The sequence below is a fragment of the Sporosarcina sp. D27 genome (assembly GCF_000586555.1).
Taxonomy (GTDB): Bacteria; Bacillota; Bacilli; order Bacillales_A; family Planococcaceae; genus Sporosarcina.
The window spans coordinates 346,029-403,699 of the sequence record NZ_AZUC01000046.1 but is presented as its reverse complement, the minus strand read 5'-3'; the positions used below and the strand labels follow the sequence as shown (position 1 = coordinate 403,699).

Genomic DNA, 57,671 nt, shown 5'->3' with positions numbered 1-57,671 from the left:
TGTCTTTTTTAGATTCCCTGCAGATACTCATTTCTTTATGGAAATCTCAAAATTTCGAGCGTTCCGTACTTTATGGCAATTGTTCAGCAACGCATACGGTGAATACGAATTAAATCCTGTGCCCATAATCGGGGTAACTTCACTGAGATCATTTTCTAAAATAGATCCCTATGTAAACTTGCTGAGAGCAGGAAATAGCGCATTTTCCGCAGTTTTAGGTGGAGCCGACTGGCTAACGGTTTATCCTTATAACGAATTGACAGGGAATACGGCACAGTCACTCCGATACGCTCGAAATGTACAACTTATTATTCGAGAAGAAACGCATGCAGACAAAGTTATTGACCCTGGTGGTGGTTCGTACTTCATCGAACAACTGACGGATGAATTAGTTCAAAAAGCGTGGGAGCGGTTCTTGGAGATTGAGCAAAGTGGCGGAAGAGAAGCTTACCTACAATCCGGTCAGTTGCAAAAGCTTGCCGATGAACGAAAAGCAGATGCTGCGACTGGAGTCACTTCATTGATTGGAACAAGTGTCTATGCTGATCCTGAGAATCATGTTTTAGCAGACAATGCTTTTAGAGTCGAGGCATCACGTCCGGCTTATCCTTTTGAGGAGTTGCGTAAGAAGGCTGCTGAACAGCCGATTGATATTCGACTACTCGTATTCGGTAGCTTGAAATCGTATAAACCTCGAGCTGATTTTGCAACAGGGTTTCTGGCAACAGGTGGGTTAACTGCCCAACATAGTCCAGCATTTCCAGATTCCGTCTCAGCCATTGAATGGCTGAAACTGGAGAAACCAGACTATGCAATCGTGTGTGCTGCTCCAGATATGACGGAACAGGTTACTGCAGAACTAATTGCAAATAAGCCTCAAAGTCTTCTATTGGATGTTGCAGGACGTGTGAGTGAAGAGTTAACGGACAGATGGCTGGCAAGCGGACTAGATGGATTTGTATACAACGGACAAGATCGTATTGGGAAGCTTACTCAAATTCTCAATCGTTGCAAGGGAGGCGCAGAAGCATGAAGAAGCCTGATTTTAGCAAAGTGGATATTAACCATGTGACTCAGAAATCGATATCTGGTCAGAACGAAGTGACGGAATCATTTCTAACAAATGAAGGAATTCAAGTTAAGCCGTTCTATACTTCCGAGGATAGAAAGGGACTCGATCACTTAGGGGACTTTCCGGGAATAGCACCAAATACAAGAGGTCCATATCCGACTATGTATGTCGCTCGTCCGTGGACCGTACGTCAATATGCCGGGTTTTCAACTGCTGAAGAAAGTAATGCATTTTACCGAAGGAATCTCGCGATGGGGCAAAAAGGGTTATCAGTCGCATTCGATTTGGCGACACATCGAGGCTATGATTCCGATCATCCCCGTGTAACGGGCGATGTAGGAAAAGCAGGGGTTGCAATCGATTCAGTTGAAGATATGAAAATCTTATTCGATGGCATCCCTCTTGATCAGATGTCCGTATCGATGACGATGAACGGTGCCGTTTTGCCGATAATGGCATTCTACATTGTCGCAGCTGAAGAACAAGGGGTTTCTCCTGAGCAACTTGCTGGTACAATTCAAAATGATATTTTAAAAGAATACATGGTAAGGAATACGTATATATTCCCTCCAGAAATGTCGATGCGCATTATTGCTGACATTTTTGACTATACATCAAAGAATATGCCGAAGTTCAACTCAATTTCGATTTCTGGTTATCACATGCAAGAAGCTGGTGCGACGGCGGATATTGAACTGGCCTATACACTTGCTGACGGTTTAGAATATGTCCGAACAGGACTGAAAGCTGGAATAGATATTGACTCTTTTGCTCCCAGATTGTCGTTTTTCTGGGCAATCGGCATGAATTATTTCATGGAAATTGCCAAAATGCGGGCAGCACGGATTATTTGGGCAAAAATGATGAAAACGTTCGAACCAAAGAACTCGAAGTCTTTAGCCCTAAGAACTCACTCTCAGACATCTGGATGGAGTTTGACCGAACAAGATCCCTTTAATAACGTAACACGCACGCTAATTGAGGCTAATGCTGCCGCAATGGGACATACACAATCGTTGCACACAAACGCTCTAGATGAGGCAATTGCGTTACCGACAGATTTCTCTGCGCGAATTGCGAGGAATACACAGTTATTCTTGCAGGAAGAAACGATGATGACGAAAACAATCGATCCATGGGGGGGCTCTTATTATGTCGAGTCGCTTACGAATGAGCTTGTTGAAAAAGCCTGGGAATTAATCGAAGAAATCGAAGAATTAGGTGGAATGGCGAAAGCGATTGAAACCGGTCTTCCAAAGATGAAAATTGAAGAAGCAGCTGCAAAACGACAAGCAAAAATCGATTCGAAGAGAGAAACGATTGTCGGTGTGAACAAATATCGCTTAGATCAGGAAGAACCCATCGATATTTTAGATATCGATAATACGTTAGTCCGTCAAAAGCAAATTGACCGTATCCATCGCATGAAAGAAGAACGGGACGATCAGTTGGTTGAACAAGCACTTATGGAACTCTCGAAGAGTGCCAAAGAAGGAACAGGCAACTTGCTGGCACTAGCTGTGAATGCAGCGAGAGCGCGTGCCACAATAGGAGAGATTTCAGATGCGATAGAAGCGGTCTCAGGTAGACACAAAGCGGTCATTCGATCTGTGAGCGGTGTTTATAGTCAAAACTTCTCAAACGCGGAAGAAATCGATGAAGTGAAATCGATGACAGACGAGTTTTTGGATAATGAAGGCCGTCGTCCACGGATCCTGGTCGCAAAAATGGGGCAAGATGGACATGACCGTGGAGCAAAAGTAATTGCTTCCTCTTTCGCTGACCTTGGTTTTGATGTTGACATTGGTCCGCTTTTCCAGACGCCTGAAGAAACAGCGTTGCAAGCAGCTGAAAATGATGTCCATGTCATTGGTGTAAGTTCGCTTGCTGCTGGACACAAAACACTCGTTCCAGCATTACGCGCAGAGTTAGCGAAGATAGGAAGACCAGATATCCTTGTCATTGTCGGCGGTGTCATACCTGCGCAAGACTATGAATTCCTTCGGGAGAATGGTGCAGCAGCTATTTTTGGTCCAGGGACCGTCATTCCAGTAGCTGCTCAAAAAGTAATTGAAGAGATCTATCGTCAACTAGGTTATGAGGAAGTGATGGAGTGAACCCACGTGATGAGGACGTGCGGGAGGAAACCACGCTCAACGTTATGGAAGGTCTGCATTCGTCTCATGATGGCATGAAGTCTGTAAAAAGAAAAAAGTTTAAACGAAACAAAGCGCCGATTGAAATTACTGAGCTTTCTCAAGGAATTGCTGAAGGCTCTCGGCTTAGTCTTGCAAAAGGGATCACACTTCTTGAAAGTGTCGCCATTCATGACAAACCGGCTGGCCAGGAATTGCTGCGTACATTATTGCCTAAAACCGGAAACAGCATCCGGATCGGCATTACAGGTGTTCCTGGAGCAGGGAAAAGTACATTTATTGAGGCATTCGGACTCATGCTGACGAGAGCGGGACATAAAGTTGCTGTTCTCGCGGTCGATCCGAGTTCTTCCATTACTGGCGGAAGTATTCTGGGCGACAAAACCCGAATGGAATTGCTAGCACGCGATCCCCTGGCTTTCATCCGCCCCTCTCCTACAGCTGGAACGCTTGGCGGGGTTCACAGAAAAACACGAGAAACGATGTTATTATGTGAAGCGGCTGGATATGATGTCATTCTCGTTGAAACTGTTGGAGTCGGACAGTCTGAGACTGCGGTGCGTGAGATGACCGATTTTTTCCTACTACTTGCATTAACAGGAGCTGGAGACGAGCTTCAAGGGATGAAAAAAGGGATCATGGAACTTGCTGATGGAATCATTGTCCATAAAGCGGATGGAGAAAATGTGCGACTTGCAAAGAAAACGGTGAGAGAATATCGCCAGCTTGCTCATTTCCTTCAACCTGCGTCTCCCGGATGGACAACACGCGCTTTACCGGTATCCTCCATTAAGGAAACAGGGTTGTCGGAGACTTGGGAAATGATTCAAGAGTTCAGGGCTGTGATGGAGCTGTCGAATTATTGGACAGAAAGAAGGCAAGCCCAAACGCGAAGCTGGTTCTACTCGATGATCAATGATCACTTGATCGATTCGTTCTACGGTGAACCAGGACGCAAGCAGCAAGTTTCAGAGCTGGAAGGAAAGCTATTGAGCGATCAGATAACAGTTACTGGAGCCGTTAAGCAACTCTTTGATAAGCAAAGCCGCTAATTAATATCGCTGTCGAATTTGCATAAGCAAGCGAATTTGCTGAACAGTTTTCATCGCACTCGTAAACTGGTATGATAGTAGTATCATGCACCAAAGGGGGACAACTAGATGTCAATGGATTTTAATTTTTATATGGACGATATAACTGGCCAGGCTCGTGGAGAAATGGAAGCGGGTGGCTATGAGCAATTGAAAACAGCGGATGACGTTGAAAATGCGTTCAAACGTGAAGGTACAACGCTTGTCATGGTTAACTCGGTATGTGGCTGTGCAGGTGGTATCGCACGTCCGGCAGCACTTCATGCTATCCACTACGATAAGCGTCCGGATCACTTGGTAACAGTATTTGCGGGACAAGACAAAGAAGCGACTGCGCAAGCACGTATGCACTTTGGAGATTACCATCTACCATCTTCACCGTCATTCGTCTTGATGAAAGACGGAGAAATGGTTGCTGAAGTGGGACGTCATGAAATTGAAGGCCATGATCCAATGTCTGTTGTGACAAACTTGCAAGATCAGTTTGAGCAGTATTGCGAAGAACTATAAAAAACAGGCCGGCATCAGTGTGACTGATGCCGGCCTGCATTTTCATGTCTTCTCTTAAAATAATGTGCTAAGACCGAACAAGACAGTTGAAGCAACCATAGCAGCGATCATAATAATGACAATCGTTTTTTGAACTTTTTTATTGCTCATGTGCAAAAACCCCTTAATTGGTTTGATACATTTAGTTTAACAGAATCTGAACAATTCTCAACTTGTGGCGCAATATTTTAGGAGCAGGTACAATAGAAAAGGGGTGGAATCGTGGAAAAGGTTGACCATATCGGTATCGCGGTAAAAAGTCTTGACGATTCAATGGATTATTATATACATACACTTGGTTTGAAGTTGTTGGGCGTGGAAAAAGTCCCGCAACAGCATGTTACGGTAGCATTTTTAGATGCTGGTAATATCAAGCTTGAGTTGCTCGAGCCAATCGGAACTGAAGGAGCCATTGCAAGTTTCCTGGAAAAACGCGGTGAAGGTGTCCATCATATTGCATTTGGTGTACGTAACATTCGTGAACGAATGGAAGAATTGAAGACTTCTGGCGTCCGGTTACTTCAAGAGGAACCTAAAATAGGTGCAGGTGGAGCAGAAGTTGCATTCCTGCATCCAAAATCTTCGTTTGGCGTTCTTTATGAACTATGTGCCAAACGCTCATTGGGGGATGAGTAAGGTGGATATTTACGAAAAAATCAACGAACTTTACGATAAAAAACGCAAAATAGAATTAGGCGGTGGCGATGATCGCATTGCTCGCCAACATGAAAAAGGAAAACTAACCGCACGGGAACGCATCGAATTGCTAGTCGATAAAGGAACATTTGTTGAATTAAGCCCATTTGTGACTCATCGGACACGTGACTTTGGAATGGACAAACTGGAAGGTCCAGGTGATGGAGTTGTGACGGGTTATGGAAAGGTGAATGGCCGCCCGGTTTACTTATTCTCACAAGACTTTACTGTTTTTGGTGGAGCACTTGGTGAAATGCATGCTATGAAAATTGCCAATGTCATGGATCTCGCGGCAAAGAACGGAGCACCTTTTATTGGACTAAATGATTCAGGTGGCGCCCGTATTCAAGAGGGAGTTGTCTCTCTGGATGGTTATGGTGAAATTTTCTACCGCAACTCCATTTACTCAGGAGTGATTCCACAGATTTCGGTTATTTTAGGTCCATGTGCAGGAGGAGCCGTCTATTCACCAGCGATTACAGATTTCGTTTTTATGACTGATGAAACAAGCCAAATGTTCATCACAGGACCGAAAGTCATTGAAACCGTTACGGGCGAAAAGATTTCATCTGAAGACTTGGGTGGTTCAAAAGTGCACAATGCAATTAGCGGAAATGCACACTTCCGAGGAGCCGATGAGCAGACAGTACTTCAAGAAGTTCGACGGTTACTGACGTACTTACCTCAAAACAATGAAGAAAAAACACCGATTCAACCTATTTCTGAAAAAGATGATTATCGTCCGGATTTAGCAGATGTAGTGCCGTATGAAACCATAAGGCCATATGATGTTCGGAAAGTGATTGAGCAAATTGCGGATTCAGACTCGTTCATGGAAGTTCAGAAAGAATTTGCACGAAATGCAGTAGTCGGGTTTGCAAGAATCAAAGGAGAAGCCGTCGGGTTTGTCTGTAACCAGCCGAAAGTGATGGCAGGTGGCTTAGATATCGATTCATCCGATAAAATCTCAAGATTCATACGCACGTGTGACTCCTTTAATATCCCACTGATTACGTTTGAAGATGTGACTGGATTCTTCCCAGGAGTGAAACAAGAGCATGGCGGCATTATCCGTCATGGGGCAAAAATCTTGTACTCTTATTCGGAAGCGACAGTGCCAAAAATCACAGTGATTTTGCGTAAAGCATTTGGTGGTGCTTATGTTGCCCTCAATTCTAAAGCAATTGGTGCGGATCTCGTATTCGCTTGGCCGAATGCAGAAATTGCGGTGATGGGAGCAGAAGGTGCAGCGAACATTATCTTCGCCAGAGATATTGCAGCTAGTGAAGACCCTGAAGCAACGCGTGCTGCCAAGATTGCGGAATATCGTGATAAGTTCTCGAATCCATATGCAGCTGCAGCAAATGGAATGGTCGATGATGTCATTGACCCTCGCGAAACGCGTATTAAACTTGTGCAAGCGCTAGACATGATGAGAAATAAAAAAGAACAACGTCCTAAAAAGAAGCACGGCAATATGCCGCTATAAGAGGAGAGATTCCATGAATTACGAACGTATGCTAGATGAATTTTTTGAATTAGTGAAGATAGATTCTGAAACACGACACGAAGAACAGATTGTTGGAGTATTAAAAGAAAAAATGGAACAGATGGGCTTCGATGTCTATGAAGATGACTCAAAAGAACGTACAGGCCACGGTGCGGGGAACCTAATCGCGACGATGAAAGGTTCTGTACCGGAAGCAGATCCAATTTACTTCACTTGTCATATGGATACAGTTACGCCTGGAGTCGGGATTGAACCGGTCTTAAAAGAAGATGGATATATCTATTCTGCGGGTGAAACGATTCTAGGTTCTGACGACAAAGCAGGACTTGCGGCGTTATTTGAGATGATGCGGACACTTAAAGAGAGTGGAGAAGCGCACGGGGATCTTCAATTCATTATTACTGCTGGGGAAGAAAGCGGTCTAGTGGGAGCTCGAGAAATCGATAGAACTCTCATGCAAGCAAAGTACGGCTATGCAGTTGACAGTGATGGAAAAGTTGGTGGAATCGTCACTGCAGCGCCATATAATGCGAAATTGAAGACAGTCATTCATGGTCGTACTGCTCACGCAGGAGTTGAACCAGAAAAAGGTGTTTCCGCGATTACGATTGCTGCTAAATCAGTGGCAGCCATGAAACTTGGAAGAATCGACTCTGAGACAACAGCGAACATTGGAATGTTTTCTGGCGGACAAGCAACGAATATTGTTTGTGATGAAGTCAACATTGTCTCAGAAGCACGGTCAATCAATTATGAAAAGTTACAAGCACAGACAGAGCATATGGTAAAAGCTTTTGCCGAAACTGCTGAAAAAATGGGTGGCTCTGCTGAGACAGAAGTTCGGCTAATGTCTCCAGGATTCCATTTTGAAGAGAATGACGAAGTGGTTCAGGTAGCTTCTGAAGCGATCCGTGCTATTGGACGTACTCCGGAATTGAAAACGAGTGGTGGAGGCAGTGACGGTAATATCTTTAATGGGCATGGCTTCCCAACAGTTACATTGTCTGTAGGATATGAAGAAATCCATACTAAAAACGAACGGATGCCTGTTGAAGAGCTCAACAAACTAGCGGATTTGTTACTTGAAATTGTGCGTACTGTGACGAACCGCGGAAAGAAGGTTCAGTAGTATGGAGAACACAAAAGCGATTGTCGTTCGTTGTGGCAATGAAGAATATGCAATTCCAGTCGAACAAACGGTTTCCATTGAAGAGTTAGAAAAAGTGAACCCGATTCCGCATTTACCCGAATACCTACTCGGATTAATGAAAATTCGCGGGGAGCTCGTTCCAATTTTGGATTTCCAGCAAATTCTATATGGCAATTCTGCAAAAGATGATCCAAATGCTAAAGTTGTGGTTGTTCAAACGGAAGGTGTATACTTTGGCTTACTTGTGCTAGAGGCAAAAGAAATCCTTGATATTTCAGAGGAGACATTGACATCAAAAGGGCTAATGGCTTATTCTAAGACGCCTTATTTCTCTTCAGTAGCCAATTTGGAAAATCGGGTCATTACAATGATTGATCCGACAATTCTTTCTGACACACTGACAGGAATGGATGCCATTACTGACTATGTGGGACAGCAAGTATCAGAGAACGTGTGACTGTTGAAACCGGGTAGTACGCTGCCCGGTTTTTTCTTGAAGCTAGAGAGGTGAGTACATGGATCGCAAAGAACACGTCAACCGTCGAGTCATTCTACATTTGGATATGAATTGTTTCTTTGCATCTGTTGAACAAGCTCATAATCCAGAATTGAAAGGTCTTGCACTAGCAGTTGCAGGAAACCCTAAGGCACGACGAGGGATTCTTGTGACGTGCTCATACGAAGCACGCGCATTCGGTGTTTATACGACAATGACTGTCGGAGAAGCAAAAAGAGTGTGCCCTGAGCTTGTACTGGTACCTCCTGACTTTGAAAAGTACAGACAAGCCTCACAGGCGATGTTCGATATCTTAAGAACGTATACAGATTTAGTTGAACCAGTCTCGATTGATGAAGCATACATCGATATAACTGCGATTGGCGGTCTAGAGGACGCGATGGGAATTGCAAAAAATATGCAAGAACGGATATTACGCGAATTAGATTTGCCTTGCTCGATCGGAATTGCACCGAATAAGTTTTTAGCGAAAACGGCTTCTGACATGAAAAAACCAATGGGGATCACGATTTTAAGGAAACGTGAAGTTTCAAATCTGTTGTGGCCACTTTCCGTGCTTGAGATGCATGGAATCGGTAAAAGCAGTGCAGAAAAGCTAGCGCAAGCGGACATTCAAACAATTGGTGATCTAGCAACTGCAGATGATTTGAAGGTTAAATTGACTCTTGGTAAAAGAGGACTAAAATTGAAGCAACGTGCGAATGGAGTAGATGATCGAATTGTAGATCCAGAAGCTTCAGAAGAACGTAAAAGTGTTGGGAGCTCAACAACATTAGCGATAGATGAAACCGAGTTAGACCCATGTCTGGCTGTCTTTCAAAAACTCGCAGCAAAAGTAGCTAGCCGATTGGAAGCCAAACAATTAGCCGGAACTGTCATTTCCATCCAAATCCGTACTGCGGCATGGCGAAACCAATCGAGAAGTAAAACCGTTTTGAACCCATTATATCGTTCGCAAGAAATCTATAAAGAAGCCGCACAGTTGTTTCGTCTTCACTGGGATGGAGAACCAATCCGACTACTGGGGATTACGGTATCCAGTGTTATTCCGTTTGAAGAATTACATGAACAGCTTTCTTTCGATAATTTTGAGCGTCATGATAAAGAAGTGTCCATGCAAAAACTGGTTACACGTATGAATGACCGATTTGGTCCAGGTACAATTCATAAAGGAAAGCAATAGAGAGGAGGAATTAGTAATGGATTTGCAGTTTTTAGGTACCGGGGCAGGAATGCCTTCAAAATTGCGTAATACAACTTCAATTGTTTTGAATTTGTCTTCTGAAGAGCGGGGCTATTGGATGTTTGACTGCGGGGAAGCGACCCAACATCAAATGCTTCACACAACCTTGAAACCGCGAAAAGTGACCAAAATGTTCATCACCCATTTACATGGGGATCATTTATTTGGAATCCCTGGTTTTATCGGCTCGCGCTCGTTTTTAGGCGGAGATAGTCCTCTTGATATCTATGGACCTATAGGGATTGAAGAGTGGATCCATACGACATTACGCCTAACGAAAACTCATCTTACATACCCGTTAAGGATTCACGAAATTGAGGAAGGTGTTGTATTTGAGGATGATGAATACATCATAACCACACGGGAGTTGTCCCATGTCATCCCGTGTTTCGGCTATAGGATTGTGCAAAAGCCGTTGCCTGGAAAGTTACTAATTGACAAGGCAACCGAAGCTGGAGTTCCAAAAGGTCCGCTTCTTCAGCAACTCAAAAATGGAAACGATGTTACATTGGAGGATGGAACGATTGTCACAAGCGCATCAGTCATCGGCGAGCCGAAACCAGGATTTATTGTAACGATTCTAGGGGACACCAGTGTCTGCGAAGCGTCAGTGGAGCTCTCTCAAAATGCCGATCTAGTCGTCCATGAAGCAACATTTAACGAAGAAACGGGACAATTAGCAAAAGACTTTGGACATTCCACGATTCAACAAGCAGCAGAAATTGTGAAAACGTCTAATGCAAAAGCCCTTGTTGCAACACATATTAGTTCACGCTTTCTCCCAAGTGATATTGACGCATTTAAGAAAGAAGGACAAGAAATTTTTTCTAATGTCTTTGTAGCTAGCGACTTTGCTCAGTATTCACTTCACAATGGGGAAGTCATTGAAAGTAATTTTAAGAAATGACCACCTTATAGAGGAATTTCATCGCTATTATTATAACGATTGAATGCTTTGTGAAAAAGAGGCTACCTTAGATAAAAAACGGATATCATGAATGTTAAAGGGTCCTCTCAGTTGAAAAATTCCCGGATGCAAGACAAACACTAAAACCCTCCATTAGTAATAGGATGCTATAGGAGGCGATGACTATACATTGGCATTATAAAATAGGATCTTTAATCAATCAACCTATTGGAATTTCATTGACGAATGGGCCAGGAACAACAGGGGTATTATGTGGGGTTACAAATGGTCAACTTCATGTAATTGAATACTTATATCAAGCGCAATTTGCTTTAAAAAAGTATGATTTCTATATGATACAGGATATAAATGGATTTCCCCCTTGTCAGAATCAAGGTCGACTCTATTAAAAACAGTCAATGAGAAGTGAAAACAGTGTTTGTGAGAAAATGCGATGCTAGGGATTAAGTGACATCTCTTATTTATATAACAAGAGACCGCTAATCCGTCGAAGAAAAGACGGTTAGTTAAATGGTTCAAAACAAAAAATAACGAGCAAATTATCATCAAATTAGAGCCATGATTAGCATCGCATTGAGCGGTGCTTTTTTATTTTATTGAAAGTTTTTATGGGGATCTTTGGTATAATGATTTCAGGGTATAAAGAATATTTTGATATTCAGTGAAATAGCCAAATTCATAGTGTTTTTCGGTGGCAAGAAAACAGTATGAGTAACGCAAAAAATAATGTTATTTACACTATACTACGGGGGGACTCATGAAAACTCACTATTATTTAGGTTGGTTTAGTAATTATTTTCCGAAAAATCTTAGCATAGAGTTACAGGAGGATATAACTGATAGAAAATCGCTTGCTATGATTAGCTCAAATCCATCTATTTATGAAGATGTTGATGCTACCGAGCGCTCGTGGCTTGACCAGGCTGGCATTATGTTTGATGAATATCATTTAATTAATTATCGCATACAGAAGGAAGAGGCTCAAAAGTTAATTCAAAATGCGTCAGTCATTTTCTTGTTGGGTGGAAATATTCTTAAACAAAATGGTTTTTTGAAGGAATATGAATTGTCGGATTTGATCAAAAAAAGCAGCGCCGTTGTGATGGGAGCAAGCGCTGGTGCGATTAACATGTCCGCTAAATGGTTATGCTCGAAAAACTTTGGAGATAAGGTTGAAGTAAGCTCTGTTTACGACGGAATCGGCCTTGATAATTTTTCTGTCCTGTCTCATTTTGATTTAGAAAGAAATATAGCGCTCGTTCAAAGCGAACTGTCTCCCTTATCGGAAGAAATAAATATTTATGCGTCGAATAAAGATTGCGCAGTACGTGTAAAGGGAGACGAAATCGACATTTTGGGCAATGTATATTTAATTTCCCACTCAAATATTCAGAAATTGGACGAGACGCTCTAGTTGTGGAAAATTTCTAGGGCTTAATTGAATTAATTTCTTTATGCAAAGCTTCTATTATAATAGTTAGAGAAGGCGAACTATGCAAAATAGAATTGTTACTTCATCATCCAGAGCGTATAGATGAGCAGAATGGTTAAGTTACAATAAAGCCAAACTATCTGTGAAGACTGTTGCTTTCCCCTACAGGCGGTACGCTTTCCGAAGGGGCGTGTCTGAGCCCTTCGGTATTGGCCGTCTTCCGCTACAAGCAACAGTGCATATACATATAACTTGCTTCTTCTTCAAAGCGCGATTTTCGATACAAAAACTAGTGGATTACATTCAAGAGTGATAATTGACTGTATGGCTGGAGGATGAAGATGCTTAAAAGAAAATATGGAGATCGTTCGGAATGGAAGAGAGTTTTAAATAGAAAATACGCACAGGCATATCTCGAAACAAGTCAATTTAAGGGATATATAACCTTATTAAACACGATAAAAGTAACGGAACCATTATCCGTAAAATATGAAGAAGAGACGTTGTGTTTTGTTGATGATGGTTATATGTGGCTACAGCAATTTCCTTTAGACGAAAATCATTCGGTTACGACTATGTTTGATGCTAATGGGAAAGTAGTGCAATGGTATGTAGACATATGTCTGAAAAACGGATTAGATGATGATGTTCCTTGGCTGGATGATTTGTTTTTGGATATCGTCATACTGCCTTCGGGAGAAATGTTTCTTAAAGATGAGGATGAGCTGCATGAGGCTTTTGTAGATGGAATTATTGATAAGTCCCTTTATGATTTGGCTTGGAAAGAAGCAAACCATCTTACTCAAGCAATAATTAACAAAACATTCACATTACCGAATTTATCGAATACACATAAGCAAATCTTGGTGGATAAATTAGAGTAGATTGTTCAAAAATCGGGGGTAAAAATGAGCACACACATATATTTAACTAGACATGGGGAAACCGTTTGGAACACAAAAAATCTTATGCAAGGGTGGAAAAATTCTCCTTTAACAGGGAAGGGGATAGAGCAAGCAAAACAATTATCTCAAAGATTATCGGATATTCCGTTGCACGCTATTTATTCTAGTACAAGTGATAGGGCAGTGACCACTGCCGAAATAATAAAAGGTGAAAGACCCTTAAACGTTATTAAAATGGACGCATTGAGAGAAATTTCTTTTGGCAGTTGGGAAGGTAAAACATTCGATGAAAATGAGAAGAAAACCCCTGAAGAGTGGTTATCTTTTTGGGAAACCCCCCACCTTTTTTCAAATGATACGGTTGAACCCTTTGTTACAGTGCAAGAAAGAGTGGTAAAAACAATAAACAATATAGTTGAAGAACATCCATTTGAAACTGTTTGTATCGTATCACATTCTATAGCACTTAAATTATTGATGGATCACTTTGAAAATAATTCACTTGAAAATTTATGGTCTTCTCCAGCTATACCTTCAACAAGTTTAACTTTGGTTAAGGTAAACAGAAAGTCCAGTGAGATCTTATTTAAATATGATACCACTCATATGAGAGAGTAGTGACAGTTGTATATAATCTCATTTTCGAATAAGCGGTGTGCATTGAGAGATATCAAATTGCTTATCGTTAAATAGTATATGAGAATTATATTAGCAGTTGATGGATGCATGGGAAGACGACTGCTTTTTGATGTGGATTTGAACCTGAGTAAACACTCGAAGATTTAATAACAAAGCATCCCATATGGTTTGAGGATGTTCTTGTAAAAAAGGAAGCGGCATATTAACATTGGCGTTCATTTTGAATAAGTAGTTCTTCTAGAAGTGGCTTTATGTTATCCTCTTTTATATTCCGTAATAACGGGGTATGTAATTAAAGTGATTCAGAAAGTAATAGTGAAAATACGTGAGTAGGATAGGGGCAAAACAAACTAATGGCATATTTTTTATTAATTGTTGGATTTACATTGTTGATAAAAGGAGCTGGCTATTTTGTTGACGGATCTTCCAATATCGCAAGACTGCTCCAAGTTCCGCCTATTTTAATCGGGTTAACAATTGTAGCTTTTGGGACAAGTTCTCCAGAAGCGACTGTCAGTATTATTGCAGCACTGGAAGGAACTGCAGATGTTGCAGTGGGAAACGTAGTTGGCAGCAATATTTTTAACATTACTCTCGTTGTTGGAGTAGCTGCTATTCTATATCCTTTGAAGGTTGAAAGTGAGACGATTAGAAAAGAAATTCCATTTACCTTACTCGCAAGTGTGGCAATGCTTATTCTTATGAGTGACATTGCATTGCAGGGGTTCAGCAGCAACATGATTTCACGCGGTGATGGGTTCATCTTTTTGCTGTTCCTTTCCATTTTTATGTATTATGTGATTGAGATTGGACTAAAAAGCCGGAAAAATGCGATGAATGAACCTGTACCTGATAACATCAGCTGGGGTAAAAATATAATAATTACTATATTAGGGCTGGCTGCAATTATATTTGGAGGGGATTTGGTAGTGGATAATGGTACCAAAATTGCCTACTCTCTTGGTATGAGTGAAACATTGGTGGGACTAACAATTATTGCAATAGGGACATCTCTTCCTGAACTTGTCACATCTATTACAGCTGCCTTGAAAAAAGAAAGTGAAATTGCGCTTGGGAATATCGTAGGGAGTAATATTTTTAACATACTATTTGTACTTGGTACCTCGTCTATAATTTCTCCATTAGCGGTGAACGATAAGGTACTAATTGATGTTGTGTTTATGATTGTACTGACTGTTGTATTATTGATTTTTTCACGAACTGGTTTCAAAATTGGAAAGCGTGAAGGAATGGTACTTGTTGCAGTCTACATTATTTATTTAGTCTATATTATTTTAAGAAATTAACGCGATATTGTTTGAATCCTGTACCATTTAACTAACCTTTTAGTTTGGCCATAGTGAGGAATTTTTGCTACCAAAATTAAAGAAATCATTTCAATTCCCTACATATTGACCACTGAATTAGCAGCGATTTTAATACGTTATGTGCGTCATTCAATAATTAGTGTAAGTCGTATGATTCTTGTGTCTATTGGATTGTTGAAATATGCTCGATATCCGTTCGAACGTTTAAATATTGAAATTTAAAAGACCGCTAATTCATATGAAAATTAGCGGTCTTTTTGTTGCTTTACTTTGTGTTTTGTAACTCTCAACTGAACAGGGTAGATCTAAGCAGAAACGGTTTTCATAGTAATCTTTTACATTATGAAGAGATTGGCACCTATATATCAGCTTGGAATTATACTCCAATAAAACTTCAGGTTAAAATCTCCAGGCTCTGCTATATTGCGTAGGAGCCTCAATTTCTGTATGAAGTTCACGGGCAGCTTGATACGGCCAATACGGGTCTCGTAACAGTTCTCTACCGATTAAAATGAGATCAGCACGTTCATTTCTCAAGATTTCTTCAGCTTGCAATCCCGAGGTGATCAAGCCCACTGCGGCAGTTGCGATTTCAGCACCTGTTCGTATCGTTTCAGAATAAGGCACTTGGTAGCCGGGGAATGGATCGATTTTTGCAGGAACAACAGCTCCAGAACTCACGTCAATCAAGTCTACGCCTTGGTTCTTCATCCACTTCGCCATTTCAATGTACTGCTCAGAAGTCATGCCACCTTCTGTATAATCTTCGGCAGATATCCGAACAAATAATGGACCTTCCCATGTTTTTCTGACGGCATCAATGATTTCGCTCAAGAAGCGATATCGATTTTCTGCGTTTCCACCATATTCATCAGTACGATGATTGGAAAGGGGAGATAGGAATTCATTGATGAGATAACCATGCGCTCCGTGAAGCTCTAGTAAATCGAATCCTGCATCAGATGCTCGTTTTGCAGCTAGTGCAAATGCGTTAACCGTTTCTGCTATAGCTTCCTTGCTCATTGCGACAGGTGTTTTGTATTCATCGCTAAACGCGATGGCACTCGGCGCTTGGATATCACCATTTACCGTCGCTTTCCTGCCGGCATGCGCAAGCTGGATTCCTGCTGCAGCACCGTTTTGTTTAATGAGGCGAGTCAGTTCAGTCAAACCCTCAATATGGGTGTCATTCCAGATTCCGAGGTCTTGTGCACTAATACGTCCTTGTGGCTGAACGGCTGTAGCTTCCAAGATAATCAACCCTGATTGACCGACAGCTCTTGGGCCATAATGGACACGATGCCAATCTTCAACTTTACCGTCTTCGTTATGAGAAGAATACATACACATCGGAGACATCGCGATTCTATTTTTTAATGTAAGATTTCGGATCGTGTACGGTTCAAATAATTTAGCCATTTCCGAGTCACTCCTTTTCATGAATGACTCTACTATAGCAAAAAAGGTTAGAAAATCCTTTAGGAAGAACTTGTACTCTCTTTAACCTCAGTAGAACCAAGCTCTCTAGAGCGTTTTTCAGCATGTTTGATGCAACTGAAAATTGCTTCCTGGAATCCTGCTGAAGTGAGTGCACGAAGTCCTGCTTCTGTCGTACCACCTGGGCTTGTTACGTTTTCTCTTAGAAGTGCTGGCTCCTCTTGAGTTTGTCTTAACATACATGCAGCCCCTTCGATTGTCTGGATAATCAGGTCGCGCGCAATCGGCTGTTCAATTCCAGCACGCATAGCAGCTGTCTCTAAGGCTTCTGCTAAATAGTAGATATAGGCAGGCCCGCTACCGGAAAGGGCTGTAACAGCATGTAGGTCATCCTCTTCAACTTCCGCTACGATACCAATCGAACTTAATAATTCAAGAATTTCTTCCTTCTCTTTGGATTTCATCGAACTATTGAATGCGATCCCAGTTGCCGACTTCCCAATTGTTGCCGAGGTGTTCGGCATGGAGCGAGCAATCGCGTGTTCACCTAGACCTAATTCAATCGTCTCTATTGAAACACCAGCTAGTACAGAAAGGACAACTGCATGTTTGTTAAGTAAAGGAGAAATATGTTCCATTGCGGTATAAACATCTTTAGGTTTAGTAGCCAGTACGACTAAATCAGCGTTTCGGAGCTCATTTTTTTCCGCACTGACAATTGAGATGCCATACGTATTTTGTAACAAGTGAAGGCGTGCATCATCTGCTCGGTTCATGACAAAAACATTAGCTGGCGTGACAGTTCCTTGCTTACAAATTCCTGCAATCACTGCTTCCACCATCGATCCGGCACCGACAAATACGATTTTTTCCATGGAATTCCCTCTTTTCCTAGATGAGTGTATTCAATCAGTGTATGCGATTATTGAAATAAGTCAACAGACGATTCAGTTATTAAGACATGACGAACGTACAAAAAGCATGTACAATGAACTGAATAGCGATTCAATAATGGAGGCAAAACCATGATTCAACAACTGACGATACCAACGCCATATGCTGTTGGCGATGTTAATGCATTTTTAGTTAAAGCCGATACACTGAGTCTATTCGATGCGGGTCCGAAGACACCCGAAGCTCTTGAAGCAATAAAGGCAGGGCTTAAAGAATCCGGTTATACGTTGGAGGATATTGAACAAGTCATTCTTACTCATCATCATCCAGATCATTCTGGTTGGGCGGATGCATTTCCGAACGCAGAACTTTACGGCCATGAGTACAACAATCTCTGGCTAACGAGAGACCCAGATTTTATAAAATTTCACGACCAATTTTATATGGAGCGATTTATTGAGCAAGGGGTTCCTGAAAAAGCGTTAGGAATTGTGGGGAAGATGAAACGCGCTGCTGATTTCATGGCAGAGCGTCCACTTGATCATATTTTAACTGAAGGGGACGAAATACCGGGACATCCTGGGTGGACGACTCTTGAGACGTTAGGGCATGCTCAAAGTCATTTATCATTTTGGAATCCTGAACGGAACGAACTCATCGGTGGTGATTTATTGCTGGAAAAAGTTTCTTCCAATCCACTCGTAGAACCTCCGAAAGGCCCTGAATATCCGCGACCAAAAACAATGTTGCAGTATAATGATTCATTAAAACGATTGCTTGACCTGCCTGTAGAGAAGGTTTACAGCGGACATGGAATGCCTGTAACGGGTGTTCATGGACTTATTGAGAAGCGACTGCAGAAGCAACATGAGCGAGCGATGAAAGTATACGATATGCTGAATGATGGTCCTCAGTCTGTCTTTGAACTGACGGTACAATTATTCCCTTCGGCGTATAAAAGAGAACTTGGTCTCACACTTTCAGAGACACTTGGTCAGATGGATTACTTATTAGAATTAGGTCGGGTTGTCCGAAAAACAGATAATCAGGGAATCGATCGGTATGAACAAGCGTAAAACAATTTTAATAACAGGGGCGACAAGTGGAGTAGGATATGAAACTGCAGTGAGACTCCTTGCTGAAGGTCATCGTGTCCAAGTTACGGGGCGTTCAGAAGAGGTTCTTGCTGAACTGGAGGCCAGAGGAGCGGTAGCGATTCAACTAGATCTAACTAGCAACGGTGCGACTGATCTACTTATCCGTGAGATAATGATGCCAGACATAATTATTTTTTCGGCAGGAGTTGCAAAGTTTGCACTTGCTCATGAAACTGAAGATAGTCAGGTTGAGCTAATGTTTTCATTGAACGTGACAGCACCGATACAGCTGACACAAAGGATACTACCGTCATGGATGGAACGTAGAGGTGGACATCTAATTTATATTGGTTCCCAAGCAGGAAAAGTGGCGACACCAAAAGCCGCTGTCTATGCAGCGACGAAACATGCATTGATTGGATACACGAATGCGTTACGTATGGAAGTTGCCCAATATGGAATCGACGTATCTGTTATTCATCCTGGTCCAATTGATACAGCCTTTTTAGACAAAGCAGATGATAGTGGTACCTACAGAGGGGAAGTTGGTAAGCATTTGCTTACTGTAGAGGAAGTAGCCAAAGTTGTCGTAAATGCGGTTCATCAGCCAAGACGGCAAGTAGATTTACCAAGGGTGATGGGTCTGACTAGCAAACTTCATGCAATAGCTCCAGGCTTAGTGGAACGTATAGGAAAACCGTTTTTCATGAAAAAGATGAAGTGAATCCAAAACCTCACCTGAGTTTGAGAAATGAAGAAGAGGCGTCCATATATCGGACGCCTCTTCATTCGCGGAAAATTTGTTTTAACTAGTTGCGTGTAGCTGACGGGTAAATCGAAAGCGTACTGCAAACTCTTCTTGCACGCATTTCACTTCATCGTTCTTTAAATCGAAGAGAAACGGTTGTTTAGGTTGCACTTGCACAAAAAACTTACTTCTTACTGGTCTTACAAACACTCGTAACTCTTCTTACGGTGATGCTTCGTCAGTACAGCAAATTTTCCGCCAAGGCTGTGCATTTCTCCAAGTAAGCGCTTAGCGCCTTCCAGGATTTCGCCTTGTAGTAATCTATACCCGGCAAAACAACCTATAAACCTATTTTTAAAAATTCTTTTTTATTTTCTTTGAATAGTTCTTGTTATATCGAAAGAGGATCTTGAACTTAGATTTTAGAAAAATAAAATACATCACTGCATTTGAAAATCGTTTATGATAAACTGAGTCTAAACAAACCGTTCAGGAAAGGTGTTCCTTCATGATACAGCTAACCGTACAAAACATTGTACATCAATTTTCATTCGAAATTCTATCCGGAAGCGACCACTTGGAAAGACCGCTTAAAAAAACAAAAGTTCGTCGTCCAGGACTGGAATTCATGGATACGTTTGAGTTCATCGCGAGAGGCCATATTCAAATACTCGGTAAAAACGAGGTCAACTATTTACATACGCTTACTGATGATGAATGCAAACGCAGAATTTCGAATCTTGTCGAATATGATCCACCTTGTATTTTAATCACCTCCAATCAGGAACAACCTTATGGATTACATACCTATTGTACGGAGAACGGGATTCCTGTTTTAAGAACTCCAGACTCTATGGGTGTGGCGAGTGCAAAATTGGACGCATTTGTCATTAGCTCGATGGCAGAAGAAATCGCAATTCATGGAGTAGTCGTCAATGTAGCTGGAATTGGAATTTTACTTCGTGGTAAATCAGGCGTAGGAAAGAGCGAGACTGCTCATACACTGATTGGCAGGGGACACCGGCTTGTAGCGGATGACATCGTCGTACTTCGAAAACTCAGTCCTCAAACGTTACTCGGTACTCATAACCAGACAAACCGGGAATTTTTGGCACTTAGAAGTATCGGTTTAATGAACGTTGTCCGTTTATATGGACGTGCTGCTTTTCAAGAAGAGACTAGAATCGCCCTCGATATCGAATTGACAGAGTGGAAAGACAACTCGCTTAACAATGAACTGGAATTAGACGAGAAGTTTACAGAGTACATGGGTGTACCAATACCTTATATTCAAATCCAATTACAACCAGGGCGGGATGTCGCTGGGCTTATCGAAGCAGCTGCAAACAACTGGTATTTAAAACAGCAAGGATATAGTGCACTTGAGGAATTCATGGAGCGCCTTGAGCCTGAATTCAAACAGGAATGATCTGACAGGAATCGTTCTTCTTCACTTGGAAAAACTAATTGTACATTAGTTTTTGAAGGAGGATGACAAATGGCGGAAAAGAAAGAGCCACATGAGATGATGACTGAGAAAAATAACAAACTTTCTTCAGCTCAAGAAGTAGAATATGTGGACGACTTTAAGAAAGCGGACAAAGCGACGAAAAATACGAATAAGCGTAAAAACGAATACTAACAAAGTGTCCGGAAGCTATATTAGCTTCCGGACACTTTTATCTATTCAATATCCTTCAATAACTCCAACACTTCGTTGGACCGTATGAACATCCCAACTTTTCCATAAGAGTCAAGCTCCGTTATCGCAAAGACAACACCGATGACCTCGTTATTTTGGAAAACGGGGCTTCCACTGTTTCCTCTGTAAACTGGTGCATCCAATAGAATAATTGGCCCATTACGCCCCGCCCACTCACTTTCTCCTATCAGTTTTCCTTCATTTGCAATTCCAAAAAAGTTTAAAGGATTTCCTATGAACCTGACTTTGGTATCCGGTGTGTAAGTTGGACTTTCCGCCAGTTTTAGCGCTGGAACATCTGGTGGATTTTTAATCTGTAAAATAGCCAAATCATTTACGGAATCTTGAGCAACAAGAGAGGCTGAAAAGCGACCTTGCTCTTCAAATGAGACTGTAATCTGTTTTGTATTTTCGACCACATGATTATTTGTCACAATCAACCCGTCCGGGGATACAGAAAAACCAGTTCCTTTTCCATCTTCGGTCAATACAACAACAACGGATTGTTTCCACTTTGTAATATCTTCACGTTTTGATAGCTTCGCAGATGTTTTTAAAAAATCGATGGCTGGTAATGAATAGATATCGAAAATGAAAACGACAGGCTGAAATAGTAAAACCAATGCCATGAGCCATACAATCCATCTAGGAACTCTACGTTTTCTTGGTTGTGGATTGTTACGAAGGTCTGCTTCTTTTGCAAGTGCTTCCCGTTGCGCTTCTAAAACAAGCTGGCGAAACTTCTCTTCTTCTATTTCTTCTTGCGTAAGTTCGGGTCCTTCTAATTCAGTGATCTTGTTATCTTCGTTAGCATTAGAAACATTATCGTCATCGTCTGCTGGGAAATGATTTTTTCGAGATGCTTCTCCTGGATCCTTCTGTTCGTCCTGATTCATATGGATAGACCTCCCGTAGACGTTCATACAATTGTGGTAAAGGGGTTAACTCAAAGTGTAGCATAGATTATAATGAACAATTCAGAAAAAAATGCCTGAAAACCTATCTACTGACTATTATACTTGATATACTTTCCATAAGTGTATTTGTGTCTATTTGAGGGGAGATGTGTTACGGTGGATGAAAATGCATTGAAGAAGACAGAATCAGAACGTTATCCAAGTACAGTATCTGAAGAAGTACAAACTCTTACTAGTAAAGTGAGAGCGTTGGAGGACGAAATCAGTGAACTGAAAAAGGATATACACGCAATCGACTTCTTGCAAAAAAAACCGATTATTTCAAGTGATGCGATTGCTAACGGAGGATTTTGGATTGTAGCAGCATTAGCTGTAATCGGGATATTTTTTTAATGAAGGAGGTAATAACGTATTATGAAAAGCCCAGGACTAGCAGCTGTACTTAGCTTTTTTTGGACCGGTGTCGGACAGATATATAATGGTCAGATCCTGAAAGGTCTCATTCTAATTGGAGTACAAATTGTCAATTCACTTTTAATGTTTGTATTAATTGGTTTTATCACGTATCCACTTGTGTGGATATGGGGGATGTACGACGCTTACAAAACTGCCGAAAAACACAACGCTCGTCAAGTTTACTAATTTTCTATTTTGTATAATAGGATAGTTTACTAAAAAAAATTTGATAAGCTGCGAAACGTTGGATGCATAGTTGGTTTCTTGTGCCTAAAAAAATCATATTAAAAAGACGTCCATCGATTAATGAAATCGAGGACGTCTTATTTTATTTCCGCTTTGCTTTAATGAGATCCAATTCTGTACTTAATGCTTTTATAAGAGAGAAGATCATCAACAAGATGACAAACGAGAAGGGGAGGGCGGCAATAATAATCGTATTCTGCAATGCATCTAACCCATTAACAGAAAGTAAAATTAACGCGATTGCCGACTGAAGAACACCCCATATAAGTTTGATACTATTCGGCGGTGTCAGTGATCCGTAACTGGACTGCATTCCTAACACAAATGTCGCTGAATCCGCAGAAGTGATGAAGAAGGAAGCAATCAGGATAATTGCAACAATGGAGATGAATGCACCCCAAGGTAATGTGTTAAATAGCTCAAAGACCACAAGTTCAGTAGCTTTATCCGCAAGATTGACAACTCCTGCTTTCTGAGTTTCAATCGCAGTCGTTCCAAAAGCTGTAAACCAGAACGTGCAAAGAATTGTCGGTGCAATCATAACACCAATCATGAATTCACGAATTGTACGTCCCTTGGAGACTCGTGCGATGAACATGCTAACGAAAGGCGCCCAAGAAATCCACCATGCCCAGTAAAAGATGGTCCACATATCCAGCCACTCACGGTTCTCTGGATTTAATGGAGAAGTAGAGAAACTCATTTTCACAAAGTTCGCCATATAACCCCCTAGGGAGTCTGAATACATATTAAAGATTAATAAGGTAGGACCAAGTATTACAACTAAAATTAGCAAAGCAATTGCAAGTACAAGATTCAGATTTGATAAGTATTGAATCCCTTTACTAAGCCCACTCCAAGCTGACATGATGAAAAGTACAGTCACAACTAAAATGATGATGAATTGAGACTGGGTTCCTATTTCAACTCCAAACAAATAATTCAATCCTGCATTAATTTGTACAGCGCCAAAGCCGAGAGTAGTTGCAACACCGAAAGCGGTTGCGAACACAGCGAGAACATCCACGAGAACACCCCAAGGGCCATTCATCTTATTCCCAAAAATCGGCTTTAATGTTGAAGAAATTAAACCAGGTTCTCCCTTACGGAACTGGAAGAATGCTAGAGATAAGGCGACAAAACCGTACATTGCCCACACATGGATACCCCAGTGGAAAAAGGATTGACGTAAGCCTTCTTTAAATGCAGCTGGTGTATTGAGCTCACCTGTGGATGACATAACAGCGTAGTGTGAAAGTGGCTCTGCAGCTCCATAAAAGACGAGTCCGATGCCCATACCTGCTGAAAATAGCATGGCAATCCAGGATACTGTTGAAAACTCGGGTTTGTCTGTATCTTTCCCAAGTCTTATTTTCCCGAATGGACTAAAGATCAGGAACAGACAAATGATAACGAGTACGGATAACAGCATGAGGTAATACCAACCAAAGGTAGAGGCGACGAAGTTTTGAATCTTTCCGGTTTGTGCGGCAAAGCTTTCCGGCGCGAGCACACCGTAGCCAACTGCCAAAATGATCAGTCCGATCGTAATGTAAAAAACGTTTGAAATTTTTCTCATGATTCCCCCTAAGATAATTGTAGTGATTTCACAGTTATTAAATATAGCAATAAAGAATTGAAAATGCAAAAGAATATAAAAAAAGGAGAATGTAAAAACATCCTCCTTTTCTTAAATGCGAAAAAATAGTGTCATCACAGGCATTTTAAACAACGAGTTAAGCTAAGCGGTCCTTTTCGTGGATATTGTCAGGCTCACGAAGCAAATAATACTTTCCTTTGGTAACCTTTGCGAGAAGTACAGTAAGTATTGAAGCAAGAACAGCGGCGAAAAATGCTGCTGTAGACTCTAAGAATATGCCCATATATCCAAGTGCGGCAAGGGTTCCGAGAAGACTTGCAACTAATAGTGAAACTACACCGACTGGATTCCAGCGATACAAATATTCTTGACGCGCAACATAGTAATTAGGTCCGATCTTCATTAGTTTTTTGACGACAAGAGCATCCGTTACTAGAATCGCTGCCCAAGAGAGTAAAAATACTCCTTGGAATGTCATCATGGTGCTTAAATGGTCGACAATATTTGCAAGCATAAGCAGTATTGCGCTAACCCCTGACACAACGACCCAAAAACGCCGCCCGGGAGTAAACCTAAACATGTTTTCGAAGAAGTTTGAGAGCGATAATGAGCTACTGTAAATATTCGTAACGTTAATGCGTAATTGAGTAATCATAGTAAACAAAGCTCCGCCAATACCGAGCAACAGGACAATATAAACTCCTGGATCGGGTTCCATAAAACGGACACCAAACCAGATGCCTAAACCACCCATTACTCCAAAACAAAAGATTTGAGGAATAAAACCAATCATAAAAGAGCCTAGTTTGATATCCTTAGGCTTTAAAAAACGCGCATAATCTGAAGCGAGAAGAGCTGTCAGACCCATAATACCATTATGCATACCAATGCACATAAGTAATGCGGTACCACCTAGTGTGACACCTTCAGGCATATAGGAGAATACAGCTCCAGTGTACACGGCAGGTTTATAAAACGAGATAATGATTGCAGTGATTAAAAACACGACAAATACTGGCATTGACCACTTTTGCAATTTATCAAGCTGTTCAATTCCGAACCAATTCAAGGGGATGACGATTGATCCGAACACGATGATGAGAATCCACTTTGGGAGGGTAGGGAAAAAGTGGTGAACTGCAGATACTAAAATTAACCCTTCAAACGCACAATACATAATGAAGTTAGATGCGTAAATCAGTGACGTAAGCGAGGATCCGATATATCCGAAACCACCACCGCGTGACAGTAGATTTACATTCATCCCAGACTTCGCAGACAAATAGGCGATAACTGTTCCTAATATCCCTGCGACAATGATTGCGTAAGCTGAAGAAATCATAGCATTTGCTGCCCCATAAGAGAGAGCCATGACACTTCCCATCTGGAAGTAAAAAATGGCAGTTGCGATTCCGAATGTAATGTTGGTAATGCTTAACCAACTTTTCGTACGGTCTTCTCGAGGAACTCTGTCTAGTGAATAGTCACTTTCCAGTTCTTCTATTTCTTCGTTATATTCATTTGTACTATCAGTTACTGATTTCATTCAATTCCTCCTAATCGATACATACATCTCCTTCCTGTTCAGTCAATTATTTTTTCGCAAATTATACTCTATAGAAGCATAACAAAAAAACAATAGAGTTATCAAGGGATGCAGTTGACTTGCTTTTATTTTATACAGAGTTGAGCAAAGATAACCATGGCTCGATACTTACATTACCGTGAATTCGTACTTCTGTGTATTGAAGTGAAAAAGGGGAATACTGAGGCAAGAAAGTTTATTCAACACTATTTAAGTGTTAAAGTAGTAATGAAAAAAGGAGTGGTATTAATGGGGAAATTAGATGGTAAAGTAGCAGTAATCACTGGAGGTGCCGGTGGTATCGGAAGTGGTATGGCAAAAGCATACGTTAAAGAAGGCGCAAAAGTGGCAATCGTTGACTTAAACTCTGAAACTGGCGAAGCAATGGTGAAAGAACTTCAGGAGTTCCAACCTGAAAGCATGTTCATTCAAGCGGACCTTACAGATCGCGACAAGCTGAAAGATATCATCGCAACAGTTGTCGACAAGTATGGAAAACTAGATATCCTTGTCAATAATGCACACGCATCACGTCAAGTATTGTTAGCAGATGCAACTCAAGCAGATATGGATTTCTCCTTTAACACTGGGTTCTATCCAACGTTTTACTTGATGCAAGCAGCATACCCACACTTAAAAGAGTCTGAAGGGACAATTATTAACTTCTCTTCAGGTGCTGGTATTAACGGAGATGTTATGCAAGGTACGTATGCGGCTGCAAAAGAAGCGATTCGTGCGATTACTCGTGTAGCAGCTAACGAATGGGGGCAGTTCGGCATTAACGTCAACTTGATTTCACCGATTGCCAATTCACCTGGTATCCAACAGTGGAAAAAAGACCAGCCTGAAGCGTTTGACAAAATGATCAACAACATTCCAATGCGTCGTCTTGGCGAATTGGAAGGCGATATTGGTCGAGTTGCAGTCTTCCTTGCGAGTGAAGATGCATCATACATTACTGGACAAACAATTATGGTTGACGGTGGCGCAACTAAATTACGCTAACTAAAAAAACACGATCCTCTAAACTTGAGGATCGTGTTTTTGTTATTTCCGTAATAATAAATAGATAAAGTAAGGAGCGCCGATTAAGGAGACGACTAATCCTGCTGGAATAATTCCTACACTGGATACGTTTCTCCCGATCGTATCTGCAAGCAATAACAACCAGCCGCCTAGAAGAATAGCGATTGGAAGGTAGAGCTGACTGCGTGGGCCAATCAATGACTTTGCAATATGAGGAGCCATCAGCCCGACAAAAGCAATTCCTCCAGTAACGGAAACAGCTGAGGCTGCAAGCGCGACTGCGGTGACGAGAAGAATAATACGTTCTCGCTCAACAGACACACCAATTCCAATGGCAACAGATTCACTTAACCCTAATACATTCAATCGGTTCGCTTTATATAACGCGAACGGTACGAGAATAAGTAACCAGGGCAATAGTGCAATGACAAATGGCCAATCAGACCCCCAAATATTTCCCGCTAACCATTTTGCAATGAAATCAACTTTGTCACGATCCGCTGAAGAAGTAAGAACAATCATGACACCGGATAGTGCTAGAGAGAACCCCACACCTGTTAACACCAATCGGACCGGTTGCATCCCTGTTTTTTTATCGTAAGCGAAGAGATAGATTAGGAATGCGGTCAAAAATGCCCCAACTAACCCGACAATCGGCATCAAATACACAAACGAACCTGCTTCAACAGGGACAAAAAGAAAGAATATTGCAATGGAAGTGCCGGCCCCTGCGTTAATGCCAATAATTCCGGGATCCGCCAAGTCATTTCGTGTGATTCCTTGTAGAATCGCGCCAGAAAGCGCTAAGGCTGCTCCTGCTAAGAACGTTATAGCTATACGAGGGAGACGAATAGAAAACAAAACGAATTCTTCTTTAAATGTCCCATTGCCGAAAAGTGCAGGGAAGATGCGACCAGGATCTACGGAAGCTGGCCCGAGTGCAATGGCTGCAACTGCAGTTCCGAGAGTAAGGAGGCTAAATATGATCAATAAGAGACGCTGCTTTCTTAACACTTTAGATTGAATCATGAAAAAGCTCGCCCTCCTTTACGAAGGATAATTAGGAAGAACGGCAACCCCATGACTGCAACGAGAGAGGCAACGGGTGTTTCGTATGGTGCGTTCATCGTCCGACCTAATGTATCGGCAAGCAACATGAATGCACCACCAACAACTGCAGACATTGGCAGTATAAACCGATAATCAGTGCCAACAATTGCGCGAACGATATGCGGAATCATAAGTCCCACGAACGCCAAATTTCCGACTAGAGCAACGGCAGATCCAGCGAGAAGTATGATTAGGATGAACAAAATCATTTTAATTCTGAATGTATGCTGACCCAATCCGACAGCTACTTCTTCATTTAAACTGAGTAGAGTGAGTTGCTTGGACAAAATTAGGGCAATCCCTATCCCGATAACAATCACCGGAGTAATAATTTGAAGTTGAGACCAAGTAGTACCAATCACACCTCCAGCAGTCCACATGGAGATGTCTTTTGACACCTTAAAATAGATTCCGACACCTTCAGCCACCGCAAAAAAGAACGTTGAGACTGCAGCACCTGCCAACACAAGTCGGAAAGGTGAGAAGCCACCACGTTTTGCAGAGGCGATGCCAAATACCACTAGGGCCCCAGCTGCTGCACCTAAAAAACAAGCAGTCATAATCCCATAATAATTCAGGGAAGGAGCAACGGCGATTGCAATGGCGAGTGCAGCATTGGCACCTGCTGTTAAGCCAAGTAAACCTGGATCGGCTAGAGGGTTTCTGGTCATCCCTTGCATGATGGCACCAGAAACAGCCAATGCAGAACCGACTAATAAAGCAGCAAGTTCGCGTGGAAAACGGATCTCTCGTAAAATCAAACTATTTTTACTTGAATCGCCGATAATTGCTAGCCACACATCAGAAACGGATATATTCGCTGCGCCCAGTATCATTGCCAGGAATAGAGAAGCTACCAATCCGATGCAAGCTATAAAGAATTTAATTGAAAATGGCATAGTTCGCAGATTCATTAGCCAGGACTCCTTTCGCAAAAGAAAAGGATCCTTTCAAGGTGAAAGAATCCTTCTTGAATAACGATTACTTTAAAAAGTTTTCTTTGAAAAACTCAAGCTGATACTCAAGTGTTAGAGGATCGTTGAAGTAGAACTCACTCAACTCAGCTTCAAATACATGACCATCTTTAACAGCTGGAGTATTTTTATATGTCTCAGTTTCCATAAAGGAATTATCGCCATCGTTATTGCGACTTAAAATAACGTAGTCCCCCATATATTCAGGAAGTACTTCAGAAGAAAGAGCGAAATAACCTTCTTTTAATGCATCTGATTTGACTTTTTCTGGCATCGGTAGCTTCATCTCTTGATAGAGTATTTCTGTTCCGCGTCCCCAGCTATCTCCATATACATAGAGTTGCTTGTCAAAGTTTTCAATAACTGAAACGGTCTTGTCCTCACCGATTTTCGCTTTGATTTCTTCGCCAGTTTCTTGTGCACGCGCTTTAAAATCAGTGACCCATTCTTGAGCTTCCTCACCTTTGTTCAGTAACTTACCGATTTCAACATATTGAGTCAAATAATCGACTTTGTTGTAAGTGAACGTGACTACTGGAGCAATTTCTTTCAACCGATCCAAATTATTCATTGGCGATAGTCCGATGATTAAATCAGGTTCTAGTTCAATAATTTTCTCTAAATCTTCATCAGATACAACTTCAGCATCTTTCAATTTCGATTCAAATCGAGGATTATCTTTTGACCAAGAGTCCACACCTACAATAGGAACGTCAAGTGACATAACATGTCCTGCAAATGATGACAAAACGACAACTCGCTGTGGATTTGCTGGAACTTCTATGGGGCCATCTTCAGATTCATAGGTAATCGTTCCTGAATCTGTCGTTGGTCCATCTTTCTCAGGTTCTTTAGAAGCATCCTCATTTTTCGAAGAGCAAGCTCCTAGAACAAGTACCAGTGCAAGTGTTAAGAATAATAGTGCCTTTTTCATGTTATTAATCTCCTTTTAATAAATCGTATGTAATACACATCGGTTTACCACTTCTTGGATCCATTCCGATTTCTGCGTCAATCCTAAAAACTTCACGCAAAGTCGTATGTTCTATCACTTCTTCAGAAGAACCCGCTTTAATAATCTTCCCATCTTTCATCGCTATTAAATAATCAGCGAAGCGGGCTGCCTGATTTAAATCATGTAACACCATGATAATGGTTCGTTCCTGCTCGACATTCAATTTCTGTAGTAGTTCAAGAACTTCTAACTGATGTGCCAAGTCCAAATACGTTGTCGGTTCATCAAGAAAAATGATGTCCGTTTCTTGTGCAAGCGCCATTGCAATCCAGACCCTCTGACGCTGACCACCTGAAAGCGCATCCACTTGACGATCACGAAAAGAATCCGTATTTGTAACCTCAAGTGCCCAATTAATGACATCGAAATCACTTGCTGTCAACCGACCTAGTCCTGTTTGATAGGGGAATCTACCATAAGAAACGAGTTCCGACACCGTTAGACCACTCGCAGCTTCTTGCGTTTGAGGAAGAATTGCCATTTTTCTAGCTAGCGCCTTTGTCTTATGATCGGCAATATCCCCCCCGTCCAACAATACCTTCCCTGAATGGCGGGGAATGAGACGGGTCATCCCTTTCAAAAAAGTCGACTTTCCACATCCGTTAGCCCCGATGATCGCAGTTATTTTCTTATTCGGAATCGTAACGGATAGGTCGTCCACGATGATTTGTTCACCGTAAGCAATCTGTAAGTTTTCAGTTGCCAAACGTACCATTCGGAGCACTCCAATCTTTAATTCACAATAATCGTTGATAATGATTCTCATTATCGGTATAATGCTACTATAAAGAGTGATCCTAAAGAAGTCAAATATAAATTTAGGGGGATGAAGTATGTCTCAAACATCAATTGTAGATGTGACGATCATTGGCGGAGGGCCAGCAGGATTATATGCTGCTTTTTATAGTGGATTACGTGGAATGTCCACTAAGATCATTGAATTTCAACCGGAATTAGGCGGGAAACTGCATGTTTACCAAGAGAAAATGATTTGGGACATAGGTGGAGTTACGCCAGCACCAGCAGCTGAAATGATTGAGAAGTTAGTGGAGCAAGGTATGACATTCACCCCCGAAGTTATCTTGAATGAAAAAGTAACAGGCATTGAAAAAGATGATGAAGGAAATTTTGTCTTGACTACCGCTTTGGGTGTTAAACACTACAGTAGAACTGTCATACTTGCTGTGGGTGGAGGTATTTTAAAGCCACAAAAGGTGGAAATAGAAGGAGCCGAGCGGTTCGAAGTCTCGAATTTACATTACACAGTAAAGTCACTGCAGCACTTTAAAGGCAAACGTGTTCTGATTTCCGGTGGAGGAAATGCTGCAATCGACTGGGCTAATGAGCTTGAGCCTATTGCTAAAGAGGTGATTTTAACATATCGGAAATGTGACTTGAATGGACATGAAGCACAAGTTCAGCAATTGCTACAGAGTAAAGTAGTGTGCCACTTTAATACACGGATAGACAAATTGATTGCATCAGCTGATCACCATTCAATCGAAAAAGTGGAATTAAAACATTGTCTAGAAGAATCCGGATTGACTCTGGAAGTTGACGATGTGGTTATTAACCATGGATATGAAGTGGATACCTCATTAATAGGAGGCAGTGAAGCGAACCTTGCACTTACAAACGATCACCGAATTGCCGGAACACCAATGAGCGGGACTTCTGTTCCTGGAATCTTTGCTGCTGGAGATGTTCTTTTCCATGAAAGTAAAGTCAATCTTATCGCGGGGGCATTCCAAGACGCTGCAAACGCTGTAAATAGTGCAAAAATGTATTTAGATCCAAAAGCATCCCAAGCAGGAATGGTGAGCTCGCACAACGATGTCTTTAAAGAACGTAACAAAAAACTTGTGCAGCAGTTAATCAGTTAATCTAATTATGAAATTATTTTCCATAAAAAAGAAGCAGATGCACAAGGCTCTGCTTCTTTTTGTCGTTTTTATCCCCAAATGTGTGCAATGATGGCAAGTATAATAATATGAAAGATTTGGTCCGCCATAATAATCAGCCACGCAGGTTCTCCATCTTTTATGCCCATAATCGTCTTCGTCCACCATGCAACAAAACGTCGTCGATCCAAAATGACATGACTCACGAAAATAATGGCAACTGCCCATAGAGGAATCATTCCTGTACCTATTAACAATACAGCAGTTACAGCCGATGTATAAACGAAACAATGTGTTAAGAGTGGAGCCCACTTAGTGGCTTTCCCTGCAGCCATCCAACTCGTTTGTAGTAAATAATCTCCAATCAGATGACCTATCAATAAATATGAGAACAATGTCACGTTCTTGCCTCCGCATCACCGATTTTTATATTAAAGTAATGACTTTAGTTGTGTGTTGACGGTTATTTCATGCTACTATTATTACAAATAGAAAGAAACGTGACAACTGTTTTTTAGAAGGGAATATATAAATGAAAAATTCACTTGCATTAACGACTCCTGACACCTCTGGATTTCCACAGTCGGATCAACTTTTATCTACTATTTTTGAATATATGGGAAAAATGTCTACTGAAACAGACATCACGAAGATGCTATTGTTACTAGCTGATTTAGGTACAAAGTTAGTACAAGCAGATCGATGTACCGTTTGGCTCCATGAATCTTCCTCGCAGACTGTTTGGACGGTCGCAGGACATGGGGTAGAACGAATTACCATTTCTGATACGAGCGGGTTTGTGGGAAAAAGCATACAAAATGGAACGATGATTAATGTTGAAGATGCTTATTTAGATGAGCGATTCAATACAGCAGTCGATCAGGAGACAGGGTATCACACACGTTCAATACTGTGTATCCCATTCACTAACCAAGAAGGAAAAATAATCGGTGCATTCCAAGCTATTAATAAGCTTGGAGAATCCCGCTTTACAAAAAAGGATGAAACGTTATTATCATTTGCCTCAACGTATGCTGGGAAATCACTTGATACGTTTATCTTACATAACGAGTTACTGGAAACACAAAAAGAAATTATTGAAACGATGGGGGAAATAGGGGAGAGCCGTTCGCAAGAAACCGGTAATCATGTCAAACGTGTGGCAACCTATTCTTATAAGTTAGCTCAGCTTGCAGGGGTTTCTGAGTCTCAATCGCTACTTCTTCGTTATGCTTCTCCCATGCATGACATAGGAAAAGTGGCAACACCAGATTCAATTCTACTGAAGCCCGGAAAGTTAACGCCCGAGGAATTTGAAGAAATGAAGTTGCATACGGTCGTTGGACATAATATTTTTCGGAAATCAGAGCGTGAATTATTAAAAACAGCTGCCATTATCGCACACGAGCATCATGAAAGATGGGAAGGCGGCGGATATCCTAGAGGATTGGAAAGAGAACAGATTCATATATTTGGAAGGATCACCGCAATCGCTGATGTATTTGACGCACTAGGTAGTGACCGTGTGTATAAAAAGGCTTGGCCACTTAAAAAAATCGTGTCATATATGTCTGAGCAACGAGGCAAACAATTCGATCCCACGTTAATAGATCTATTTCTTGACCATTTAGATGAATTTGTCGCAATTCGTGATAGTTTTAACGATAGGATGTGAAGTGAAAGTGTTAAAAACTATTTCTATAGAAGAAACTCGTCTAGTTAAATTGCCACTTGAAGAAGTGTGGGGGCTAGTTTCAGATACCAATCGCTTAAACCAATACATCGGATTGTTTCCAGTCGAGTTTACGCCGTTTACGATTAGGACCCAACAGCTCATTCGAAAAGCAAAAGGAAAAGCTTATGGATTGATAGATGTTGAGTGGGATGAAAACGTTTTTGAGTGGGTGCGCGAATCATTTTACACAGTAGAACGCAATTATACGAAGGGGCCAGTGGAACGCGTAATTTGGAAAGTGTCAGTTACGAAAGTGGACGAGCAAGAAACGAAGTTGACACTTAAAGGATTGTTTGAGTATCGCTCTCTTTTAGGGAAAGTGGCATTAAAAAAAGGAATTATTCCTCAACTTCTTCATACATTTACTTATGTCGAAGACGCTGCGGCGACAAAGGAGCATATGCCAACAGCAAGAGAACAGAAAGCCATTCAAATAGAAGAACGTGTTTTACTTGATGCAGAGCACCACTTGAACGAATTATCTCTTGATCAGGCACTTGTCAAAGCGCTCATTCGAACCATTCGAACAGAGTCAGATGAAGCTGTGACTTCTATTCAGCCCTATCGATGGGCATTTGAGCATGGATTTACAAAACAACAAGCAGTTCGTCTATTCTTGTTTGCGAGTGAAGCCGGAGTATTGGACTATGAATGGAGTTTGATGTGTCCGAACTGTCGAGTCGCTAAAGATCATGCCTCTGTCTTAAAAGATGTGAAAAAAACGGTGCACTGTGATCTATGCGGTGTGGACTTCAATCTTGATTTCGAAAACTATGTAGAAATGACTTTTCAAGTGAACAGTGCGATTCGAAAAACGAACAAAGCAACGTTTTGCATTAATGGACCAACCAATTCACCACATACTATTGGGCAGTTTCGGATACCTCCTCAAACGACGACGCATGTACCGTGGACTAGTACTCCTAAGAATATGCAAGTTCGAGTGGTGAAGCATAATTTCAAAGTTCCATTTACCTATCAACCCAATATTGAATTCTCTAAAATACATATACATCCGAATGGTATTGTTGAACAATTTCTCATGCAAAGTTCGGACATTTCAATTGTTAACACGAGTGATGAAGAATATATTGTGACATTTGAAGAGACGAAGTGGGATGAATATGCGCTGACAGCACGTGAAGTAACCTCCCTTCAGTTGTTCCGGGATTTGCTGCCCGCAGAAGTTCTTGCGCCAGGCATGCAAATCGGGGTAGGAAAGCTGACCATTCTCTTTACTGATCTGAAGGATTCAACTCAGTTATATGAACGGGTTGGGGATGCTAGCGCATATAGTGATGTCCAAAAACATTTCACCTCACTTGGCAATCTAATTCGTTCCCATGATGGAACAATTGTAAAAACAATAGGCGATTCGATTATGGCGGCATTCTCTTCTAACATTCATGCGTTGGAAGCAGCGCTTGACATCCAATCCTCTGTGTCGTCCCTAAACAAACTGTTGAATAATCCAGTCTCAATCAAGATAGGTTTGCATGAGGGTCCTGTGATAGCAGTCAATGCAAATGGCGTGCTAGATTACTTTGGTAGAACTGTAAACATGGCAGCGCGTGTTCAACAACAGAGTACCGGGGGAGACGTTGTGTTGGAAAAGAAACTTTTCGATGAGCTGGAGGTCAAGGCGGATTTAAGGATGGTAACGGAATTCACAACACAACTACATGGAATGGCATCACCTATTCAATTGGTCAGATTGAATCCTATACTTGGAGACGTAGATTGAAAGAGCTATTTTAGCTCTTTTTTTTCGTTTTAACGTGTATTTGAAAGTGAACAGGGAAAATAAGAAAGAAACATCCATATATAGGAGGGAGAATGATTATGAAAAAAAATTGGATGCTACTCACTATATTGCTGTCTGGCGGTCTAGCTGCCTGTTCTGCATCTCCTACGGACGAAACAACCAATTCAACCCAACAGGAAATGGACGATTCTGCTCAAAATGAAACAGATGGGACCACTGATGGTCAAAATCATGAAGAAGATCAGACTTCCAATAACGAACAGTCCCAGTCAGATGAAACGCAAGATTCACAGCACAGCGATGAAACATCAGAAGCAAATGAGAACAAAGATTCATCTAGCCAAAGCACTGGCGATGATCCAATTGATAAAGAGCAAAAGAAAATGGCAATCGACACATTAAATGACTTGGTTTCAGATGGGAAGAAAGGGAAAGTATATCATTTAAGTGATAACTTTTATGTGGGCAAAACCACTCAAACTGACGTCTATAACACCATCGGAAAGCCTGAACGGCAAGACACATTTGATCGGTATACCGGGTCAATGGGGCAAGCATCCTATGATCTCAGATATAACGAAAAAGGTCTATTAGTTGAAGCACGTTACCTTGGAACGAATGTTGAAAGACAAACAAATTTAGGTGGCATCAGTTCAAAAGATTTAGTAGAGCAATTGGGTGAACCAGATGAACAACGGACACTGAAAGAATCCCATCAAACTAGTTATATATATGAATTAGGAAACTACGAAATCCAGTTCGTCATGACTGAGAAAGACAAAACAGACCATGTCAACTTGTTGTTAGTATCTTAAAAAAAGCCATGCGGGGATCCGCATGGCTTTAATATTTATTCGGACTTTAACCGATTGATAATCTCTGTTACATAGAACATGGTCCGACTTGCTGCTTCATCAGGTGTTGCTTCGATCCGATTATTAAGAAAATTAATGAGCATCCCTTGCCAAATTAAAATAGTGACTTCATTGAGTGATTCAATCTTTTCTAGATCTATACTCCCTTGTTCCACAGCTCTTTTCAAGATGGGATTTCCTCTTTTTACAACATTCTGTTCAAGTAAGCTCATTCTGATTTCTTCAGGAATATCCACTAAGTCCGCTGGATAGAACTCATAGTATTTTTCTAACAAATGATCGGTGTTATCCCCTAAATCACGGATGAAAACAGAGTGGAAGATATCTGGTTGTTTAAACGAATATTCACAAAAACATTCCCAAGCAGTTACATATTGATCTAAGGCACAAGATTCCTCATTCATGCGTCTCGTCACTTCAACCGTATACTCCTTCATCAATCTCATCGATGCGAAAAACAGCAAGTGTGAGAACTCGTCGAAGTAATTGTAAATGGTTGCACTATTATAACCAGCACGGTCTGCAACCTTGCGGATTGTAACGGCTCTTGCACCTTCTTCTTCAATGATTTCAGTGGCGGCCTCGACAAAGTACTTCCACATTCTACTCTTTTGAAGCTTTTTTTTATCCAAATAAAGCGCCTCGCTTTTCTCGTATATCAGTAATTGTTCAATACTACCAGTCTAGCTCAATATACTTGTACTAGCGAATTTATTCTGATAGTATAAACACGTTCACAAGATAATCATGATTATAAATCATGTGAGAAGATTTCGCAATTCATATCGATTACACAAAGTTTGTTGAATTATAGTTGGATTGTGTTATTTGAAAGCGTTATCAAAGTTGCGTTTGTGAAACAACAATAGGGGGTTGAAAGATGCAAAAAGCGAAATTAGATCCTTTCGTCTTTTGGACGTCAATGGTATTCATTTTACTGGCAACTGTGTTGCTTGTAGTTTTTAGAGAAAGTGCTGAACCTGTACTGGACGATGTCATGACGTTCATTACATTTAAAATGGACTGGGCATTCCAATTTTTAACTTTTGGGCTATTTGTATTTTTGATATGGCTGGCGTTTAGTAAATTTGGACGAATTAAATTAGGGGAGGGGAAACCTGAGTTCTCTAGTTTTAGTTGGGGTGCTATGCTATTTACAGCCGGAATGGGGACTAGCATCATGTATTGGTCCATGATTGAACCCATTTCCTACTTTTCAGGTCCTCCATTTGGAATAGAACCAGGAACAAATGAGGCAGCAGAATGGTCGCTTACATATGGCTTGTTCCATTGGGGAATTTCGGCATGGTCTCTTTATGCATTTCCGACTGTAGTGATCGCATATTCCTACTTCGTGAAGAAGCGTCCATCGCTTAAAATTAGTACAGCTCTTAGCGGTGCACTTGGTAAATATGCAGATGGATGGGTTGCGAAACTTATTGACGTACTTGTTATATGGAGTTTAGTCGGTGGGCTCGGAACTTCTTTAGGACTTGGTGTACCGATGGTCTCTGCAGTTGTCGGATCGATACTATCAATTGAACCGTCTCTTGGAATGGATGCAGTTATCGTCATACTCATTACAATTATCTACTCTGCCAGCGCCTTTTTAGGCTTGCAAAAAGGGATTCGAAGACTAAGTGATATCAATATTTACTTAGCGGTCGCCCTTGCTCTCTTTGTTTTCATCGCAGGACCTACTTCGTTTATACTCACGTATTTTTCGAACAGTTTTGGAATGATGCTTCAAAACTTCACATTTTTGAGTTTCCACACAGATCCGATATCCAAAGGTGGATTCCCACAAGGTTGGACTGTGTTCTATTGGGCTTGGTTTTCTGCAACCGCTATGTTTATGGGATTATTCGTCGCAAGGATTTCCAAAGGGCGTACGTTGCGTGAACTGATCACCCACATGTTATTGTGGGGGTCAATCGGAGGTTGGATCTATTTCATGGTCTTCGGTGGATACTCTATGAATCTGCAACTACAAGGAATTACCGATGTTGCGAAAACGCTCTCTGAACAGGGTGGACCGGCAGCTGTTGTTGAAATCCTTCGTTCTCTACCGTTGGACATCCTTGTATTGCCGTTCTTTGTTATTGTTGGTGTTGTTTTCTTGTCAACATCCATGGATTCCGCGACTTATATTTTAGCGGCCGTTGCGACGAAAGAATTACAGCCTGGTGAAGATCCTGCCCGTTGGCACCGAATGATCTGGGGCGCTATTCTTGCAGTACTTTCAATCTCGTTGTTGCTAGTAGGAGGTCTACGTGTCATACAGACCTCAGCAGTCGTAGTAGCAGTTCCCATCTTCATTATCTATATTTTGCTTCTCGTTTCACTTGTAAGATGGTTGCGCGAAGATTTTCCAAATGAAACCCTAAACAAATAATTGGAGGCATTTCTCATGGTATTTAACGTAAGAGAAACAAATCGTACAATCCGCACGACATTCCCCAAAAAAACTAGAGAATTATCGAACGTAATGATTCCACTTTCAGACGGCACACAATTAGCTGCACACATTTGGCTACCAGAAGATGCAGAAACAACACAAGTACCAGCAGTTCTTGAGTACTTGCCGTACCGTAAAAACGAATTTACCGCTCTGCGTGATTCACTACGTCATCCATACTTTGCAGGGCATGGATATGCGAGCATCCGGGTCGATATCCGAGGAACTGGAGATTCAGACGGCATTTTGTATGATGAATACTTAAAGCAAGAGCAAGATGATGCTCTGGAAATATTGGATTGGATTGCAAACCAACCATGGTCAACAGGTAGTGTTGGAATGATCGGTAAATCATGGGGTGGCTTCAATGGACTCCAAATCGCAGCGCGTCAACATCCAGCACTAAAAGCAATCATCACTTTGTGTTCTACAGATGATCGCTATGCAGATGACGTCCACTACAAAGGGGGTGCAATGCTTGCATCAGATATGCTTTGGTGGGCTAGTACGATGTTTGCATACAATGCACGTCCACAGTTTCCAGAAGTTCGGGGCGAGTCGTGGAGACAAAATTGGTTGGAGCGCATGGAACTGACTCCTCCATATGCAGAAGAATGGGTTCGCCACCAGCGCTACGACGCGTATTGGAAACACGGTTCTGTCATCGAAAATTATGATGATGTAACAATTCCAGTCTTTGCAGTTGGCGGCTGGGCAGATGGCTATACGAATGCGATTCCAAGATTATTAACAGGTTTAAAGGGGCCGAAAAAAGGTCTAATAGGTCCGTGGGCACACGAGTATCCTGAAATGGCGGTACCAGGTCCACAAATCGGATTCTTACAAGAAGCGGTCCGTTGGTGGGATGAATGGCTAAAAGACGAACGGACAGGTATCATGGATGAGCCAATGGTTCGCGTTTATATGCAAGATAGCGTTCCACCTCAAACAGAGTATTTATATCGTCCAGGACACTGGGTGGCAGAAGAACAATGGCCACCTGCTAATGTTGAAGAAAAGCAGATGTTCTTAAATGGAAAAAAATTGAGTGAAACAGCAGAAAGGAAAGAAGTAATCGTTTCGTCCGTTCAGCAACACGGATTGTATGCAGGTGTTTTTTGTCCATTTGGCCAGCCAGGGGACCTACCAGCAGATCAGCGAATTGAAAATGGCATGGCAGTAGTGTTCGATGCAGAACCAGCCGAAAAAGACGAACCCATTCTAGGTGAACCTGAATTCCGTTGCAGAATTACATCAGATAAAAAAGCTGGACATCTAGTTGTCCGACTAAATGATGTTGCGCCTGACGGTTCTTCGACGCGCATCACTTGGGGGGTGTTAAATCTTACACACCGCGATAGCGATGAGAACGCAAGTTATTTAGAACCAGGAAAACCTTACGACATAACCGTGAAGATGAATGTCATCGGTCATACGTTGCAAAAAGGTCACCATTGGCAACTTGCTGTTTCACCGAACTATTGGCCACACATTTGGCCGTTCCCTGAAGCGGTTACCTTCACAGTTGAAACAGGAGAAGAAACATCACTAGTCTTGCCATTTAGAAATCCTACAGATATGGATAAGACGTTAAAACCTTTTGCTCAAGCGGAAACAGCGGAAGTACTAGAGAAGGACATTTTGCGTGAAGCAGGTCGCACACGAGAAGTGAAGCAAGATGCAGCAACTGGAGTCTGGACGTTAGATGACTTTTCAGATGAAGGCAAGCGTAAATTGCATAGCAATGGACTCGAATACGGAAGCACCAATCGAAATGTCTATACCATAAGAGAAAATGATCCACTCAGTGCGCGCGTAGAATGCGATTGGACGTTAAGTGTCGGGAAAGATGAGTGGCAGACATACTTGGAAACAAAGAGTACGATGACTGCGGATGAAACGCATTACTACCTTATGAACGAATTGAAAGCATGGGAAAACGATAAGGAAGTGTTCCACAAGAAGTGGGAAGAAAAGATTGAACGCGATTTCACCTGATGTAACATTCGCGTAAAAGTGTATTACCAAGGAAGCTGTCGAGGGATTCAGTGAAAACTGTTTGCCTCTGAAGCTTCTTTTTTTGTGTGGATGGGTTGTTATAGCGAATAATTCAAAGGGGAATCTTGAGAATAAGAAAATAATACTCTTAGAGCTCCATATGTGCTCATAAATCATATGAAACGCTCATAAATTTCAAAATGTGCTCATAAATCTTAAAATCTGATCATAACCTCTGAAAAGTGATCATAAATACCAAAAAGTGCTCATAACTATAGAGAAATGATCATAAACTACAAAAAATCGCTCATAAAGTCCCGCGGTCACAGCATTAGGCATATCCGAACTATAAACTCGCGACCAATTAAAAGGACTTTTCATTAATATAGTAAAAACAATTCAAATAGCACGAGTTTTAACAAGAATACAGTTGATAGTTTTACCACAATTTAAGTGACAAAAAGCACCGTGAACCATGGTGCTTTTTTCATGGATTTAAACTCGAAAAACGTCCAAAAGTTTGATGTTTTATTATCAGAAATAACAGAATTCGCAAGTTGACTCTGTTATAATAAAAGAAAGTTAGGTAAGTCATGTTCTTCAATGAATAGAGACAAATTGAGGTGAAAAATTGGAGCAAATTATAATGATTTAAGATGAAATCAATACTATGAAAATATTATGTAAATACTTGTCAGTTTTAGTATAGCTACATGATTAGAGATATTCGCCCGGAATATCTCTTTGCCTATGAACTAAAACAATCCCATTGTGACTAGTGTGCAGCCAGTGATTGGTTAGTGGTACATTTTCTATTTTGCCAGATAATAATCGGCTGATATTAGATTATTGAAGACAAAGGAGGGCACATTTTGGACAAGATAGGTTCGATTTCGATGAGAGAACGCGTATCCAGTTTTTATATTTATACTATTTGTTTTCTTGGTTTGCTTGCAGTTATCATGTCCATAGTTATGAGTGAATTGCCTTCTACCCCCATAATCCTTGTGCTATTAGCCATATTTATGGGGGTTATTGAGTATTTTCCTATCCGTATTAGCAGGGGGGGAATTACACTTACTCTTACACTCGTGTATCCGATGATTTGGGAGTTTGGGATACATCTAACTGTCATTGTTGCTGTGTGTGTAATGGTAACTACACATTCCCTTCGACGTTTGTCCATGCAAAGGACGCTTTATAATGCTGGTCAATTTGCTATTAGTCTTGTTTTAGGAGCATGGCTTACACGTGAAACCCTATTGATTTTTGGGGCGAATCTACCAATGTTGTATGAGGGATTACTAAGCATACTATTATTCAGCATATTTTTTTGCATCTTCAATGCGCTCTTTTTCGATATTCTAATGGTGCTTCTACCTCAACCTTATCTGCCTGAACAGTGGCATCAGAAAAATATATTAGTGTTGCTCAGTACAAGTTTTTGTTTACTCTACGCCGCTTCTATCTATTTATTAGAACAACAATATAATGAAAAAATGGGTGGAGTTGCTATTCTGTTCTTCTTTTTCCCGCTTGTGGCCATTTGCGTTATCAGCTATTCCTCGAGGCAAACAAGGATTGAAAAAGAACGTTTATATAAACTTTTTTCCATTACAACCGAGTTGAGCCAGGGACTGTCTGCTGGAAACCTAAATCAGATGAAGCAATCACTCGAAGGATTCTTAGGCATACAGGCATATGCTCTATGGGCAAAAGAAGAAGAGAAGTGGAAGCTTCTGCTAAAGGATGGGGCGGTTCATTCTGAATGTTCAATAGATTTTGATTCGAAACTCGATTTCGAACAGATATCCCAAACCTTAGTTATTTCAGATTGGAAAACAGGAATGGCTCCGGGTGATGGAATATTTGAAAATGTCATACGCTCCCTAGTCTACTTGCCACTTACAGTGAATCATGAGTTGGTTGGCATGTTTGTTGTAGGTAAGAGCAGAGCGGCTAGTTTTATTGCCGAAGACATCCAGTCTTTAGCTACGTTTTCCTATCAATTAGGTGGTTTACTCAAAACTCAATCTCTCATCTCCGAGCAAGAAAAACGAATCATTCTAGAAGAGAGAAATCGACTTGCCCATGAAATACACGACGGAATCGCACAAGTATTGGCTGGGGTCATATTTCAAATGGAATCAGCGCAAAAGCAGTCCGCCAATCAATCAGGCAATATGTACCAAGTTGTAGACAACAGCATAAAAAAATTAAGGGAAAGTCTAAGTGATACTCGATTTTCTATTTATGCTTTAAAACCGTATCCTACCCAAAGGTTAGGACTAAAACAAGCCATTGCAAATAAAATTCAAGCCGTTAAACAAGAGCATGATTTGGATATTACCTATCATGAAAAAGGTCGTTCACGAAGACTCAGTACTTCAAAAGAAAAAGCCATCTTCGATACGGTACAGGAAGGGTTACAGAACATTACAAAACATGCGATGGCGGATAAAGTCAACATACATTTAAGTTATCAGCGTGAACACGTGTTTTTAAAGGTGAAGGACAACGGGATTGGTTTCTCTCTGTTTGAATCAATGATAAAAACTAAGCATGAGCCCCATTATGGCATCTTACATATGAACGAACAGGCAGAACAGCTAGGGGCTACCCTTCAGATTGATAGTTCTGTGGGAAATGGTACAGTCATTACATTGCTAATTCCGGACTTAGAAAAGGGAGAGGAATATCATGATTCAAATACTATTAGTGGATGATCATACGGTCTTGCGTGACGGGATTCGGAGTATATTGGATCTTGAATCCGACATTAAAGTTGTAGGCGAAGCGGTTTCAGGGGATGAGGTGTTAAAAAAAGTAGAAGAGTTGCAACCGGATTGCGTGTTGATGGACATCAATTTTCCGGGCAAAAATGGCATTGAGGTAACTTCACTCGTGAAAAGTCAGTATCCGTACTGTCGAGTTCTCATGTTAACGATGTTCGAGCATGATGAATACTTAATGGAAGCACTTCGGGCGGGGGCAGACGGCTATTTATTGAAAGATTCATCATCTGACCAAGTGGTGTCAGCAATTCGGATGGTAGCGCAAGGAGAATCTGTGATTCATCCCCGCATGACGAAAAAGCTGGTTAACTATCATCACCAAGAACTAAGCGAAACGATGCTGTCTGAGCGTGAAAAAGAAGTCCTTCTGGAATTGGTTAAGGGACTTAGTAATAATGAAATTGCTGAAGTCCTATTTATCAGTGACAAAACTGTTAAAATTCATATCAATAAAATCTTCAAGAAGCTGAATGTGAAAAGTCGTACACAAGCAGTTATTTATGCCGTTCGAAATCACCTTGTCCCCTTTTCATAAATGAAAAAAGTGATGAAAACCTTCGTTTACAATGGATCATTTCCGGTCCGCTATCGGTGAATGTATCACGACAATTTTTCCGAAAAGACTGTTGCGAATATTGGCCTGACACTCTCCAACAAACTTCAAGTGAAAAAACGTTACCTTTTAAGAAACATTTGATGACTATTTAAAAAGAGTTGCAAGTGATCGAAGATGTAATTTCGGGCACTTGCAACTCTTTGTCAATTGTGACGATTGTTTGCTTTTAGCAAAGAGGATGCAACTATCCGTGTAAGGTCTACTAGCAAGTGGCACCCCATTAATATAGAAAGAGAATCCATAAAGATGGTCTCTTTCCTAGTAACCTCCATGCTATTCTTACGTCTCATCCGATCCTATCTCTTCTCGCTATATGAATCCTCTAATGTTTAAACAAACAAATATTTTCTGAAATTTTGATATTTCTAGTCATCACAATAGAACTTTAGTTTTAGCATGGCTAGACCTTTGCGTTAGTAAGGTTACTTCCTAAATTCTATATACAGAAAAATCGGACTATGAGAAGATGAAATTAGAACTGGATAACTAGTTTGGAATGCTAGTTTTAGTCAGGGAAATTACAAATAATGTTGAAAAAGGAGATGCGGTATGATGCGGAAGAAGTTCAGTAAAATCATGTCAGGTTCGCTAGCTGTTGGACTATTATTAACGCAAGGAGCTCCAGTTAACGTATTGGCAGAAAGTCCAAAAGAGCTAAAACCAATTAATAATGTAGAAGAAGTTCTAAGGAGCCTAACAGCGGAACAAAGAAAGGCCTTAGAACAATTAGATACGAATGCAACCTTTGTTGTTTCGCCAGATATTGACACGAAAAGTCCAGAATTAGTCAAAGTTATCGTGGAATTTAATCAGGCACCAGCACAAATTGAAGTAATGAAGCAAGCTGTGAAAGGAAAAAAACTATCCCACTCCGCTGCAAAAGAAAAAGTGGAAAAATCTCATAAAACTTTTAAAGCGCATGTGCAATCATTGAAAGTTGAGGCGAATTCGACTGCATATGAAGGCGAAGACATTACCATTACCAGAGAGTATAAAAAGGCCATCAACGGTGTGGCAATGACGTTGCCTGGTTCGGCAGTTGAAGATTTGCTACAATCTGGTGTCGTAAACCAAGTCTATAAAGATTACGAGGTAAAAGTGGACCCACCTACAGAAAAGACAGAAGCTGTTGATCCTAAAATGGCAGATAGTATTCCGTATATTGGCGTAGATAAGCTGCATGCTGAGAATATTAAGGGGAAAGGCATTAAAGTCGGTGTGCTCGATACAGGGATTGACTATAACCATCCAGACTTAAAAGATGCTTATAAAGGCGGATATGATTTTGTTGATGACGATTCAGATCCGATGGAAACGACCTATCAGGATTGGATTGATGCTGGCAAGCCAGAAATGCCAGGTCGTGTGTATTACACGAATCACGGAACACATGTAGCTGGGACGATTGCAGCCCAACAGAAAAATGGTGTGGATTATGCGGTGAAGGGTGTAGCACCAGAAGTAGATTTATATGCATATCGAGTATTAGGCGAATGGGGTGGCGGAGATTCAGCTGGAATCCTTGCTGGTATGGATCAGGCAATTACAGATGGCATGGACGTCATTAATTTATCACTTGGTGCCGCGACAAACAATCCTTTATATGCCACTTCTGTCGCAGTAAACAATGCCATGCTTTCAGGTGTGGTGACCGTCGTTGCTGCAGGAAACTCTGGACCGAAAGAAAAAACGCTAGGTTCTCCAGGAACAGCGGCTCTCGGTATATCAGTAGGGGCAAGCGATGTTTCCATGACTATTCCTACATTTACTGGCAGTGTTTTTACTGAGGAAAATGGTGATTTGCAACCTCGCGATGAAGATCTTATTCAAAAAGAAGAGGTTTCGCCGCTTGTTGGCAAGGGACCTTCACCTAAACTAAAAGGTTCAAATCGTTTTGACAAAGATTTTTCGAAAGAATTAGAAGAAAAGAAGAAGGACATATCTCTAAAAATAGAAGATTTACAACTTCTAGGGAAGGACTTTTCTGACCAATTAGAAGACTTACAAGGAAAATCCCTACCCGTTGTATTTGCTGGACTTGGTAAAACAGATGATTTTACGGGGAAAGACGTCAACGGGAAAATCGCCTTAATCCAACGTGGGGAACTAACCTTCGATGAAAAAATTAAAAATGCCAAAAGCGCTGGAGCTAAAGCTGTCATTGTGTACAACAATGAAGACGGACAAATCTCTAGCTACTTGGGTGATTCAGTTGGTTTAATCCCATCTTTCCGTCTGTCAAAAGAAGACGGTGAAAAGTTGAAGGAGCTAGGTGAGGTTTCTTTCACTTTTAATACCTTAAGTAATACAAAAACAGAAGGCGATCATTTAGCAGATTTCAGTTCACGTGGGCCAGTAGAAGGAAATTATGATATCAAGCCAGATCTAGTCGCTCCAGGTGTGGCCGTATTCTCTACGACGCCGGAATTCATCAATGATCCACAGGACGGTATTAATTACGACAATGCCTATGTTCGTATGTCGGGGACATCGATGGCCTCACCACACGTGGCAGGAGCAGCTGCATTGATTTTACAGGAAAACCCAGAATTCACGCCTTTCGATGTGAAATTAGCACTCATGAATACATCAGATGATTTACAAGGGGATAATTCTGTATACGAAGTGGGCGCAGGACGAATCGATGCCTATCAATCCGTTCATGCAGATACCTCCATCAAAGTATGGGATAAGACACAAAATATCGAGAATGGAAATGTCGTAGAAATTGATGAAGAAACAGGTTCCATTGTATTCGGAAGACATTATAAAAAAGAAGATCAACCCGTTGAAGCAAGTAAAAAAGTGACTGTTCAAAACAATAGCCAGGAAGAAAAATCTTATACTTTAGAAGTAGAGTATCATGGTGAGCGAAAGGGAATTCAAGATGCTGTAAGTAACGGTGTGACAGTAGATGTACCTTCAACGATTACAGTTGGAGGCGGTCAAGTACAAGAACTTCAGCCAAAAATCACGATACCAACTAGCGCTGCTAGTGGAAGATATGAAGGGTATATTCATATAACTAATGCCAATAATCCAGACGAGGTCTATCAAATTCCATTTGCTGTGATGGCGACGGAAAAAGGATTTGACTATGTCACACCATCTAGAAATTCCGTGACAAATACGACAGCCTTCTGGGAACTTAATGACCCACAAATCCTTCTCACAATGATGTTGAACAGTCCTATGACAACAATGGATGTGCTTATTAAAGACAGTGAAACAGGAAAAGCTGTTGGGTTCGTAGGGACAGCGACCCCCAATTTCCCGATAGATAAAAAAGTGTTTCTTTCTGGTGCGTTCAGAGGTACGGTCTTCCCATTTACAGATGATCCGTCTAACCCAATCAGTGATGTTCCTATAAAGCTTCCTGCAGGCGATTATATACTGGAACTGGTTGCTCATGATGAGGATGACAAGTCATATGTTTTCCAAAATCCGCTTATTGTGGATAATACACCACCAGAAGTCAACATGGATATTAAGTCAGGTATAATCGAAGTTAATGATTCAATGTTTACAGTAGAAGATGGCCAAAAAGCATTGTGGATGCACGGAACAGCTAAGGATAAGACAGTAGATCTATTACAATCTAAAGGATTGGACGTCGATCAATCGTCAAACACAATGGCCTACTATACAGGTACCTCTGGGTATATGAAAGGGTTCTTCCCGATCCAAGCGAATGGCGATGTGAAAATAGGAATTGAGGAAAGTGATTTTGCAGCAAAGCCGATGAGACTGTGGTTGAGAACGTGGGATACTGCAACGGCAGTTGGTTACCAAAAGTATTACTTCATGAAAGAAGGAACGGAATATACGACTTCCAGTTATAACAAGAAAGAGATAAAAGCCGGTGATAGCTTTACGATGACACTCAGCCTTAATAATGTGAAGGAGCTTGTCTCGGGAGAATTTAGTGTAGCAATCGACAAACAACTCTTCAAGTTTTCGAATGTGAAGCTGAACTCGGCAGTTAAACAATATGCAAAGGAAAAAGGCTTGCAGGTATCACTTCATGAGCCGGTTGTGACTGAGAGTCTATACCATAATAATGTGAAAATAGGAGCTTCCATTACTGGCAAGGCATTCAATGGACTTGATGGAGATATGCCGTTCCTCGATGTAACGAGTAAAGTAATTAATGATGAAGTTTACGAAAATGAAATTCGAGGATTTGAGGTAGAGGGAGGGTCTTATAAGAAATCTGGACAAACTGAAGCAACTGATATTCCTTTTTACGGCACTGAAGATCTTAAATTGATTTCTAAACATACTCAGTTGATAGGAAGCATCTCACCGGAAGGATTTTTGATAGGTAAACCAGGTTATGAATATTTGAAGAAATCGGATTATTCAAAAATAGGAGCGAAAGTATACGCACTCTCCAGAAGTGGTAAAAAATATCCAGGGACGATTACGGAAAGAGGAGCTTTCACGGTTAATGATATTCCGGCTTCTGATCAAGTATATACAGCTGTTTTCGAAGTTCCGGGACATCTTAAAGTGATGAAGAAATTCGTTCCTGGCTATCATGATGAAAATGGTGAGCTACGTGGACAATTTTTAAGAATTGGTCAGAGAAACCTTTCAGGAGATATTAATGGAGACAAAATGGTTGATATTCTCGATATCCAAAGTGTCGTGGATGCATACGGGACGAAGGATACTTCCATTGTGAAGCAAGATATCAATCAAGATGGTGTGGTAGACGAGTCGGACGTTCGTTTGATTGAAAAAAACTTCCTAGAGAAGGGACCTGACGCACCTGCCAACAAGCAACCTAAAGAAAAAATTGGCAAGAGAGGGCTGGAATACTTCCTACGCCTGATCGGTCTTGAGGTGAATGAATAACTACATCAGTGAACCCAATAAAAGTAGAGGGTACAAAGGATAAACTAAAGGAATACAGAAATAGGTCACAAAAGAAGATGATTTCTGTATTCTGGATTTATCCTCTTAAGTAAACGGTCATAAAAAAGTGTTTGTTAAGTAGCCTTAGACCTGCATTCTTGAGGGCTAAGGCTATTTATGTTTTTCTGGAGTCATATTTTATTGGGGGATAATCATGATTGGAATATTAATAGTGGATGATCATTCGGTCTTTCGTGATGGAATTCGGAGTATATTGGCACTTGAATCTGATATTCAAGTGGTTGGAGAGGTTGTTTCCGGGGATGAGGTGTTAAAGAAAGTAGGGGAGTTAAAACCGGATTGCATTTTGATGGATATTAACCTTCCTGGGAAAAATGGAATTGAGGTCACATCCCTCGTGAAAAGACAGTATCCGAACTGCCGAGTTCTCGTATTAACGGTGTTTGAAGATGAGGAATATCTAATGGAAGCACTTCGAGCGGGTGCAGATGGCTATTTGTTGAAAGATTCATCATCTGAACAAGTAGTGACAGCCATTCGAATGCTAGAACAAGGAGAAACTGTGATTCATCCTCGCAAGGCGAAAAAGCTGGTAACGTATCATCATCAGGAGACTAACACAACTATGCTGACGAAGCAGGAGAAAGAAGTTCTAGTTGAATTGGTCAAAGGTCTCAGTAATAAAGAAATCTCTGAAGTCCTTTTTATAAGTGACAAGTCTGCTAAAATTCATATCAATAATATCTTTACTAAGCTGAATGTGAAAAGCCGTACACAAGCAATCATTTGTGCTGTTCAACATCAACTCGTGCCCTTTTCTTAGGGGAATTGACTTTATTCAGCGTGGAAACTACATTTGATGAAAAAATCATGCCGAAAACGCTGGAGCAAAAGCTGACATTGTGTACAGGAATATCGACCGGCAGATACCTTCCTACTTGGGCGAGGGAACGAAAGATATCATAATTATTCGCGTGTTCTATTCAGCACAATCTCCATATTTTACATTGTCATTTCATTTATTTGCCGAAGCATGGTATCTTTTGGCACAACGATATTGTATATTGCCGTGTATGGGCTTAGATTAAGGGTCTCTTGATTTAAAATCATTTGGCGCACCACCTATATTTTCTTAATCTAAGCATACAGGATTTGTGTTCATTTTTGAGATTGAAAAAGCGCTTTGAGGAAGGAGTAGATATTAGTGGAGTGGAAGGGAGCGTCTCCGGCGGGAACAGCGCGCAGAAACGCAGTGACGAGGAGATTGAAACCGTGCCTGCGGAACGCGTCTGTCTGGAACGGAAATACACGGCTTTCAACATAAAAAGCGAGAATAGAAACGATTTAAGTTTCCATTCTCGCCATGATATACATAAGAGAACTTTTTCAGTGCCCTCGGAGGAATCCCTGCCGCGTTTTGTGATTATAGGTGACTGAAAAAAGCTAGTGAACTACTATTTATTCAAATCATTGTGAACTCAAAACCACCGCTTTACTTTCCCGCTCAAATATACCAGTCAAATGTTCAAGCACCGTCAAGTAAACTAGCCCGTTCCCTTCAATATTTTGTGAGAAACCTAGTGGAACGGTCCTTTTTATTAGTTGGGCATAGAGTTCTGGCTCTGTAAGTTTTCGATTGAAACTGTTGTTGACCAACCCTTTGATGAGGGCAAGAGCTCCAGAGACATGTGGGGCAGCCATTGAAGTTCCGCTTAATGTAGCAAAATTCCCGTTTAAATACGTAGAAAGAATCTGTTCACCCGGAGCAACTAGATCGACTTCATTATGGGAGTTGGAAAAATCGGAAGGGCTCCGTTCAAGATTTATAGCACCTACACATATGACTTCGTTATAACGGCCTGGAAAGGCGAATTCATCGGTTGAATCGTCGCTATCGCCTTCATTTCCAGCTGCACAAACTACGAGTATATTATTTGCAACCGCTTTTTTTATTGCTTCATGAAGTTCAGGCAAATCAGTTGGACCGCCCAGTGACATGGAAATTATATCCACTTTTTGTTCAATGGCATAGTTGATACCATTGATAATCCAATCGTATTGCCCTGATCCTTTTTTATTCAATACTTTTATAATAAGCAGACTAGCTTCAGGAGCTACTCCAACAACGCCCTCATCGTTCTCCTGTGCGGCAATCGTTCCAGCTACATGAGTGCCATGGCCATTGTAATCGAGGAAAATGTCGGGATTACTTCCATCATCGTCCGTAAAGTTCCGACCGCCTATAATCTGATCTTGTAAATCAGGGTGTCTACTATCGCATCCTGTATCCAGTATAGCAACCGTAATGCCATTTCCTTTTGTTTCCTTCCAAATTGCGGGTGCTTGAATTAATTTCACACCAGGTGGAACTTCATTGGCCGCTGTCATTTGAATAATCACTTCGAATGGAATTACATGAGCAAAATTCTTCACTTTATCCCTCCTCATAGGATTATCGGAAATATTGTTAAAAAGGAACTCATTTGCGTATAGTCACTGGTATAGGGAAATTACTAATTTAGTTGTTTCTATTAATAGTGTTAACTACAAACTAAAACTGAACACTATCAATGTATTGAATTGAAATAAATCTTTTAAACGAAATTTAATTCTTGTAGCAATGACTGAGAAAATAGAAGTCTAGATAGACCAATGCCTCTGGCAAAATATATTGCACATCCGTCGGCAATTCATCATATTATAAAAAATAAAACATAGAATAAATGAGGACTGGGCGGTTAAGCACTCAGTCCTACACTATTAAACTGTGAAACAAAAGCATGACAAATCTTTAAGCACTGTACTACGATGTAAATGGTTGGAAAAAAAGCATTTGACCGAGAAGAAAGAAGTAATTGTCCACATTTCTGCCGATGGGGGGGCGGTTACTCCTTTCGCGATAAAAAAAAGATTGCAGACAACGACACCGACATAAAAGCAATCCATCCACCAGAAAGTGATAGAAGTAAGCTTAGTATTTCGTATGTTGTCATTGGTTTTCACCTCCCTTACTTTGGAAGTGCCCGACAAGCGATCCTGCATTCTTCGTAAATGGACTGAAATCTAGATGCAGTTGCTGTAGGGGGAAGTTATATAGTTCCCCCTACTATTATGTATATGTACAATCAGTATGTATATGCGTAATATTTATAGAAAATTCCGGGGACAAGCCTTCATACTCTGTTAAGGGAAGGTAAATCTCGTTTAATATGATTGTGCTCTTAATTTCAGTTATACTATTTGACTGACATAAAGTCGATCTTCACTTTATATTCAATACCTTCATAATAATTAAACTTTCTGCAGCAACTATTCCAATTACGCCTATATCGTGCTGTTGACATTAAAGGTTCCGTAAACGTGTTTTTCAAACCCACTATAAACTAAGGATAATACAGGGATATCTTCGTGTAAATTATACCACGTTCTGATTATTCAGTCTAATTAATTTATGGGTATATTGAATAATTGATTCTGGAGACTTATTGAAAAGGTATGATATCTAGAACGTAATAACTAGTTTAACCGAAATGAAAAAATAAATTTTCCAACTTATAGTCCAAGTTACATATTAAAATTAATATCGCTTACCTATAAAGTCTTCGCAAATCTTGAAAATGTAATCTGGTACAAAAGAATTGAGTCTAGATTAATCTCAAAATCAATGTCTAAGACTGAAGATATCTAGGTCAACAAGTGCATATATATGAGAGATATTGCACTCCTTCTGGCAATTTACAATATATAAAAACGAGACCTCGTATTTAAAATAAATAAGTGTTTGAAAAATCAGTCATGTAATGATAGAATAATAGATGCAATACTGGTCAATATTACTTATCGTCCATCTATGTAAATAGTTGGATAAAGTGCATTTGGCCGAAAAAGAAAAAGTAATTGTCCACTTGTCTGCCGATGGGGGGGCGGTTACTTTTTTCTTGTTAAGAAAAGATAAAGTACAAGTTTTCACAAATTACGAAGTGAAGATCTACCTCATATAGTAAAGCAAAATGAAAAACGTCTTGGACAATAAAGTGTCCTGACGTTTTTTGTTATTCTTAAACCATTTACTTAAAATTGATTCCCACCTCTATATCACTAATAAGTATAGAAAAAAGTAATGAAAACAGGTTTTGAATAAATTAAGGAATATTATGGATTATTATTAGTTCAAAAATCTTTTGATATCCACTGAAAAAGTAACTTTTGAATAAATTACAGAAATGTTAGAATAGTTTTAATAATACGTGCTCGTAAAATTCAAAAATAAGAATACATGTATAAATTTAGTGTACGTGCCTCACCTGGGGAAGCTCAAACACATTCTAAGTAAATTATCACTTCAACTTGTCTTGCCTGATTTTATAATTTAGGGAGGGTAAACATGTCTATTACAGGATTGGATAAGTTTCAAAGTCTTAATATAAATCTTGTAGATTTGCAACGACAACAAGCATTAAAGCGTTACATCGCTCGTTCTAGTGAACGCGAAAGAATTGCTAGTGAATTGAAAACAAAAAATCCTTTAGAAGTAGATTCTTCCGAAAGAGTCGCACTTCGTAAAGCGATTATTGATCCGCATGATGGACTTGCAATTGAGCGTATTATTGGTCAAGATGATCTATTTCCCATTTCTTATCTTGAAGCTGGTCTAAGGGCGGCCAAATCCGTTTGTAGAATCGAAATCCGTGATAGTGTAGGCAGGGTTCTTGGACATGCTACAGGTTTTCTTGTATCAACATCATTATTACTTACAAATAATCATGTTTTGGAGGACTACGAAACGGCTCAGTACAGTGTCGCACAATTCAACTATGAAGTTGGTCTTGACTCAAAGGAACGTCCAATGAAAACCTTCCGTTTAACACCCAAACGTTTATTTATTACGGATCAGAAGCTGGATTTCACATTAGTCTCGATAGAGGAAGTGTCTGCTGATGGTACAAACGTCAGTGATTTTGGGTTCTTGCCTCTCATCTCACAAACGGGCAAAGGATTGGTTGGTGAATGTGTATCAATTATTCAACATCCATCAGGGGCACCTAAAGCTGTAGCCATTAGAGAGAATCAAATTATGGATGTATTTGATGACTATATTCACTACTCAACAGATACCATGCCTGGATCCTCCGGTTCACCTGTCTATAATGACGAATGGATCGTAATCTCTCTCCACCATGCAGGCGTTCCAAATCCAAAGAACCGGGCTGAATTCATAGCCAATGAAGGCATTCGCATAAGCAGCATTATCCAGTTTGTTGTGGGCCAAGGCGGCAACTTTAGTGATGATCAAAAAATGTTAATGAATGAGATTATAAATGATTGGGAAGTCCACGATCATACTACTGAAGAGATCATAGTTGAGGAGTTAAGCGATTCATGGTATGAAAGTTCGGCCGGGTATGACGTTCAATTTCTTGGTGAAGAATTTGAAGTTCCTCTTCCGGCATTCAGGTTGGATCTTGAACAGGATATTGCCCATTTAAAAGATGGAAGCAGTGTGCTCCATTATACGCATTTTTCAATTGTTATGAGCAAGTCACGCCGTTTAGCCTATTATACGGTGGTGAATATTGACGGCAATCAATTGATGAAGATAGGCCGTAATAACAATTGGTATCTTGATTCCCGAATGGAAGTAGAGTACCAGTGCGGTCCTGAATTATATAAAAATAATTCACTTGATAGGGGACATCTTGTCCGTCGGCGTGATCCTGTTTGGGGAGATTCAGCGGAAAAGGGGAATGCGGATACGTTCCATTTTACAAATTGTGCCCCACAGCACAGTAAGTTGAATCAAAAAAGTTGGCTGGATCTGGAGAATTATATTTTATACAATGCCGAAAACTTGAATCTTAAAGTGACAGTATTTACTGGACCAGTTTTTCGGATAGATGACATTATTTACAGAGGAGTTCAGATACCGGCAGAGTTTTGGAAAATAGCTGTCATTGTTAAGAAAGATGGGAACCTATCTGCAACTGCTTATTTGCAGACTCAAAAAAGTCTTATTGAGGATTTGGAATTTGCTTACGGTGAATATAAAACATATCAAGTACCAATTTTAAAGATTGAAGCAATTACAGGTCTCAATTTTGAAGACTTACGTAATTTCGACCCACTCAATCAATTAGAATCGACAATTGGATATGTCATTAGTGCATCTCAAGATATCAAACTCTGAAGTTTGAACATGCGAAGCATTAAAATTTATCCATTGTTCCTTTAGTAGGAACGACTCTGTCACTAATCAATTGGTGCAGTTGAAGAGGAAAGGTAAATCCTTATATTGAATTTTTTAAACACAATTAAGGTTTTATAAATAATCAGAAGCTTATATTAGAGGAAAGATGACTGCTGATAAAACTCAATACTAACTCATGAACGAATTGAAAGCGTTGGAAAATGATAATGAAGTGTTCCACAAGAAGTGGGAAGATAAGATAGAACGCGATTTCACTTGATGCAACGTTGCATAAATGTGTATTACCATTGAAGCTGTAGAGGAATTCAGTGGAAACTGTTTGCCTCTGCAGCTTCTTTTTTACGGCAGATGGGTTGATATATCGATTAATCCAAAGAGGAAATCCTGCTAAAGAGAAATAAATGCTCTTAGAGCTCCATATGTGCTCGTGTATCATGGGAAAATGCTCATAAATTCCAAGTATGCTCATAAATCTTAAAGTCTGATAATAGCCCCTGAAAGTTGGTCATAAATACAAAAAAGTGCTCATAAACTACGATAAATCGCTCGTAAAGTCTCGCGGCCAAAGCATCAGGCATATCCAATTCATTATCTCGTGACCAATTCAAACGAACTTTTCATTAATAGAGTGAAAACACATCAAATAACACGATTGGAGTGACAAAAAGCACCGTGAAGCTCGGTGCTTTTTTCATTTGCTTGAACTCTACCAGTGTCCAAGATAGCGATATTTAATAATCAGAAATCACAGAGTTTGTAAGGTAACTCTGTTATAATCAAAGCAAGTGAGGTAAGTCATGTTATTCAACGAATAGAGTCAAATTGAGTAAGAACAATTGCTCCCAACAATGATGATATAAGATGAGTAGAATAATAATTCAACAATAAATTTAAGAGAGAAGGAATTAAATGATCTATGAAGCAAATGCTGAAGTAAGGAAAAAATTAGTACCTCTGTTTAAAAGTTTTGATAGCACAATTGTTCTTTGATATCTCCAAGGTCATATGGGAACTGCTTGGGTGGATGACCTTTAGAATCCAATGGTTGCCCAGATATCTGTAAGAATTTTTGTGCTTTATGCAGGTGATTCAAGTACAAAGGAAGCAGAAGAAATGCTATATAATCTCCCTGAATTCACCCTAGTAATTGTGGATTCTGACGATTGGAAAAATCGTATAGAAACAGTTCATAGGGGTGCCATTGAAAAGTTCCAACGATACAGTTTTGAAAAGAACCCTGGGCACTTAAATAGGATGCATATAGTTAACTTAATGTCTTCATTACCAGAAGGCTACGAAATTAAGAAGGATGATAACAACATAGCAAATGCACCTTCCTTTAATGTTTTGTCAGAAGATTTTGTAAGTCAGTTTGAATTAGTAGATAATTTTATCAAAAGGGTTGTGGGTTTTTCCATTTTACACGAAGGTATAGTTGTTGCTGAAGCGAAATCTTTTAGTGTATTTGATAGTGGATCGAGATTGAAATTGCTGCACAACCAGAATTATGACGGCGAATATGATGGCACAAAAAGCAGATGTTGAAAACTAGCAAACGGCACGCTGATTCCTTCGGAGTCGTCCGTCATTCGCTAAAAGTAACAGTGCATAAATATATATGGCTTCTTCTTCAAAAGGGGGCATTAGTTTAATAAGAGCTGCTCTTCGAGTGGGCCAAATTGTTTACTGAAAACTAGTTTTAGAAGGGAAGTCGGGTTATGAAAGATTCGGCATGGAAACAGAAGGACATATGGACCAAGAAGGAGTTTACGCTTCTACTATTGCTCGAGTTTATATTCGTAATAGTAGTCATTAAATACGCCATTCAATCATTTTATGAAAATTGGTTTAACAATACATTATACTCTGGAACATTGACAGGACTGACAATTGCAATTGTACTTCTGACTGGATTATATGTTGTTGCACTACGGCCAAAAAAACTCTCATGGAGAGAGGTAGGTTTAAGAAACTTTTCTACAAAGTTTTGGTGGAAAATACCATTTTGGTTATTAATAACTATTATATTAAGCGTAATTGTAATGTTGCTAACGAGTTTTCTAGGAAATAGCGTAGATAATAGTAAAACAGAAAGCCTGCAGCAAAATATAAATTTCTTCACCATTCTCATTGGTGTTATTTCTGCTGGCGTAATATCTCCGATTTATGAGGAGATATTTTATCGGGGTTTTGTCTACCGGTGGTTAAGAGTAAGACTCGGAATGAATTGGGGTATTGTGATTAGTTCTCTAATATTTACAGTAGCTCATTTTCCAACTTTCAATGCAATGCCAGTAAATTTCATCACGGGCGTAGTGTTCGCTTGGACATATGAGAAGACAGGATCTGTCATCCCAGGAATTATAATTCATGGCGCATTCAATACAATAGCAGTTGTATTGACGGTAATAGGGTAGAA

At 40.5% G+C, this 57,671-nt stretch carries 48 protein-coding genes (1 of these 48 only partly in view); 35 read left to right on the top strand and 13 right to left on the bottom strand.

Annotated elements, in window-relative coordinates; genetic code table 11:
- From N693_RS0110315 to N693_RS0110300, 4 genes are all read left to right on the top strand, one after another.
- On the top strand, positions 1–1,033 hold the 3' portion of the coding sequence (locus tag N693_RS0110315; RefSeq protein ID WP_025784700.1) for a methylmalonyl-CoA mutase family protein. It extends 638 nt beyond the left edge of the window; only the last 1,033 of its 1,671 coding nucleotides appear in the window; its start codon lies off the left edge, out of view; the stop codon is at positions 1,031–1,033.
- Positions 1,030–3,189 carry a methylmalonyl-CoA mutase gene (gene scpA, locus N693_RS0110310; protein WP_025784699.1) on the top strand — a complete coding sequence of 720 codons (2,160 nt, stop codon included), beginning with the start codon at positions 1,030–1,032 and terminating at the stop codon, positions 3,187–3,189. Before N693_RS0110315 ends, scpA begins: the two co-directional genes overlap by 4 nt.
- Positions 3,190–3,233: 44 nt before the next feature.
- Positions 3,234–4,280, top strand: coding sequence for a methylmalonyl Co-A mutase-associated GTPase MeaB (gene meaB / locus N693_RS0110305; RefSeq protein WP_051508731.1), 1,047 nt, complete (start codon positions 3,234–3,236; stop codon positions 4,278–4,280).
- A gap of 108 nt (positions 4,281–4,388) precedes the next feature.
- Positions 4,389–4,829 (top strand): BrxA/BrxB family bacilliredoxin, encoded by a 441-nt coding sequence (locus tag N693_RS0110300; protein WP_025784697.1) that lies wholly within the window; start codon positions 4,389–4,391, stop codon positions 4,827–4,829.
- Positions 4,830–4,883: 54 nt separating this feature from the next.
- On the opposite strand, the gene prli42 is transcribed toward N693_RS0110300, so the two are convergent.
- A complete protein-coding gene (gene prli42 / locus N693_RS20225) occupies positions 4,884–4,979 on the bottom strand; it encodes a stressosome-associated protein Prli42 (protein WP_156028906.1) in 96 nt (31 codons plus the stop codon).
- A gap of 111 nt (positions 4,980–5,090) precedes the next feature.
- Between prli42 and mce the strand changes: the two genes are divergently transcribed.
- The 11 genes from mce (at position 5,091) to N693_RS0110240 (ending at position 15,195) form a co-directional block, all read left to right on the top strand.
- Positions 5,091–5,504: a methylmalonyl-CoA epimerase gene (gene mce, locus N693_RS0110290; protein WP_025784696.1), complete on the top strand. Its 414-nt coding sequence runs from the start codon at positions 5,091–5,093 to the stop codon at positions 5,502–5,504.
- 1 nt (position 5,505) lies between these two features.
- Positions 5,506–7,053, top strand: coding sequence for an acyl-CoA carboxylase subunit beta (locus N693_RS0110285; RefSeq protein ID WP_025784695.1), 1,548 nt, complete (start codon positions 5,506–5,508; stop codon positions 7,051–7,053).
- 13 nt (positions 7,054–7,066) lie between these two features.
- Positions 7,067–8,203 carry a M20/M25/M40 family metallo-hydrolase gene (locus tag N693_RS0110280; RefSeq protein WP_025784694.1) on the top strand — a complete coding sequence of 379 codons (1,137 nt, stop codon included), beginning with the start codon at positions 7,067–7,069 and terminating at the stop codon, positions 8,201–8,203.
- Between the two features lies 1 nt (position 8,204).
- Positions 8,205–8,681 carry a chemotaxis protein CheW gene (locus N693_RS0110275; RefSeq protein WP_025784693.1) on the top strand — a complete coding sequence of 159 codons (477 nt, stop codon included), beginning with the start codon at positions 8,205–8,207 and terminating at the stop codon, positions 8,679–8,681.
- 58 nt (positions 8,682–8,739) lie between these two features.
- Positions 8,740–9,924 carry a DNA polymerase IV gene (locus N693_RS19175; RefSeq protein WP_037593031.1) on the top strand — a complete coding sequence of 395 codons (1,185 nt, stop codon included), beginning with the start codon at positions 8,740–8,742 and terminating at the stop codon, positions 9,922–9,924.
- 16 nt (positions 9,925–9,940) lie between these two features.
- Positions 9,941–10,891, top strand: a complete 951-nt coding sequence (rnz, locus tag N693_RS0110265) for a ribonuclease Z (protein ID WP_025784692.1) — start codon at positions 9,941–9,943, stop codon at positions 10,889–10,891.
- A gap of 185 nt (positions 10,892–11,076) precedes the next feature.
- Positions 11,077–11,301 (top strand): hypothetical protein, encoded by a 225-nt coding sequence (locus N693_RS0110260; RefSeq protein WP_025784691.1) that lies wholly within the window; start codon positions 11,077–11,079, stop codon positions 11,299–11,301.
- A gap of 368 nt (positions 11,302–11,669) precedes the next feature.
- On the top strand, positions 11,670–12,326 hold the full coding sequence (locus N693_RS0110255) for a Type 1 glutamine amidotransferase-like domain-containing protein (RefSeq protein ID WP_025784690.1): 657 nt from the start codon (positions 11,670–11,672) through the stop codon (positions 12,324–12,326).
- Positions 12,327–12,685: 359 nt separating this feature from the next.
- Positions 12,686–13,228, top strand: coding sequence for a DUF402 domain-containing protein (locus N693_RS0110250; protein WP_025784689.1), 543 nt, complete (start codon positions 12,686–12,688; stop codon positions 13,226–13,228).
- A gap of 24 nt (positions 13,229–13,252) precedes the next feature.
- On the top strand, positions 13,253–13,867 hold the full coding sequence (locus N693_RS0110245; RefSeq protein WP_025784688.1) for a histidine phosphatase family protein: 615 nt from the start codon (positions 13,253–13,255) through the stop codon (positions 13,865–13,867).
- A gap of 374 nt (positions 13,868–14,241) precedes the next feature.
- Positions 14,242–15,195 carry a calcium/sodium antiporter gene (locus N693_RS0110240; protein ID WP_025784687.1) on the top strand — a complete coding sequence of 318 codons (954 nt, stop codon included), beginning with the start codon at positions 14,242–14,244 and terminating at the stop codon, positions 15,193–15,195.
- Between the two features lie 420 nt (positions 15,196–15,615).
- On the opposite strand, the gene namA is transcribed toward N693_RS0110240, so the two are convergent.
- Positions 15,616–16,635, bottom strand: coding sequence for an NADPH dehydrogenase NamA (gene namA / locus N693_RS0110235; RefSeq protein WP_025784686.1), 1,020 nt, complete (start codon positions 16,633–16,635; stop codon positions 15,616–15,618).
- 59 nt (positions 16,636–16,694) lie between these two features.
- Positions 16,695–17,528, bottom strand: coding sequence for a pyrroline-5-carboxylate reductase (proC, locus tag N693_RS0110230; RefSeq protein ID WP_025784685.1), 834 nt, complete (start codon positions 17,526–17,528; stop codon positions 16,695–16,697).
- Between the two features lie 150 nt (positions 17,529–17,678).
- Between proC and N693_RS0110225 the strand changes: the two genes are divergently transcribed.
- The 4 genes from N693_RS0110225 to N693_RS19980 all read left to right on the top strand — a co-directional run bounded on the left by N693_RS0110225 (position 17,679) and on the right by N693_RS19980 (position 21,034).
- Entirely contained in the window at positions 17,679–18,623 is a 945-nt protein-coding gene (locus N693_RS0110225) for an MBL fold metallo-hydrolase (protein WP_025784684.1), read from the top strand.
- On the top strand, positions 18,610–19,368 hold the full coding sequence (locus tag N693_RS0110220; protein ID WP_025784683.1) for an SDR family oxidoreductase: 759 nt from the start codon (positions 18,610–18,612) through the stop codon (positions 19,366–19,368). Before N693_RS0110225 ends, N693_RS0110220 begins: the two co-directional genes overlap by 14 nt.
- A 532-nt stretch (positions 19,369–19,900) precedes the next feature.
- Complete coding sequence (gene hprK / locus N693_RS0110215; RefSeq protein WP_025784682.1) at positions 19,901–20,821, top strand: HPr(Ser) kinase/phosphatase; 921 nt, start codon at positions 19,901–19,903, stop codon at positions 20,819–20,821.
- Between the two features lie 69 nt (positions 20,822–20,890).
- Entirely contained in the window at positions 20,891–21,034 is a 144-nt protein-coding gene (locus N693_RS19980) for a YfhE family protein (protein WP_081760201.1), read from the top strand.
- 41 nt (positions 21,035–21,075) lie between these two features.
- Here N693_RS19980 and N693_RS0110205 read toward each other — a convergent pair whose 3' ends face one another.
- Positions 21,076–21,990, bottom strand: a complete 915-nt coding sequence (locus tag N693_RS0110205; RefSeq protein WP_051508721.1) for a S1C family serine protease — start codon at positions 21,988–21,990, stop codon at positions 21,076–21,078.
- 177 nt (positions 21,991–22,167) lie between these two features.
- Between N693_RS0110205 and N693_RS0110200 the strand changes: the two genes are divergently transcribed.
- Together N693_RS0110200 and N693_RS0110195 are read left to right on the top strand one after the other, a co-directional pair.
- Complete coding sequence (locus N693_RS0110200) at positions 22,168–22,404, top strand: hypothetical protein (protein WP_025784680.1); 237 nt, start codon at positions 22,168–22,170, stop codon at positions 22,402–22,404.
- A gap of 21 nt (positions 22,405–22,425) precedes the next feature.
- Positions 22,426–22,653 (top strand): hypothetical protein, encoded by a 228-nt coding sequence (locus tag N693_RS0110195; protein ID WP_037593030.1) that lies wholly within the window; start codon positions 22,426–22,428, stop codon positions 22,651–22,653.
- A 142-nt stretch (positions 22,654–22,795) separates the two neighbouring features.
- On the opposite strand, the gene N693_RS0110190 is transcribed toward N693_RS0110195, so the two are convergent.
- Both N693_RS0110190 and N693_RS0110185 read right to left on the bottom strand, forming a co-directional pair.
- Positions 22,796–24,292 carry a BCCT family transporter gene (locus N693_RS0110190; RefSeq protein ID WP_025784678.1) on the bottom strand — a complete coding sequence of 499 codons (1,497 nt, stop codon included), beginning with the start codon at positions 24,290–24,292 and terminating at the stop codon, positions 22,796–22,798.
- Between the two features lie 157 nt (positions 24,293–24,449).
- Positions 24,450–25,859, bottom strand: a complete 1,410-nt coding sequence (locus N693_RS0110185; protein WP_025784677.1) for a cytosine permease — start codon at positions 25,857–25,859, stop codon at positions 24,450–24,452.
- 288 nt (positions 25,860–26,147) lie between these two features.
- On the opposite strand from N693_RS0110185, the gene N693_RS0110180 reads away from it, so the two are divergent.
- Positions 26,148–26,903 carry an SDR family NAD(P)-dependent oxidoreductase gene (locus N693_RS0110180; RefSeq protein WP_025784676.1) on the top strand — a complete coding sequence of 252 codons (756 nt, stop codon included), beginning with the start codon at positions 26,148–26,150 and terminating at the stop codon, positions 26,901–26,903.
- Between the two features lie 42 nt (positions 26,904–26,945).
- Here N693_RS0110180 and N693_RS0110175 read toward each other — a convergent pair whose 3' ends face one another.
- From N693_RS0110175 to N693_RS0110160, 4 genes are all read right to left on the bottom strand, one after another.
- Positions 26,946–27,953: an iron ABC transporter permease gene (locus N693_RS0110175; RefSeq protein ID WP_025784675.1), complete on the bottom strand. Its 1,008-nt coding sequence runs from the start codon at positions 27,951–27,953 to the stop codon at positions 26,946–26,948.
- The gene (locus N693_RS0110170; protein WP_025784674.1) at positions 27,950–28,948 is read right to left on the bottom strand and encodes an iron ABC transporter permease; all 999 of its coding nucleotides are present in this window, start codon (positions 28,946–28,948) and stop codon (positions 27,950–27,952) included. The genes N693_RS0110175 and N693_RS0110170 overlap by 4 nt, the downstream gene beginning before the upstream one ends.
- Before the next feature lie 67 nt (positions 28,949–29,015).
- Entirely contained in the window at positions 29,016–29,942 is a 927-nt protein-coding gene (locus tag N693_RS0110165; protein ID WP_025784673.1) for an iron-hydroxamate ABC transporter substrate-binding protein, read from the bottom strand.
- A gap of 4 nt (positions 29,943–29,946) precedes the next feature.
- Positions 29,947–30,738 carry an ABC transporter ATP-binding protein gene (locus tag N693_RS0110160; protein ID WP_025784672.1) on the bottom strand — a complete coding sequence of 264 codons (792 nt, stop codon included), beginning with the start codon at positions 30,736–30,738 and terminating at the stop codon, positions 29,947–29,949.
- 118 nt (positions 30,739–30,856) lie between these two features.
- On the opposite strand from N693_RS0110160, the gene N693_RS0110155 reads away from it, so the two are divergent.
- Positions 30,857–31,906: an NAD(P)/FAD-dependent oxidoreductase gene (locus tag N693_RS0110155; protein WP_025784671.1), complete on the top strand. Its 1,050-nt coding sequence runs from the start codon at positions 30,857–30,859 to the stop codon at positions 31,904–31,906.
- 68 nt (positions 31,907–31,974) lie between these two features.
- Here N693_RS0110155 and N693_RS0110150 read toward each other — a convergent pair whose 3' ends face one another.
- On the bottom strand, positions 31,975–32,325 hold the full coding sequence (locus tag N693_RS0110150) for a DUF3307 domain-containing protein (protein ID WP_025784670.1): 351 nt from the start codon (positions 32,323–32,325) through the stop codon (positions 31,975–31,977).
- Between the two features lie 131 nt (positions 32,326–32,456).
- Between N693_RS0110150 and N693_RS0110145 the strand changes: the two genes are divergently transcribed.
- The 3 genes from N693_RS0110145 (at position 32,457) to N693_RS19675 (ending at position 36,239) form a co-directional block, all read left to right on the top strand.
- The gene (locus tag N693_RS0110145) at positions 32,457–33,599 is read left to right on the top strand and encodes an HD domain-containing phosphohydrolase (RefSeq protein WP_025784669.1); all 1,143 of its coding nucleotides are present in this window, start codon (positions 32,457–32,459) and stop codon (positions 33,597–33,599) included.
- Positions 33,600–33,606: 7 nt separating this feature from the next.
- Complete coding sequence (locus N693_RS0110140) at positions 33,607–35,403, top strand: adenylate/guanylate cyclase domain-containing protein (protein WP_025784668.1); 1,797 nt, start codon at positions 33,607–33,609, stop codon at positions 35,401–35,403.
- Between the two features lie 98 nt (positions 35,404–35,501).
- Positions 35,502–36,239 (top strand): DUF4309 domain-containing protein, encoded by a 738-nt coding sequence (locus N693_RS19675; protein ID WP_025784667.1) that lies wholly within the window; start codon positions 35,502–35,504, stop codon positions 36,237–36,239.
- Between the two features lie 35 nt (positions 36,240–36,274).
- Here N693_RS19675 and N693_RS0110130 read toward each other — a convergent pair whose 3' ends face one another.
- Positions 36,275–36,931: a TetR/AcrR family transcriptional regulator gene (locus tag N693_RS0110130; RefSeq protein WP_025784666.1), complete on the bottom strand. Its 657-nt coding sequence runs from the start codon at positions 36,929–36,931 to the stop codon at positions 36,275–36,277.
- 248 nt (positions 36,932–37,179) lie between these two features.
- On the opposite strand from N693_RS0110130, the gene N693_RS0110125 reads away from it, so the two are divergent.
- The 6 genes from N693_RS0110125 to N693_RS0110100 all read left to right on the top strand — a co-directional run bounded on the left by N693_RS0110125 (position 37,180) and on the right by N693_RS0110100 (position 49,870).
- Positions 37,180–38,694 carry a BCCT family transporter gene (locus N693_RS0110125; protein WP_025784665.1) on the top strand — a complete coding sequence of 505 codons (1,515 nt, stop codon included), beginning with the start codon at positions 37,180–37,182 and terminating at the stop codon, positions 38,692–38,694.
- Between the two features lie 15 nt (positions 38,695–38,709).
- A complete protein-coding gene (locus tag N693_RS0110120; RefSeq protein ID WP_025784664.1) occupies positions 38,710–40,755 on the top strand; it encodes a CocE/NonD family hydrolase in 2,046 nt (681 codons plus the stop codon).
- Between the two features lie 896 nt (positions 40,756–41,651).
- Positions 41,652–43,481: a sensor histidine kinase gene (locus N693_RS0110115; RefSeq protein ID WP_037593104.1), complete on the top strand. Its 1,830-nt coding sequence runs from the start codon at positions 41,652–41,654 to the stop codon at positions 43,479–43,481.
- Positions 43,456–44,085 (top strand): response regulator transcription factor, encoded by a 630-nt coding sequence (locus N693_RS0110110; protein ID WP_025784662.1) that lies wholly within the window; start codon positions 43,456–43,458, stop codon positions 44,083–44,085. The genes N693_RS0110115 and N693_RS0110110 overlap by 26 nt, the downstream gene beginning before the upstream one ends.
- A 630-nt stretch (positions 44,086–44,715) precedes the next feature.
- Positions 44,716–49,026 carry a S8 family serine peptidase gene (locus N693_RS0110105; protein ID WP_025784661.1) on the top strand — a complete coding sequence of 1,437 codons (4,311 nt, stop codon included), beginning with the start codon at positions 44,716–44,718 and terminating at the stop codon, positions 49,024–49,026.
- A 214-nt stretch (positions 49,027–49,240) separates the two neighbouring features.
- A complete protein-coding gene (locus N693_RS0110100; protein WP_025784660.1) occupies positions 49,241–49,870 on the top strand; it encodes a response regulator transcription factor in 630 nt (209 codons plus the stop codon).
- A gap of 644 nt (positions 49,871–50,514) precedes the next feature.
- Here N693_RS0110100 and N693_RS0110085 read toward each other — a convergent pair.
- Positions 50,515–51,480, bottom strand: a complete 966-nt coding sequence (locus N693_RS0110085) for a S8 family peptidase (protein WP_025784657.1) — start codon at positions 51,478–51,480, stop codon at positions 50,515–50,517.
- Positions 51,481–53,431: 1,951 nt separating this feature from the next.
- Between N693_RS0110085 and N693_RS0110080 the strand changes: the two genes are divergently transcribed.
- The 3 genes from N693_RS0110080 to N693_RS0110070 all read left to right on the top strand — a co-directional run bounded on the left by N693_RS0110080 (position 53,432) and on the right by N693_RS0110070 (position 57,669).
- Positions 53,432–55,231, top strand: coding sequence for a DNA/RNA non-specific endonuclease (locus N693_RS0110080; RefSeq protein ID WP_025784656.1), 1,800 nt, complete (start codon positions 53,432–53,434; stop codon positions 55,229–55,231).
- 1,062 nt (positions 55,232–56,293) lie between these two features.
- Positions 56,294–56,797 carry a GNAT family N-acetyltransferase gene (locus tag N693_RS19165; RefSeq protein WP_253271181.1) on the top strand — a complete coding sequence of 168 codons (504 nt, stop codon included), beginning with the start codon at positions 56,294–56,296 and terminating at the stop codon, positions 56,795–56,797.
- A 173-nt stretch (positions 56,798–56,970) separates the two neighbouring features.
- Entirely contained in the window at positions 56,971–57,669 is a 699-nt protein-coding gene (locus tag N693_RS0110070) for a CPBP family intramembrane glutamic endopeptidase (protein WP_025784655.1), read from the top strand.
- The last annotated feature ends 2 nt before the right edge of the window (positions 57,670–57,671 follow it).

Coding starts and splice junctions, on each gene's coding strand:
- scpA (WP_025784699.1), top strand. CDS start 1,030: ATGAAGAAGCCTGATTTTAGCAAAGTGGATATTAACCATGTGACTCAG.
- meaB (WP_051508731.1), top strand. CDS start 3,234: ATGGAAGGTCTGCATTCGTCTCATGATGGCATGAAGTCTGTAAAAAGA.
- N693_RS0110300 (WP_025784697.1), top strand. CDS start 4,389: ATGTCAATGGATTTTAATTTTTATATGGACGATATAACTGGCCAGGCT.
- prli42 (WP_156028906.1), bottom strand. CDS start 4,979: ATGAGCAATAAAAAAGTTCAAAAAACGATTGTCATTATTATGATCGCT.
- N693_RS0110280 (WP_025784694.1), top strand. CDS start 7,067: ATGAATTACGAACGTATGCTAGATGAATTTTTTGAATTAGTGAAGATA.
- N693_RS0110275 (WP_025784693.1), top strand. CDS start 8,205: ATGGAGAACACAAAAGCGATTGTCGTTCGTTGTGGCAATGAAGAATAT.
- N693_RS19175 (WP_037593031.1), top strand. CDS start 8,740: ATGGATCGCAAAGAACACGTCAACCGTCGAGTCATTCTACATTTGGAT.
- rnz (WP_025784692.1), top strand. CDS start 9,941: ATGGATTTGCAGTTTTTAGGTACCGGGGCAGGAATGCCTTCAAAATTG.
- N693_RS0110255 (WP_025784690.1), top strand. CDS start 11,670: ATGAAAACTCACTATTATTTAGGTTGGTTTAGTAATTATTTTCCGAAA.
- N693_RS0110250 (WP_025784689.1), top strand. CDS start 12,686: ATGCTTAAAAGAAAATATGGAGATCGTTCGGAATGGAAGAGAGTTTTA.
- N693_RS0110245 (WP_025784688.1), top strand. CDS start 13,253: ATGAGCACACACATATATTTAACTAGACATGGGGAAACCGTTTGGAAC.
- N693_RS0110240 (WP_025784687.1), top strand. CDS start 14,242: ATGGCATATTTTTTATTAATTGTTGGATTTACATTGTTGATAAAAGGA.
- namA (WP_025784686.1), bottom strand. CDS start 16,635: ATGGCTAAATTATTTGAACCGTACACGATCCGAAATCTTACATTAAAA.
- proC (WP_025784685.1), bottom strand. CDS start 17,528: ATGGAAAAAATCGTATTTGTCGGTGCCGGATCGATGGTGGAAGCAGTG.
- N693_RS0110225 (WP_025784684.1), top strand. CDS start 17,679: ATGATTCAACAACTGACGATACCAACGCCATATGCTGTTGGCGATGTT.
- N693_RS0110220 (WP_025784683.1), top strand. CDS start 18,610: ATGAACAAGCGTAAAACAATTTTAATAACAGGGGCGACAAGTGGAGTA.
- hprK (WP_025784682.1), top strand. CDS start 19,901: ATGATACAGCTAACCGTACAAAACATTGTACATCAATTTTCATTCGAA.
- N693_RS19980 (WP_081760201.1), top strand. CDS start 20,891: ATGGCGGAAAAGAAAGAGCCACATGAGATGATGACTGAGAAAAATAAC.
- N693_RS0110205 (WP_051508721.1), bottom strand. CDS start 21,990: ATGAATCAGGACGAACAGAAGGATCCAGGAGAAGCATCTCGAAAAAAT.
- N693_RS0110195 (WP_037593030.1), top strand. CDS start 22,426: ATGAAAAGCCCAGGACTAGCAGCTGTACTTAGCTTTTTTTGGACCGGT.
- N693_RS0110190 (WP_025784678.1), bottom strand. CDS start 24,292: ATGAGAAAAATTTCAAACGTTTTTTACATTACGATCGGACTGATCATT.
- N693_RS0110185 (WP_025784677.1), bottom strand. CDS start 25,859: ATGAAATCAGTAACTGATAGTACAAATGAATATAACGAAGAAATAGAA.
- N693_RS0110180 (WP_025784676.1), top strand. CDS start 26,148: ATGGGGAAATTAGATGGTAAAGTAGCAGTAATCACTGGAGGTGCCGGT.
- N693_RS0110175 (WP_025784675.1), bottom strand. CDS start 27,953: ATGATTCAATCTAAAGTGTTAAGAAAGCAGCGTCTCTTATTGATCATA.
- N693_RS0110170 (WP_025784674.1), bottom strand. CDS start 28,948: ATGAATCTGCGAACTATGCCATTTTCAATTAAATTCTTTATAGCTTGC.
- N693_RS0110165 (WP_025784673.1), bottom strand. CDS start 29,942: ATGAAAAAGGCACTATTATTCTTAACACTTGCACTGGTACTTGTTCTA.
- N693_RS0110160 (WP_025784672.1), bottom strand. CDS start 30,738: ATGGTACGTTTGGCAACTGAAAACTTACAGATTGCTTACGGTGAACAA.
- N693_RS0110155 (WP_025784671.1), top strand. CDS start 30,857: ATGTCTCAAACATCAATTGTAGATGTGACGATCATTGGCGGAGGGCCA.
- N693_RS0110145 (WP_025784669.1), top strand. CDS start 32,457: ATGAAAAATTCACTTGCATTAACGACTCCTGACACCTCTGGATTTCCA.
- N693_RS19675 (WP_025784667.1), top strand. CDS start 35,502: ATGAAAAAAAATTGGATGCTACTCACTATATTGCTGTCTGGCGGTCTA.
- N693_RS0110125 (WP_025784665.1), top strand. CDS start 37,180: ATGCAAAAAGCGAAATTAGATCCTTTCGTCTTTTGGACGTCAATGGTA.
- N693_RS0110120 (WP_025784664.1), top strand. CDS start 38,710: ATGGTATTTAACGTAAGAGAAACAAATCGTACAATCCGCACGACATTC.
- N693_RS0110115 (WP_037593104.1), top strand. CDS start 41,652: ATGAGAGAACGCGTATCCAGTTTTTATATTTATACTATTTGTTTTCTT.
- N693_RS0110110 (WP_025784662.1), top strand. CDS start 43,456: ATGATTCAAATACTATTAGTGGATGATCATACGGTCTTGCGTGACGGG.
- N693_RS0110105 (WP_025784661.1), top strand. CDS start 44,716: ATGATGCGGAAGAAGTTCAGTAAAATCATGTCAGGTTCGCTAGCTGTT.
- N693_RS0110100 (WP_025784660.1), top strand. CDS start 49,241: ATGATTGGAATATTAATAGTGGATGATCATTCGGTCTTTCGTGATGGA.
- N693_RS0110080 (WP_025784656.1), top strand. CDS start 53,432: ATGTCTATTACAGGATTGGATAAGTTTCAAAGTCTTAATATAAATCTT.
- N693_RS19165 (WP_253271181.1), top strand. CDS start 56,294: ATGGTTGCCCAGATATCTGTAAGAATTTTTGTGCTTTATGCAGGTGAT.
- N693_RS0110070 (WP_025784655.1), top strand. CDS start 56,971: ATGAAAGATTCGGCATGGAAACAGAAGGACATATGGACCAAGAAGGAG.